Here is a 57671-nt window from a genome sequence, read left to right on the forward strand (position 1 = left end):
CTTGCCACGGAAGGCAGCCGTGCCACGCAATGCCACGGGCAGCCATGCGCTGGCCATCAGGGCGCTACGCAGGTCGGCGCGGGAGGTGAAATCGTGGACCGTCTCGGTGCGGATCTCGTCAGCCAGGGTGATCGCGATGTGCAGCGGGACGGGCGAAGCAATGACGCTGTCATAGTCGAGCGGCTTGAGCTGGTCGACCACCCGAAGGCGTAATCCAAGTCGAGGACGTACCCCCGGAAGAACCTGCGGAAATCAACGAACTGCCGGGTGGTGAGGTCATCGTAGTAGATCGACAGTGGGTACCAACTGCCCCGACCAGGAAGTAGGCGCTGTTGATCGCGCCAGACGACGCCGAGTAGACTGCGTCGAAGGCCCCGGTCATGCCAAGATCTTCCAGTGCACACAGCATGGCGCCGGAGACCACGCCTCTTATTCCACCGCCTTCGACAGCCAGCCCGATCTTGAAATCGTCCGACCGGTTGCCTGGAGAGTCGTTCTCCTTTCGCCGACGCCGCAGCGCCTCCAGGACAGGATGATTCGCCAGCCAGGGCGCGCCATCCATCGTCGGTACCCCCTTACCGAAGCCAGAATTCGCGCCGCCACCCGCGCGCTGCGTCTGCGGAAACAGATTGCCAGGCTGGTTACTCACCGTCAAGAAGGACCCTTCAAGGGTCGGATATCCTACAGGCAGTACGTCAGCAGCCCGGTTGCCTTTGACTATGCGGCCAGGGCGAATTAGTGGTTCAGCCGGCGTCGTCGGTGGAACCAGCGGCTGGGCCCCGGCACTGGCGAACGCGAGCAGTCCGTCGGCCATTCTCGTCGACGCTGGCCAAGAGCGGCCGACGCCGATAGCGCCGCCAAACCGATTAAGCGCACCTTGAGGTCGTGTAGGGTGAACGGCGCACCACGCCGCCATTCACAGGACGCCCATGCCGCAGCCCTCCCAGGTGACCGACGCCGAGACCCCCCGGCTCACCCGTGTCACGCGCGCTGCCGTGAGCAACTGGCGTCGGCATCACACCCCGGCTCTCCCGCCCCGTCGGACGAGGACGCCGCCGTCCGGGCGGGGAACGTCATCCTCCGCGATGCGGCACCAGGGCGCGTACGTCAGCCGCCTCGCCGACGAGACAGCCCGCACCCTGGCCGCCGGCCTCACCGGCGACGCACTGCTCCCACCGGAAGGACCACGTTGAACAGCAGTAAACACTCCGAGCTGGCGAATCACGCCTGGTCGGTCGCTGATCTCCTGCGCGGCGACTACAAGCAGTCCGACTACGGCAAGGTGATCCTGCCGTTCACCGTGCTGCGCCGGCTGGAGTGCGTCCTCGAACCCACTCGGGACAAGGTCCTCGCGGAGCACGACCGGCTCAAGGACAAGAACGTGGACGTCTCCCGGTTCCTGCGCCGTGCGTCCGGGCACAGCTTCTACAACGTGAGTGGCTACACGCTGGAGACGATCGCCAACGATCCTGGCCAGGCCGCGAAGCACCTGCTCGCCTACATCGGCGCGTTCTCGACGAACGCGCAGGAAGTGATGGAGCGCTACGAGTTCGCCCAACAGGTCCGGCGGCTCGACGGCGCGGGCCTGCTCTACCGGGTGGTCGGCCGTTTCGTCGACCTCGACCTGCACCCCGAGGTGGTCTCCAACCACCAGATGGGATACGTCTTCGAGGAGCTGATCCGGCGCTTCGCCGAGAGCTCCAACGAGACGGCCGGTGAGCACTTCACCCCGCGCGAGGTCATCGAGCTGATGGTGAACCTGCTGGTCGCCCCCGACGACGACGTGCTCAGCGTCCCGGGCACCTCGCGCAGGGTGCTGGACCCGGCCTGCGGGACCGGCGGCATGCTGTCGGCGGCCGAGGAGCACATCACCCGTCTCAACCCGTCGGCGACGGTCACCGTCTTCGGCCAGGAACTCAACCCGGAGTCGTGGGCGATCTGCCGGTCCGACATGATGATCAAGGGCCAGGACCCGGAGAACATCAAGTTCGGCAACTCGTTCAGCGACGACCGCCACCGTGGCCAGCGCTTCGACTACCTGCTGGCCAACCCGCCGTTCGGCGTGGAGTGGAAGAAGGTCAAGGACGAGGTCGAGCACGAGTACGAAACGCTCGGCATGAGCGGCCGGTTCGGCGCGGGCCTGCCCCGGATCAACGACGGCTCGCTGCTCTTCCTGCAACACATGATCTCGAAGATGAAGCAGCCCACCGCCGACGGCAAGGGCGGCAGCCGCATCGCGATCGTCTTCAACGGCTCGCCGCTGTTCACCGGGGCCGCCGAGTCCGGCGAGTCGCGCATCCGGCAGTGGATCCTGGAGAACGACTGGCTCGAAGGCATCGTCGCCCTGCCCGACCAACTCTTCTACAACACCGGCATCTCCACGTACTTCTGGATCTTGACCAACCGCAAGGCCGCCGGCCACAAGGGCAAGGTCGTGCTGCTCGACGCCCGCGACCAGTTCGCCAAGATGCGCAAGTCGCTCGGCGACAAGCGCAAGTTCATCACCGAAGACCAGATCAAGAACATCACCCGGCTGTACGGGGAGGCGCTCGACGCCGCCCGCGACCCCGGGCACCCGCAGCACGCCAAGGTGAAGGTCTTCGCCAACGAGGACTTCGGCTACCGGCGGATCACCGTCGAGCGCCCGCTCAAGCTCCGCTTCGAGGTCACCGACGAAACCCTGACCCGGGTACGCGACTCGAAGGCGATCGGCAGGGCGCTGGACGCGGAGGCGCTTGCCACGGCGTTGAAGTCGCTGCACGGGCAGTCCTGGCCGACGAAGCGGGCGGCGTGGGACGCGCTGCGCACCGCGATGGCCGCCGCCGGAGTGCCCTGGCCCTCCGGTGCGCCTTTCCAGAAGGCGCTACGCGAGGCGATCGGCGTGCGCGACCCCGAGGGCGAGGTGCAGCTCGTCAAGGGCCAGCCGGAGCCGGACCCGGAGCTTCGCGACTACGAGAACGTGCCGCTGGACGAGGACGTCGAGGAGTACCTGCGCCGCGAGGTGCTGCCGCACGTCCCGGACGCCTGGATCGACCACGAGAAGACCAAGACCGGGTACGAGATCATGGTGACCAGGCACTTCTACGTCTACAAGCCACCCCGCCCATTAACGGAGATCGATGCGGAACTAAATGCACTGGAAGCTGAGATTCAGGCGTTACTTGGAGAGGTGACGGGGTGAGCCGTGTAATGACCCTTCGCAGTGTCGCTGAAGTTGCCCTTGGTCGACAGCGGTCACCCCAGCACGAGACAGGTTCACACATCGTTCCATATCTACGCGCCGCCAACGTCAAAGACGGCGAACTGGAGCTGAGTGACGTCAAGACAATGAACTTCACGCCAGGAGAACAGGAGATCTTTGCCCTGCGCCCTGGCGACGTACTCATCACCGAAGGCAGCGGAAGTCTAGGATCTGTCGGCGCCTCGGCTGTTTGGCGAGGCGAACTGGAGGGCACCGTATGCTTTCAGAATACCCTTCTGCGCTTGCGCCCGAGAGACGGCGTGGCAGACAGTCGGTTCCTTGCATGGTGGACCCGGTCCGCTTTTGGCAGCGGAATATTCGCGTCCATTGCCACAGGTGCAAACATTTTCCACATTAGTGCCGAAAGGGTCCGCAGCCTGCCAATCTCCTTGCCAACATTTGAAGAACAGCGCCGAATCGCAAACTTCCTCGACGCTGAAGTTGGGAAGATGGACTCGTTGATCTCAAAAAAGATGGCAATTCTTCGCCTGATCGAAGAAAAGATCGATAGTCGAATTCTCCATATTGTCGGCGAGAGCAGCCTGGCAAATCCCGGATCCGGGCTTCCTACACTGCCAGTCAGAAGGGTGCTAAACAAACTAAGTCGACCGAGACCAGCTAACGGAAATATGATTACCGCCTTTCGGGATGGGCAAGTAACAGCTCGGTCGTTGCGCCGCAGCGAGGGTTACACGCTGACCTCAGATGTCGAACCACAGGGCCAAGGAGTCGAGGTGGGCGACGTGGTCATCCATGGGCTTGACGGGTTCGCAGGGGCGATCGGCACATCTGAAGCAGCCGGAAGTTGTAGTCCCGTGTATCACGTATGCACTCCCCAGAGAGGGGGAGATTCCCACTTCCAGAGCAGGCTTCTAAGGGTGCTCGCCACATCCGGATACTTGGGTCTTTTCGCGACAAGTACGCGGGAACGCGCGGTCGACTTCCGAAACTGGGGACAGTTTGGCCGAATTCCCGTACCCGCCGTTGCAAACGACACGCAAAAAGAGATTGGCGCCTGGATAAGGTCTACTCGACCGCTACGCGCCGCCCTGGAACGTTCGAGCGTCCTAGCCGCAGAACGCCGACAAGCCTTAATTAACGCCGCCGTTTCCGGCAACCTGCGGGGCTAGCATCAAGCCAAGACCCCACCTATTCAGCGTCGCCTGTTGATTCTGAAAATTCGGCCATGAGCATACTAACGACCCAAACCACCCCTGGGAGGATTCGGCAGAAAACTGCTGATCGTTGACCAGGAGCGCCAGGGGTTTGACGCATCAGGCAACGATGAAGACTCTCTCAAGAATGCTGCAAGTCCGCCAGCAGGGTGTGCGCCTGCGCCACCCCTGTCTAGGCGGCGAGTGGGAGCGATCTGGCCGGCATCAATGCGTCAGTTCCATCAGTCACGAGTCATGGCCGTCCACTTTGAGGCACCCGACAAACGCGTACCATGCGACGACCCCGAAGCTCAGCGTCCCGCTTTCTGGGGCCTTAGAGTCGCGCACGTCGACTTGAGCGCCCCGATCGCGTACCTCGACGCACTGGCCGTTACTCCCGGATCGGGTCGACTTGTGCCAGACATTACGCTCCATGCCTGATCAGCTCCTTGATGAACTTGACGGACTCGGCCGGCGACATGGCCAGCATCCTGAGATTGTCATACGCGGCGGACAACCGCGCCAGGTCGCGAGCCGATTCGAGGAACAGCTCGCCGGCCAGGGTCTCGACATAGCCCAACGGCGGCTCGTCCTGCTCGAAGGTGAGCAGGGCGAAACCGCTGCTGTCCGCGAGGTGGGCACCGGCCTCGAAGCGCAGGACCTGGATGGTCACGTTGGGCAGGTGGCTCGACGTGACCAGTTGGTCGAGCTGCTCGCGCAGCACCTCCGGGCCACCGACCTCCGTGCGTACCGCCGCCTCGGACAGGATGGCGTGCAACCGAAGGGGCGCGGGCTCGCGGTGCAGCACCTTCTGTCGGGTCATCCGGGCAGCAACCCGCTGGTCGATGGTGTCCTTGTCCGACTCCCGGCCAATCATGTTGACCTCGCGGGCATAGCGCTCGGTCTGCAACAACCCCGGCACCAACATCGGCTCGAAGTTCTTCAGCTCGGCAGCCTCCTCCTCGTAGGCGATGTAGGTCGCATAACGACCGCCGAGACGCTGCCACCACCCTTCCTCGCGCAGGTCGCGGGCCTGTTCGAGCAGCGACGTGGCGGGCTCCTCGTCGATCCTGATGCCATACGCGACCAGAAGCTCCATGACGTCGCCCGCACGGGGCTTGATCTCGCCGGACTCGATCCGGCTGATCCGTGACGACGAGCAGCGAACGAGCTTCGCCGCGTCCTCACCGGTCAGACCCTTGGCATCACGGAGTTTGCGCAGCTCCCGGCCGAGCCGACGGGAGCGCGGTGTCGCTGGCGTGAAACGAGGCATGTCGTGATTCTGCCTCAAACCCGCTCACTGCTGTGCCTGGCGTCCAATGCGACTCAGCGGTTGAACCGAAACAAGGTCTTGCTTTGCATCACTTGATGCGCAACTCTGGACACACACCGCCCACGGATCGCTTCGCTGCGTGACGTGCGGGACAGGTCAAGCTGCACGGCCGGGGAGCGGACGTCGCAACGCTCGTTCTCCGTCTCCGCCAGAGGTGAGAGTGATCGTGATGTCCGAAGTTGTGTCGGTCGTGTTCGGTGGGTTGGTGCCGGGGTTCCTCCTCGGGTTGCTGGCCTTTCGGGTCAAGTCGCGGTGGTGTCCGCGCTGCGGGGAGTCCACGTTGGCCATGCCGCCGACGGAGCGGGACCGGTGACCCGGCCCACGCGGCGCACCGGTGACGAGCCGCCGATCGGACGGCGGGTGGCGGAGCTGCGCGTCAGTCGGGGCATGAGCCAGCAGGTCTTCGCCGACCGGATCGGCAGGTCCAAGAGCTGGGTGGACAAGGTCGAGCGCGGCGTCCGTACCCTCGATCGGTTCTCGGTGATCGAGACGGTGGCCGCGACCCTCGGGGTCGCCCCGGCCGTCCTGCTCGGCGGCAGGGCCCAGCGGGGTTCGGCCGCCGGCACCGACACCGGCAGCGCCGTGGAGCGGGTGCGCGAGGCGTTGCGCGCTACGACGTACCCCGGATCGGCGGCGACGGCCCGCCGGCGTCGTCGCCGCGCCAGCGTGCCGACCAGGTGGGGTACGCCTGGACGGCGTACCGCAACGGCCACCACGCCCAGGTGTTGCGGATGCTGCCCGACCTGCTCGCCGAGGCCCGCTCGGCTGGCGACGCGTCCGCCGCCGGCCTGCCGGTGCGGGTCTACCGGCTCGCCGCCCAGGTGCTGGTGAAGCTCGGCAAGGCCGACCTGGCGTGGCTGGCGGCCGACCGGGCGATGAGTGCCGCCGCCGACGATCCACGGCGGGCCGGCCTCGCGGCGGTCTCCGTCGCCCAGGCGCTCCGGGCGCTGCGCCAGGGCAAGCTGGCGATGGGTGCCGCCGCAGCCGCCGTGCGCCGCCTGGACCTCGCGCGGTCCCAAGTCTTCCTGCCGGAGGAGCCCACGCTGACGGGAACCCTGCTGAGCGAGGCCGCCCTCGCCGCCGCCTCCTGCGGGGCCGTCGCCCCCGTTGCCGAGTTCACCGAGCGGGCGGTCCAGCTCGCCGCCAGCCACGGCGAGCGGCACCATGACGACCACGACGGCATCGGCTTCGGCCCCATCATCGTCGAACTCACCCGTGCCCTGACCGCCATGCGCCTCGGCGACCACCATCGGGCCGTCGCCGCCCACCGACGGGCCACCCGCGACGACTCATGGCGTCTGCTTCCCGCCGAGCACCGGGCCGCCCACCTCGTCGACATCACCCGCGCCCACCTCGACCTCGGCGACCATCACGCCGCCGGCCGCGCCCTGGTCATCGCCGACGGCATCGCCCCGGCCGAGACCCGCCTCCGCCCCGCCGCCCACGCCGCGCTGACCGCCGTGCTCCGCGCCGGACCCACCGCCGCCGACGTGGCCCGCCTCGCCGCCACGATCGGCCTGACCCGACGGTAGCCTCACCCCCAACGCTCTGAGCGCCCCCGGGCCACGTCACGCCGCGGTCGCCGACCGATCGGATATCCGACTCGGGCGGTCGCGCTTTCCAGGCGCGGACGTGACGTCGGCGGCGCCGAGCTGCGCCGACACGTTCCGCTAAACACTCCCTCACGGAAAGCGATCTCCGATCGGCCCGCCGGGCCGCCAGGACGGCTACGATGGGTGACGCACCCTCGTCAAGATCAACTCCTGCCCGTTCCGGCGCGCTTCGCCGCGCGCAGCAGGCTCAGCCCGACACCGGCGCACCTCCGCCCACTGTGCTGCGGCGGTAGCGCAAGGCCGGGCCTCCCGACGCGGTGTGCTGCGATGACGGTGAAGATCGGCAGTGAGGTAGTCGGATGAGCGGACAGCCCACGACCCACGGTGCGTCGTCCTACGAGACGGCCCCGAAGACCCAGGTCCACCAGGTCCGCAGCGCCCTGCTGCGGGAGTTCCACGGGCTGATCGGCCTTGAGGATCTCGCCAACAAGTCGGCCACCGACCGCGAGCAGGCGTTCCTGTCGCGGGCTCTGGCCGCCCTGACGGTCCGCGACCTGACCGGCTGCGACTCGGCAGCCGCCGCCGAGGCGGTCATCGACGGCCGGGACGACATCGGCATCGACGCGGTGGCCATCGACAAGAACGCTTCGCACCTCTGGCTGGTCCAGGCCAAGTGGAGCGACACCGGCAAGGGCAAGTTCGTCGTCGCCGACGCGCTCAAGTTCATCGAGGGCCTCCACCACATCGACGGACGGCGGTTCGACCGCTTCAACGTCCGGTTCCAGAACCTCGCCGACCAGGTCGCCGCCGTGCTCAGCAACCGGGGCTCGAAGATCACCCTGGTGCCCGCAGTCATGCGCACCGAGCCGCTCGCGGCCGACGTCCTCCAGCGGCTGTCCGACGCCCAGGAGGAGTTCAACCAGTACGGCAACATGCTCGGCCGGCGCATCTACCTGGCCCGCGACATCTGGGAGGTGGTGCGCAACGACTTCGCCGAACCGCCCATCCCGCTGATCGCCAGGATGCAGGACTGGATCAGGGTCACCGAGCCCTACGAAGCCTTCCAGGGCATCGTCTCGGTCGCCGAGATCGCCGAGTGGTACGACGCCCACGAGGATCGCCTCTTCGACCGCAACATCCGCAAGCCGCTCGGCATCACGCAGGTCAACCAGGGTTTGATCGACACGCTGACCGCCGACCCCCACAACTTCTGGTTCTTCAACAACGGCATCACGGTGCTCTGCGACACCCTGGAGCCCGAATACTTCCACCGTTCGGCGCGGCGGTCGCCGGTCACCCTGAGACTCGACGGGGCCAGCGTGGTCAACGGGGCGCAGACCGTCCACGCCATCCACCGGGCGCACCGCAAGGACCCGGAAGCGGTCGCGGACGGCTACGTGACCGTCCGGGTCATTTCGCTCAAGAACTGCCCGCCGGGCTTCGCCGACGCGGTGACCACGGCCACGAACACGCAAAACCGGGTCGAGCGGCGCGACTTCGTCGCCCTCGATCCCGTGCAGAGCCGCATCAAGCAGGACTTCCTGCTCTCGCTTCAGAAGACCTACACGGTGAAGCGCGGCGAGCCGGAGCCCGCCTCGGAGAGCGGATGCTCGGTCGAGGCCGCCGCCGTCGCGCTGGCCTGCGCGCACCGGAATTCCGACCTCGCCGTCCGGGCCAAGCGCGGCGCGGACCTGCTCTGGGAGGAGGGTTCCCAGGGCGCCTACCACCTGTTGTTCAGCCCGCAGGACCAGCCGTCCGCCTACCAGATCTGGCGCAGCGTCCTCGTGCTGCGGGAGGTCGAGGCCGCGCTCCACCGGACCGCGAAGGACCGCCAGGCGCGGGCCGAGGCGATCGTGGAACGCGGTGACCGGCTGATCGCCCACGTCGTCTTCCAACATCTGGACCTCGACGGCATCGACGAGCCCGACACCGACTGGGACGCGATCCTCGCCCAGGTGCCGGATGCGACCGAGCGGGCCACCGCCTGGCTCATCCACCACGTCGACGCGGCCTTCGGCCCGAGGTCAATGGTGTCCGGCACGCTCGCCGATCCGCAGCACTGCCGTACCCTCGCGGGGTTGGTCCTCAAGGACCTGCGGCGCGGCATCCCGGTCCCCGACCTGCCGCAGGAGTACCGCCCGGCCAAGCGGGTGTCGAAGCAGCGACGGCCCAACGCCGTCCCCACCCTGATCGACGCCGGGGTGCTGGCCGACGGCACGCCGCTGACCTACCAGGCGTCCGGGCGGCCCGAACGGGAGGCGATGGCCGCCTGGATCGCGGCGGACCCGAGCCGGGCAGCCGCGACCTGGGTCAACCAGCGGGTCCGTCCGATCCTGTGGGCGGCCGACGGCAAGCGTTACTCCCCCTCCGGCCTGGTGCAGGAGATGTGGCGGCTGGCAGGGTGGGGCAAGGCGCCCGCCGCCGCCCAGGGCCCGGCCCGGTGGCACCTGCCGGGGGGCAAGTCGCTCTGGACGCTGGCGCAGGAGACCCTGGCCGCCGTCGGCGACGACGTCGAGGAGGACGCGTGAGCGCAGCGCACCACGAGTCGAAGTTCGGTGCCGCGATCGTCGACGCCCTGCTCGCCGGCGGGTGGGAGCTGGGCAGCAGCGCCGACTACCGCCCCGACCTCGGCCTGGACACCGGCCAGCTCTTCGCCTTCATCGGGGCCACCCAGGCCGCCGAGTGGGACGAGCTGGTCACCCTCTACGGCGGCGACCAGGCCGCCGCGCAGCGCGGCTTCGCCAAGCGCCTCGACCAGGCGATCAGCGTCGACGGGTTGCTCGACGTGCTCCGCAAGGGCGTGAAGGACCACGGGGTACGCCTCCGCGTCGCCTCCTTCCGCCCCTCGTTCGTGGAGTCCGAGGCGATCCTCGACGACTACCGGCGCAACCGGCTCACCGTCGTCCGGGAGCTTGCGTACGCGACCAAGAACGCCGACCGGGGCAACCGGCTCGACCTGGCGCTGTTCCTCAACGGCATCCCGGTGGCCACCGCCGAGCTGAAGAACCCGCTGACCGGCTCGGGGGTCGAGCACGCCAAGGAGCAGTACCGCACCGAGCGGGACCCGACCGAGCTGATCTTCGCGCGGCGGGTGGTCGCCAACTTCGCCGTGGACCCCGACCTGGTCTTCGTCGCCACCCAACTGCGGGGCAAGCCGACCCGGTTCCTGCCGTTCAACACCGGCTCGGCGGGGCCGGGCCGACGGGGCGGCAAGGGCAATCCGCCGGCCACCGAGTTCGGCAAGTACGCCACCTCCTACCTGTGGGAGGAGGTCTGGCAGCGGGACGACTGGCTGGACCTGCTGGAGCGCTTCGTCCACCTGCACCGGGAGAAGGGCGCGGACGGGCGTACCCGAAAGACCTTGATCTTTCCCCGCTACCACCAGTGGCACGCGGTGAAGACCCTGACCGCGCACGCGGCGCGGCACGGGGCCGGCCACCACTACCTGGTGATGGCCTCGGCGGGGTCGGGCAAGTCGAACACGATCGCCTGGCTCAGCCACCGCCTGTCGTCGCTGCACGCCCCCGGCGACGTGGCCGAGCTGGACCCGGCCGCGGTGGAGTCCGGCCTGAAGCCGGGCTCCCCCGTCTTCGACAAGGTCATCATCATCACCGACCGGCGGAACCTGGACGCGCAGCTCCGCGCGACGGTCGGCAGCTTCGAGCAGACCGCCGGCCTGGTGGTGAAGATCGACGAGGAGCACGGGGCGAAGTCCGAGCAGCTCGCCCAGGCACTCTCCCGCGCGACGGGAAAGATCGTCACCGTCACGTTGCACACCTTCCCGGCCCTGACGGAATACCTCAAGGAACACCGGACCGAGATCCAGGGGCGACGGTTCGCGATCGTCATCGACGAGGCCCACTCGTCCCAGACCGGCGCGGCCGCCGACGCGGTCCGGGCCGTGCTGCGCGACCTGGGCCTGGACGCCGACTCCGACGACCCGGGCGCGACCAGCGCGCCGGCCCCGGCCGACACCGGGGCGAAGCTGAAGGAGCGGGCGCGCAGCCGGCAGCGGGCCGCCAACCTCTCCTACTTCGCGTTCACCGCCACGCCCAAGCAGAAGACGCTCGTGGAGTTCGGCACCCTGGGCGAGGACGGCAAGTACCACCCGTTCCACACCTACTCGATGCGCCAGGCCATCGAAGAGGGCTTCATCCTCGACCCGCTGCGCAACTACGTCACCTACGACACCTACTACAAGCTGGTCAACGGCAACCCGAAGGACCGGAAGGTCGACCGGGCCAAGGCGAACCCGCTGCTGGCCCGCTACGCGCTGACCCACGACTCGACCGTCGCCCAACAGGCGCAGGTCATCGTCGAGCACTTCCGCGGGCACACCGCCGGGCGGCTCGGCGGCCGGGCCAAGGCGATGGTGGTGACGGCGGGCAGGCCGCAGGCCGTGCAGATGGCCCGGTCGATCAGGAAGTACATCGGCGACCGCGGGTATCCCGACTGGGGCGTCCTGGTGGCGTTCTCCGGCACCCTCACCTACGACGACGAGGAAATCACCGAGGCGAGGGAGAACGGCGGGCTGCCGGAAAAGGCGCTGCCCAAGGCGTTCGCCTACACCCGTGCCGACGACAAGGCCGGCGGGATCGGGCAGCGCGAATACCGCATCCTGGTCGTCGCAGACAAATATCAGACGGGCTTCGACCAGCCGCTGCTCACCACGATGTACGTCAACAAGACGCTGACCGGCATCGCCGCCGTGCAGACCCTGTCCCGGCTGAACCGCACCGCCGACCGCAAGAGCCAGTCCGACCTGGCGGTGCTGGACTTCGTCAACAAGGCCGACGCGATCCAGGACGCCTTCCGGCCGTACTTCGAGGAGGCCGCCACCCTCCCCCCGGACCCGACCCTGCTCTACACCGGGCAGAGCCGGGTGATGTCCGCGGAGCTCCTCGTCGACGAGGAGATGCTCGCCTTCGCCACGGCCTGGCTCGCCGCCGATGAGCAGGCCGCCGGCAGCACGACGAAGCGGGCAAAGCTGCACGCCGAGCTGTACCGGCACCTCGACCCGGCGGTCGCCCGCTTCGCCGAGTTGCTCAACGGCGACGACGAGGATGACCAGGCCCGGGCCGAGACGTTCCGGGCCCACCTCAACGACTACGTCCGCAAGTACGGCTTCCTCTCCCGCATCGTCCCCTACCGGGACGACGAGTTGGAGAGCCTCTACCTCTACGGGCGGCACCTGCTCAACCGGCTGCCCCGACGCGACGACGGCGGCGTCGACATCGGCGAGATCGACCTCACCCACCTGAGGGTGGAGCTCAAGGGTGAGCACGACATCAGCCTCGCGCCGGAGGGGGCGGCCGAGCTGACGGGCCTCGGCGACGGCTCCGGCGGCGCCAAGGAACCCGAGAAGTCGCTGCTGTCCGAGCTCATCGCACGGTTCAACGCGAAGCACGGCACGGAGTTCACCGAGCAGGACGTGATCAAGCCGTTCACCGAGGCCCTCGCGGACCCGAAGGTGCGGTTGGCCGCCGTCGTCAACGACGAGGAGAACTTCGGCCACGTCTTCGACCCGGTCTTCGAGGACAAGATGATGGACCACTTCGACACCACCGCCGAGATGGGACGCAAGTACTTCGACCAGCAGCAGAACTTCCGCAGCTCGCTCAACCGCAGCGCCCGCAGCGCCGCCTGGCGGATGATCCGCGAGCAGGAGGGCGTCACGGACGCCGCCTGAGGAAGAGAGACGGGAGGCCACGGTGATGCGCCCGGAGCCGGTCGCCGGCCGGTACGAGCTGGTCGAGCAGATCAGCTCCGGTGGCATGGGGCAGGTCTGGCGCGGCTACGACGCCGTGCTCGACCGCGAGGTCGCGGTCAAGCTGATCCGCCCCGACGTGATCTCCTCCGCCGAGCAGGCCGAGGAGTTCGCCAGGCGGTTCCGCCACGAGGCCCGCGTGACCGCGCGCATCCGACACCACGGCGTCCCCCAGGTGTACGACGCGGTGCTCGACAACTCCTACGACCGCGTCTACCTGGTCATGGAGTACGTGCGCGGCACCTCGCTGCGCGCCTACGTCGATCCCCTGCGGCCGGTGCCGATCGAGTGGGCGACGACGATTGCCGCCCAGATCTGCACGGTGCTGTCCCACGCCCACGCCGTCCCCGTCGTGCACCGGGACCTCAAGCCCGAGAACGTCCTCGTGTCCGGCGGCGGCGCCGTGAAGGTGCTCGACTTCGGGATAGCCTCCATCCTCCGCACCGACGTCACCCGTCTCACCGGCACCGGCGGCCTGGTCGGCACCCACCACTACATGCCGCCGGAGCAGATCCAGGGCGCACGGATCACCCCCCAGAGCGACCTGTACGCCCTCGGCTGTGTGCTGCACGAGTTGCTCGTGGGTAGGACGGTCTTCACTGGTGACAACGAGTTCGAGCTGATGCGGCAGCACGTCAGCGAGGCACCGCCGCCGCTGCGGCGCCTCCGCCCCGACGTGCCCGAGGCGCTGGAGCGGTTGGTCGGCGAACTCACCGCCAAGGTTCCCGAGCAGCGCCCCCGGGACGCGCACGACGTCCACGAGCGACTGCTTCCGTTCCTCCCCGGGTCGGGGGCAACCCTGCCGACCACCGGTCACCGTCCAGCCAACGTGCCCGACCCCACGCTGCCGTACCGCCGTCCCAACGCTCCCAGGCCCCGCCCCGGCACCGCGGCGGCGGGCGATCCGCGTGACCGCCCCGCCCCACCCCCGCCACCGGACGCCCTGCCGGCCACCGAGCTGCGGGCGGTGCTCAGAGGCGCTGTGGAGCGTTCCAACGACCTGCTCGCGGAGGAGCGGTACACCCAGGCGGCGGAGGCGCTGCGACAGGTCATCGAGCCGGCGGCAGCGGCGCTGGGCGTCGAGAACCCCCGCGTCCTCACCCTCCGGCAGCGCCGAGCGGCGATCCTGGTCATCGGCGGTGACTTCCGCCGGGCCCTACCCGAGTTCGACGCACTGTATTCAGCCTTCGCGCGCACCGGAGGGCCGACCGGTGACGACGCGCTGGCCTGCCTGCGCCAGGCTGCTCACTGCCGGGCAGAGCTGGGCCAGGCCACCGTGGCGCTACGCCAGTTCAGCCAGGTTCTCGCCCACGTCCGCGCCGCCGAGGGCGACATGTCCTCGGACGCCCTTGAGCTACGACGAGACATCAGCATGTTGCTGCTCGCCGAAGGCAACACCGAGCAGGCGACGGCAGAGCTGGTGCCGCTGCACGAGGATCTCTCCCTGATCTACGGGCCGGAGCACGAGGAAACCCGGGAGATCGCCGACGTTCTCACCCGGCTGCGCCACACCGGCGGCGGTGCGAGCTAGCTCGCGGCGAGGAAGCACCGCTTCCCATTCCATGTCGAAGACCTGGGATGGGTCAGCCGCTGCACCAACTCCTGCCCCAGCAGCCACGACTGATCGAGGATGGACTGAGCCAGGCAGGCCAGGCCGAAGACGCCGGTCCTCTGATCTCTTCCGACGACGTCGCCAACGGCTTCTTCGGATTCCATCTCGCGATCGGAGCCAAGTCGACCGCCAGTACCTCTGTGACGTAGGGGCGCTCGACGAGCCGGACAGCCCGGTCGGGCGCCTCGTCGCTGGCGAGTCGGAGCAGGGTGAAAAGCAGAACCAGCGGCGAGAGCCCTTCTGGGGCCACGAAGTCCATTTGAGCCCCCCTGCCCCGCAATCTTGCACTTTCGGCCCTAACAAAAAGGACGATGCACCCACCCAGGGGGCCACAACTGCAAGATCGCGCGCAAGAATGGGAGATCTTGGAACGCAATGGCCCCTCCGGGGGCCGGAACTCTCCAAGATCTACGGAATCTTCGCCTTTGGTTCGGTCAGGTACGTGCGGCCGACGAGGCGCGCTGCCGGGATCGGTGCTCGCGTACCTTGCGGCGGTTGCCGCACTCGGCCATCTGGCACCACACCCCCGTCCGGTTGCGGGCGTGGTCGTAGAAGACCCACCGGCAGTCCTCGGCCGGGCACATCTTCAGCCGGCCCCAGGTGCCGTCGAGCGCGGCGACGGCCACGACGCCGAGCAGCCCGGCCAGCACGGCGTCGATGCCGCCGCGCTCGGGCACGAACTGCGGCGTCGCCGCCTCGGTGAAATTCAGGTGTACGGGCAGCCGCGCGGCGACGCGGTTGAGCCGGGTCAGCCCCGCCGGGGCGGGGGCAGCAACCCGGGGGCCGGAGGGCCCCAGGGGGACGACAGCGGCGGACCCGGTGCCGGCGATGGTGTCGCGCAGCGCCTCGCGCAGCTCCACCGCCGCCCGCCGGTCCGCCTCGGTCAGCACGGGCGGCACGCCCGGCCGGGGCGACTCAACAGGCTGGGCCAACTCACCGGGCCAGGGCAGCACGTCCGGCCGGAGCGGCACGCCCGGGAACTCGGCAGGTGACGACTGCGCGGCGAGCCAGGCGGCCAGGCCCTCCACCGTGTCGAGCTCGTCGACGCCGCGCTCCAGGTCGAGCGTGTTGACGAAGGACCGGACGACCTCCAGCCGGCCGGGTGCCTCCTGGCGTTTCATCGTCCCACCTCCCACATCGTCCCACCCCGCGCGCCGGTAACCGTTCAAACAGTTTAGAGGTTACAGTCGGGTTCGCGCTGGGTACCACCGTCCGCAACCGGTCCGACACGCACGACGACCACGCCGAGGTGACTCCATGACGGCATCCGCCGACCTGAACCCCTCGTCCGCCGACGAGCGGGACGCCCACCCCGACGAGCGGGACGCCCACCCCGAGGAGCGAAATGCCCGCCCCGCCCACGACGAGGAAGCGCCCGACCCCGGCGCGCGGCGACTCGGGCTGCTCGCCGTGTGCGTCGCCACCGCGCTGTGGGGCTTCGGCGGCACCGTCGCCAGCGACCTGTTCGACGCAGGGCTGCGCCCCGCCGAGCTGGTCGCCGCCCGTACCCTGATCACCCTCGCCGGGCTCGGCCTGCTGCTCGCCCTGGCCCGCCGCCGCGCCGGCACGCCGGGGCGCGCGGAGCCGATCGACTGGCCGCTGGTCGTCGCGTTCGGCCTGGCGATCGCCGTGGCCAACGCGTGCCTGTTCCTGGCCATCAGCCACCTGCCGGTCGCGGTCGCCATGGTGTTGCAGAATCTCGCCCCGGCGTTCGTGGTGGGGTGGCTGGTGCTGCTCGGCCGGTGCCGGCCCGGCATCGCGATCGCCCTGGGGCTGGTCGTCGCCCTCGCCGGGGTGGCCCTGGTGGTGGAGCTGCCCACCACGCCGCTGGGCGACGTGAACCTCCTCGGGGTCGGCTTCGGCATCGCCACCGCCGTCGGCGTGGCCGCCTTCTCGGTGCTGGGCAGCCGGGCCACCCGCAAGTACGGCGCGCTGCGCGCCAACACGTACGCGTTCGCCGTGTCCAGTGTGGCCTGGCTGCTGTACTTCGCCCCGCAGGGCGTGCCGGAGATCGTCGGGCGGCACGACCTTTTGCCCGGGGTGCTCTTCGTCGCGATCCTGGGCACCCTCGCCCCCTTCGTGCTCTTCTCCTGGGGCACGGCCCGGGTCGGCCCGCACGCCGGGGCGGTGAACATCTGCCTGGAGCCGGTGTTCAGCGCGGTCCTCGCCTGGACCTGGCTCGGCCAGTCGCTCAACGCCGTGCAGATCGCGGGTGGCCTGCTCGTCATCGGCGCGGTGGTCCACCTGCAACGGCTCCGGGTCGGCTGAGGAGGCCGGTTACGCGCCACGGGCCGCCGCCGGTTCCGCGCCACTGCGGCGGCCAGTACCCACTGTTAGCCTGAGTGGACACTCGGCGACGGTCAGGGGAAGGTCGTGCAGCTACGGGTCCTGGGGCCAATAGAGATCACCCACGAAGACCGCCGGCTCGACATTCCCGGGCTCCGCGCCCGCACGGTCCTCGCCATTCTCGCCGCCAACCGGGGCCGGGTGGTCCAGGTGGAGGATCTGATCGACACGGTGTGGGACGGCCATCCCCCGTCCACCGCCCGCTCCCAGATCCAGATCTGCGTGTCGCAGCTCCGCCGCCTCCTCGGCGAGGTCGGCCGCAAGGACGCCCTGGAGACCCGCTTCGGCGGCTACCTGCTGCGGCTGTCCCCCACGGAGCTGGACGCGGGGCGGTTCGAGCTGCTCGTCACCGAGAGCCGGCACCTCAGCGGCGACGGCCAGGTGGCCGAGGCGGTCGCCCGGCTGCGGGCCGCCGACGCGCTCTGGTACGGCGCGACGCTGGCCGGCGTGCCCGGCGAGCCGGTCGAGGCGTGGCGGCGGGGGCTCGACGAGCGGCGCGGCGCGGCCGTCGAGGAGCGGATCCGGCTGGAGCTCACGCTCGGCCTCCACGACGAGCTGGTGAGCGAGTTGGAGGCGCTGATCGCCCAGCATCCGCTGCGGGAACGGCTGCACGCCCACCTCATGCTCGCGCTCTACCGGGCCGACCGACAGGCCGACGCGCTGCGGGCGTACCGGCGGGCGCGGGCGCTGTTCGTGGAGGAGCTCGGCATGGAGCCGAGCGCGGAGCTGGCCCGGCTGGAGCGGGCCATCCTGTCCCGGGCGCCCCAGCTCGACCTTCCGGCGGCGCACGCCGCGTCCCCGGCCGCGCCGTCCGCCGCCGTGGGCCATGCGTCACCGGGTCCGCCCGGTCCGCAGGCTCCGCACCAGCTGCCAGCGGACCTGGCGGACTTCACGGGCCGGCAGAAGCTCGTCGGCGAGATCCGCGACCTGCTGACGGCCGAGGCCGACCCGGGGCACCGGGGCTTCGCCCCGCTCGCGGTGATCACGGGCCCGGGCGGGGCGGGCAAGACCAGCCTCGCCGTGCACGTGGCGCACTCGCTGGTGGACCGGTTCCCCGACGGTCAGCTCTACGCCAACCTCGGCGGCCCGTCGCCCAGCCCGGAACGCCCGGCGGAGGTGCTGGACCGCTTCCTGCGGGCGCTGGGCGTGGCCGGTCCGGCGATCCCCGACAACCTGACCGAGCGGATCGGGTTGTACCGCAGCCGGTTGGCCGGGCGGCGGGTGCTGATCCTGCTGGACAACGCCGCCGACGAGACGCAGGTCTCGCCGCTGCTGCCGAACACGGCCGGATGCGCGGTCATCGTGACCAGCCGGGTCCGGCTCGGCACCCTCGCCGGCTCGCACGAGGTCGACGTGGACGCCCTGACGCCGGAGCAGAGCGTGGCCCTGCTGCACCAGATCGTCGGCGACCGGATCGCCGCCGAGCCCCTGCAGGCCGACGAGCTGGCGCGGCTGTGCGGGTGGCTGCCGCTGGCGCTGCGCATCGCCGGCGCCCGCCTCGCCTCCCGCCCGCACTGGCGGGTGAGCCGGCTGGTGGACCGGCTGCGGGACCAGTCCCAGCTCCTCGACGAGCTGGTCCACCGCGACCTGTGCATCCGCACCACCATCGGGTTGAGCTACCACAGCCTGCCGGAGCGGTCCCGGCGGCTGCTGCGGCGGCTGGCGCTGCTCGACTGCGAGGACTTCCCGCTGTGGGTGACCGCGCCGCTGCTCGACGAGCCGCCGTCGGTGCTGGAGGACCTGCTGGAACAGCTGGTCGACGTGCGGCTGCTGGAGGCGCACGGCCACCCGCAGAGCGGCTCGACCCGCTACCGGCTGCACGACCTCGTCCGGGTCTTCGCCCGCGAACGCCTCCTGGCCGAGGAGCCGGCCGAGGAGCGCGAGGCGCTGGTGCGGCACGTGCTCGGCGCCTGGCTCGCCGTGGCCGAGGAGGCACACCGCCGGGAGTACGGGGGCGACTTCACCATCGTGCACGGCGCCGCCGCCCGCTGGCCGGTGCCGCGTACGGTCACCGACCGCCTGCTCGGCCGGCCGATGGACTGGCTGGAGCTGGAGCGGCGCAACCTGGTCTCCGCCGTGCGGCAGGCCGACGCCCTCGGCCTCGACGAGCTGTGCTGGGATCTCGCGTTCACCCTCGTGACGCTCTTCGAGGCCCGCAGCTACTTCGACGAGTGGGCGGAGACCGCCGACATCGCCCTGTCGGCGACCCGGCGCAGCGGCAACCGGCGCGGTGAGGGGATCACGCTGCACTCCCTGGGTGCGATGCACATGTTCCTGCGGGACCCGGGGCAGGCCGAGCGGATGTTCACCGCCGCGCTGCGGATCCTGCGTCCCCTGGGCGAGCGGCACGGGGTGGCGCTGGTGGAACGCAACCTCGCCTACCTCAACCGGCTGCGCGGCGACGACCGGGCGGCCCTGCGCGGGTACGAGGCGGCGCTGGCCGGGCTGGGCTCGGTCGGCGACCTGGTGGGCCGGGCGCACGTGCTGGTGAGCATCGCGGGGATCCGGCTGGAGCAGGGCGATCCGGCCGCCGCGCACGCCCTGTTGGGCGAGGCGCTCACCATCTGCCGGGACGCGGGGGCCCGGCGGGTCGAGGCGCAGGTGCTGCACCGGCTCGGGGAGCTGTATCTGCGCTCCGGCGAGCTGCGCCGCGCCGAGGAGTCGTTCCAGGGCACGCTGGAGATCGTCAGGTCCGCCTCCGACCGCACGGGCGAGGCGTACGCCCTGCACGGCCTCGGTGTCGTGTACGGCCGCGACGGGCGGCTCGCGAAGGCCCGGGCGATGCTGACCCGGGCCCGGCAGCTCGCCGGTCAGGTCGTCGAGCGGGTGGTGGAGGCGCAGGCGTTGTACGAGCTGTCGCAGTTGCCCGACCGGGACCGGGCGGAGGCGGCGGACCAGCTCCGCCGGGCGGTGGACATCTTCCAGGAGTTGCAGGCGCGGGTGTGGCACGCCCGCGCGCTGCGCGCCCTGGCGGACCTGTCCGGGTAGGCCCGGCGCGGGGCGGGCCGCCGGTCCCACCCGTCGGGCCCGCCCCGGTCCCACCGGCGGGCCCGCCCGTCCCACCGGCGGGCCCGTTCGGTCTCACCACTGCCGTTGGTGTGCGGTCGGCGCTCCCCAGCCGGTCTCGTCCATCGGTTCGATGGTGTGTCCGGCCGGGGCGCCCCAGCCGGTCTCCGGCTCCAGGTTCGGCGTCGAGGCGGTGCCGTGACCGGCGGGCACCGCGACGGCGAGGACGGCGGCGGTCGTCGCCAGCAGCAGGCGGATCATCGGATTCCTCCACGGGGATGGGTGCGGATCGCGTCTGTCACCTGTGTCCCCGGCCGGCTATCGAAGTCCTATCCCCGGGCTAACCGATCCGCGTGCCGCGCCGCCCCGCCCGCCGGATAGCCGGCTCATAGCCGGCCGATGGGTGCCCGGGGATTTCCTCCGCCGTCAGCCGCCACCGCCGATGTGGCGAACGGAGCCGGAGTCGAGGAGACCGCAGTGACGATCATGCAAGAGAGCACCCGGACGGAGACGGTCGCGGCGGGTTCGGCCGCCCGTCAGGTGGACGCCGTGCTGCCGCCGGCCGGCAGCCTCGCCGGGCTGGACCACGTGCAGGCGCTGACCGCGGTGGCGCTGGAGACCCTGCGGGAGGTGACTCTGGACCGGCCCGGCCCGGTGACCGCCGGCGGTCCGGCGGCGGTGCGGGAGGCCGCCCGGCGTTCCCTGGGCGGGCCGCTGCTGCCGGCGGAGCCGGGCTATCCGCTGGAGACGTTCCGCCGGTTCGTGCGCGACTACGCCACCTGGTCGGTCGACGTCAGCCACCCGGCCGCGGTGGCCCGCATGCAGTGCCCGCCCACCCCGGTCGCCGCCGCCGCCGAGCTGGTGGTGGGCATCCTGAACCAGTCCCTGCACGCCTGGGAGAGCGGCCCGTACGCCCTCGAACTGGAGCGCTACGTCATCCGCGAGCTGGGCGAGCTGGTCGGCTACGGCCCGGACGCGGGCGGCACCATCACCGCCGGCGGCAGCATCTCCAACCTGATGGCCGTGCTGGCGGCCCGCGACCGGGTGCTGGCGCAGCGGTGCGGGTGGCGGCCCTTCGCGCAGGGCCTCACGGGGCTCGACAAGCGGCCGGTGGTGCTGGCCACCGACGCCACCCACTTCTCCATCGGCCGGGCGGTGGGCATCGTCGGCCTGGGCGAGGACATGATCGTCCGGGTGCCGTCCGACGAGCTGGGGCGGCTCATGCCGGAGCAGTTGGAGCGTACGCTGGCGGGCCTGCCGGAGGACGTGGTCCCGGTGGCGGTCATCGCCTGTGTCGGCGCGACCGACCAGGGCTGGGTCGACGACGTGGCGGCGCTGGCGGAGGTGACCCGCCGGCACGGCGTGTGGCTGCACGCCGACGCCGCGTACGGTGGCGGGGCCCTGTTCTCCCCCCGGCTGCGGCCCCGGCTGGAGGGCATCGCCGAGGCCGACTCGGTCACCCTCGACCTGCACAAGTTCGGCTGGACGTCGGCGACCTCCGGCATCTTCCTGGTGCGCGACGCGAGCGTCATGAAGCCGCTGGCGCAGCAGACCACCACGCTGAACGCCGACGACGACGCCGAGGCCGGCTTCATCGGCCTGTACGGCAACTCGGTGCAGGCGACCCGCCGCGCGGAAGCCTTCAAGATCGCCGTCACGATGAACGCGCTGGGCCGCGACGGGATGGCCGCGATGGTGGAGGGCTGCCACGACCTCGCCCTCTACGCCGCTGACCGGGTCGAGGCGGAGCCGGCCCTGGAGCTGGCCGCTTGGCCGTCCATGAGCACGGTGCTGCTGCGCTACCGCCACGACGGCGACGCCGACGCCTTCAACGGCGAGCTGCGGCGGCAGCTCATGACCCGGGGGGTCACGCTGCTGGCCCGCACCCGCGTGCGCCGGCCCGACGGGTCGTCCCCGGTGTTCCTGAAGCTGATGCTGCTCAACCCGGCCACGACCACCGACGAGCTGGACCGCGTCATCGACGACATCCTCGCCACCGCCGCCGACCTGGAGCGGTCGGCGCGGGCGAGCCGCTAGCGCGGCGGGTCCTCCCGCCGCCTCCGAGCAGAGAGAAACAGGGGAGAAATGACTACCATCGACGCCTCTGCGCGGCCCGCCGACCCGGACGGCGCCGTCGTCACCGCGCCGCAGCGCACCGTCGCCACGCAACCGCACGGGCCCACCGGCGCCGCGCCGCAGCGCACCCGCGCCGCCACCGCCGCACCGCACGAGCCCACCGTCACCGCGCCCCGCCGCCCCGGGGCCCGGGCCGGCGGGCCGGCGGGGGCCGACCAGCGGCCCGACCGGCTGACGGTCGCCGAGCGGGACACCCGCGACTCGGTCGACAACAGCGTCCGCGACTCGATGCGGCGGCTGCCCGGCTTCGCCCAGCTCCCGCTGACCTTCCTCACCGGCCGGCCGCACACGGGGCAGCGTCCGCTGCGGCTGACCCCGACCGTCCACCTGGTCACCGCGACCGTGTCCGTCGCCGTCGGCCTGGCGGCCACCGGGGTCGCCCTGGCCCTGTCGGGCTGGTGGCTCGCGCTGCTGGCGCCCGGCTGGGCGAGCACCCTGCACGGCGCGCGCAACCTGCGCATGATGGTGTTCCACCAGTGCGCCCACCGCAACATGTGGGCCCGCAAGCGCCCGGACCAGATCCTCGGCAAGATCGTCGCCGGGGTGCTGATGGTGCAGCACTTCGAGCGCTACAGCGCCGAGCACGTGGCCGACCACCACGCGCTGCACCACATGACGCTGCGCGACCCGACCGTGCAGGCGTTCCTGGTCAGCCTGCGGCTGCGCCCCGGGATGACCCGCCGGCAGATGTGGCGGCAGGTGCTGGGCCGGCTCGCCTCGCCGGTGTTCCACGCCCGATTCCTCTGGGCCCGGATCCGCTCCTACAGCCACGCCGCCAGCGGCACCGAGCGGGCGGTCACCGCCACGGGGTACGCCGCCGTCGCCGCGCTCGCCACGGTCGCCCACGCCTGGCCCCTCGTGCTGGTCGGCTGGGTGCTGCCGATGACCGTCTTCTTCCAGATCAGCAACACCCTGCGGCTCTGCGTCAAGCACACGTTCCCCGCACCCTGGCAGACCCAGCGCCGCGGCAAGGCGTACTTCGCCAGCCTCACCAACGCCATCTTCATCGGCGAGCCCGCCCCGGCGAGCTCCCTGCGGGGCGGGGCCGCGGCGCGCGCCTGGGCCCGCTGGTGGACCCGGATGCTGCTGGTCCACTTCCCCTCCCGCTACCTGGTGCTCACCGGCGACACCGTCTGCCACGACTTCCACCACCGCCGCCCGATGAGCCGGGACTGGGCCAACTACATCTTCGCCCGGCAGGCCGACATCGACAGCGGGCACCGGGGCTGGCCACCGTACCGGGAGATCTGGGGCCTGATCCCCGCGATCAACCTGGTCTTCGACTCGCTGGCCGAGGCGGACCCGGACGAGTTCGACCCGCAGCGGCTCGCCGAGACCAGCGACCGCGAGCTGTTCGCCGCCTTCGACGACTGACCGGCAGGCGCGGCGGGGCCGGTGGGGCCCCGCCGCCCACCCCTACGACACGAGGGCCCGACGGCCCGGACGGGAGCATCATGGACACCACGCGACACCTCGTCATCCTCGGCGTGGCGGGCAGCGACGCGCACGCCGTGGCCAACCACCTGATCGCGATGCACCTGCGCGAGCACGGCTTCGACGTGGTCAACCTCGGCGTCTGCACGCCGCTGACCGAGTTCGCCGACGCCGTCGACGCGCACCCCGAGGCGGAGGCGGTCATCATCGGCAGCCTCAACGGGCACGCGTACGCGGACCTGCGGGACCTGCCGGCGCTGCGGGCCGCCGGGCGGCTCGCCCGCCCGGTGATCCTCGGCGGCAACCTGTCCGTCGGCAGCCACAAGGCCGACGACGTGCACGACCGGCTGCGGGCCCTCGGCGTCGACCACATCCTGGAGAACCCCTACGAGCTGCCGCTGGTGCTGGACCTGCTGCGCGCGGCCACGCCCGGCGCGGCCCGGCGCGCGAAGAGGCGCACCGCCCGGGTCAGGACCGGCACGCGGGCGGCCCACCCGCAGGTCACCGGCACGCGGGCGGCCCACCAGGGCGTCGGCACCCGGGCGGGCGGCCAGCGCGAGTCCCGGACGGCGGTGGGCAGCCGTGGCTGACTGGGCCGACCTGCACCTGGCGGACAGCACCGTCGACGGGCTGCCGTCCTGGGCGGAGACCGTGGCGCACCTGCGCGACAGCGGGGCGCCGACCGCCGTGGCGGCGCTGCGGGCGGCCCGACGCGCCGGCCGACCGATCGTGCAGCCGCGCTGCGGCGTCGGGGCGCACGACGCGATGATCGAGCTGCTGCGCTCGCTCGCGCCCGCCGGGCCGGGCATGCTGACCGTCACGATCGACTCGTTCACCCGGCTGCGGCAGTTCGACCACGCCGCCCGGGTGCTGCGGGAGAACCCGGCCGACCTCAACGGCTATCCCCTGGTGGCGCACGGCTGGCAGCGCGGCCGGGAGCTGGTCGCCACCGTCGACGTGCCGCTGGAGATCCGGCACGGCTCCCCCGACCCCCGGGACCTGTTCGCGGTGTCGCTCGCCGCCGGCTTCACCTCCTTCGAGGGCGGTGGGATCGGCTACAACATCCCGTACTGCAAGAACGTCCCGCTGGCCACGTCGCTGGAGTGCTGGCGGCAGGTCGACGCGGTCTGCGGCCGGCTCGCCGAGGCGGGCGTGCTCGTCGACCGGGAGCTGTTCGGCACCCTCACCGCCGTGCTGGTGCCGCCGTCGATCAGCCTCGCCGTCACCCTGCTGGAGGCCCGCGCCGCCGTGGCACAGGGGGTGCGCTGCCTGTCCATCGCCTACCCGCAGGGCGGGGAGGTCCACCAGGACGTGGCCGCCCTGCGGTCGATCCGCGAGCTGGCCGCGCGGTACCTGCCGGCGGACGTCGAGGTCTACCCGGTGCTGCACGAGTTCATGGGCGTCTTCCCGCGCGACCGCCGGGCGGCCGACGCGCTCGTCCTCTACGGCGGCCTGGTCGCCCGGCTCGGCGGCGCCGACAAGGTGATCAACAAGACGAACCAGGAGGCGTACGGCATCCCGGATGCCGCCGCCAACGCCACCGGCATCCACACCGCCCTGCTCGGCGGCTCCGCGCTGCTCGACTTCGTCCACCTCGACGAGGACCGGGTACGGGAGGAGATGCACTGGTTGCAACGCGAGGTCGCCGAGCTGGTCGACCCGGTGCTCGACGGCGACGACCTGGCCGGCGCGATCGTGGCGGCGTTCGAGGCCGGCCGGCTCGACGTGCCGTTCAGCGCCAGCGTGCACGCGCGGTCGGAGGTCGTCCCCGGCCGGGACCGTGCCGGGGCGATCCGCTACCGGGAGGCCGGCAACCTGCCCTTCTCGGCCGAGGTGCGGCGGCGCAACGCCGACCTGCTGCACCACGGGGCGGGCGATCCCGGCCGGTTCATCGAGACGGTGAGCGCCGACATCGACTACTTCCTGCACCGCGAGCGGGCGTTCCCGGTGCCGGCCTGAGCGCACCGGCCGGCCCCTCCGATCGCCCCGCCCGGACGCCCGCGCCCAAGAGCCGCACCCGACGGCTTTCCCGAAAGCCCGAACAGCCCTCCCGAAAGCCCGAAAGGACAGCACCATGCACTCTCCGAACCAGCAGCCCGACCCGGGTGCGGCGGCGGCCGTCCGGGCGGCCGACCGGGCCCACGTCTTCCACTCCTGGTCGGCACAGGCACACATCGACCCCCTGCCGATCGCCGGTGGACAGGGCGTCCACTTCTGGGACTACGACGGCAACCGCTACCTGGACTTCTCCTCCCAGTTCGTCAACCTGAACATCGGCCACGCGCACCCCCGGGTGGTCGAGGCGATCCAGCGGCAGGCCGCGCGGCTCTGCACGATCGCGCCGCACTTCGCCAACGACCAGCGCTCCGAGGCCGCCCGGCTGATCGCCGAGCACGCGCCGGGCGACCTCAACCGGGTCTTCTTCACCAACGGCGGCACCGAGTCCAACGAGCACGCGGTACGCATGGCCCGGCTGGTGACCGGGCGGCCCAAGGTGCTCACCGCCTACCGGTCGTACCACGGGGCGACGCACACGGCGATGCACCTGACCGGCGACCCGCGCCGGTGGCCCACCGACACCGGCACGGCCGGGGTGGTCCGGTTCTTCGGGCCGTACCGCTACCGGTCGGCGTTCCACGCCGAGACCGACGAGCAGGAGTGCGCCCGGGCGCTGGAGCACCTGGAGCAGGTCATCCAGTTCGAGGGGCCGACGACGATCGCCGCCGTGCTGATCGAGACCATCGTCGGCACCAACGGCATCCTGGTGCCGCCGGACGGGTACCTGCCCGGGGTCCGTGCCCTCTGCGACCGGTACGGCATCCTGCTGGTCACCGACGAGGTGATGACCGGCTTCGGCCGGACCGGGGCGTGGTTCGGGGTGGACCACTGGGGCGTCGTGCCCGACCTGATCACCTTCGCCAAGGGCGTCAACTCCGGGTACGTCCCGCTCGGCGGCGTGATCATCTCCGACCGGGTCGCCGCGGAGTTCGCCGACCGCCCCTACCCCGGCGGGCTGACCTACTCCGGTCACCCGCTGGCCTGCGCCGCCGCCGTGGCGACGATCCGGGCCATGGAGGACGAGGGGATCGTCGAGCACGCCGCCTGGCTCGGCGAGCACGTCCTGGGCCCCCGGCTGCGCAAGATGGCCGAGTCGCACCCCAGCATCGGCGAGGTGCGCGGGCTCGGCGCGTTCTGGGCGATCGAGCTGGTCCGCGACCGGCGCACGCGGGAGATGCTGGTGCCGTTCGCCGCCACCCCGGCCCAGGCCGCGCCCATGAACGAGCTGGCATCCGCCTGCCGCCGGCAGGGGCTGTGGCCGTTCACGCACTTCAACCGGGTGCACGTGGTGCCGCCCTGCCTGATCTCCGAACAGGACGCCCAGCGGGGGCTGGACATCCTCGACGAGGCGCTGGACGTCGCCGACCGGCACGTCGAGGGCTGACCCACCTCGTCCAGGTCGCGCGCCCGACCCCGGAACGCGTGGCCGCCCGTCCAGCGGGCGGCCACTCCGTCCGGGGTCGGGCGCGCGGTCGCCCGCGCCACGGCGGGACGCGCCCCTATCCCTCGGACTGCCGGTCGCCGGTCCGTCGGCCGACGGCCACCGTGCAGTGCCACTCGTCGGAGGTGAAGGTGGTCGCCACCAGCCCGTGCGCCGACATCGCCGCCGCCGTCCACGCGGCCTGACCCTCGCCGGTCTCGACGAGCAGCCGCCCCCCGGGGGCGAGCCAGCGCGCCGCGCCCTCGGCCACCCGGCGGTGCACGTCGACGCCGTCGGCACCGCCGTCGAGCGCCGCCAGGGGCTCGTGCTCGCGCGCCTCCGGCGGCATCATGGCGATCTCGTCCGTGGGCACGTACGGCGCGTTGACGACCAGCACGTCGACGACGCCCCGCAGCCCGGCCGGCAGGGCCTCGTAGAGGTCGCCCTCGTGGACGTGCCCGCCGATCGGTTCGAGGTTGCGGCGGGCGCAGCGCACCGACGCCGGCTCGATGTCGCAGGCGTGCAGCCGGACGCCGGGCACCCGGGCCGCGACGGCCGCACCGATCGCCCCCGTCCCGCAGCACAGGTCCACCACCACCGCGCCCGGGAAGGCCACGTCGACGGCCTGCTCGACGAGGTAGGTGGTGCGCTGGCGGGGCACGAACACGCCGGGTTCGACGACGACCCGCAGCCCGCAGAACTCGGCCCAGCCGAGGATGACCTCCAGCGGCTCGCCGAGCACCCGCCGCCGCGTCAGCTCGTGCAGTTCCTCCGGCGTCCGCGCGGCCTCGCCGAGCAGCCGTGCCTCGTCCTCGGCGAAGACGCAGCCGGCGGCGCGCAACCGCGCGACCGTCGCCCCGTCAGGCTCCGTGCGGGTCATCGCGGTGCTCCTGTCGCCTGCCCGGACGCGGTGTCGCCAGCGGCCAGGGCGACCCGGGCCGCCGGCACCGCCTCGCCGCCGAGCGGATCGGCGGTGCGGGCGACGTCCGCGAAGGGCAGCCCGCCCGCGTCACCGACAATGCCCCCGCCCGATCACGGACGGGGGCATTCACGATCAAACCACCGGTCGCACAATGGTGCGTCGGTGGAGCCGAGGGGACTCGAACCCCTGACCCCCACACTGCCAGTGTGGTGCGCTACCAGCTGCGCCACGGCCCCTTGCTTTTCGCCCCGGTCTCCCGGGCACGGAGAGAACTATACACACGCCCGCCCGCATGGTCATCTCGCGGGGCCCCTCCCCGCACGCGTCAGTTGAGCGCCACGTCGGGCGGGAAGTGGGCGACGGCGGCCATCATCCCGCCCTGCCTGCGCAGCACCATCGGCCACAGGTCGTCGGGGCGGTCGACGAACGCGTCGCCGGGCAGCGCGTCCAGGACGAACCAGGAACCGTCCTCGATCTCCTGCTCCAGCTGGCCCGCGCCCCAGCCCGAGTATCCGGCGAACACCCGGATGCCGCCGATGCTCTCCCGCATCCGCTCCGGGTCCACGGAGAGGTCGATCGTGCCCACCGCGCCGGAGACCTGGTGGAAGCCCCGCAGCCGCTTCACCGGGTTGCGCATCCGGGCCAGGCAGATGGCCGAGTCGGGCTGGACGGGGCCGCCCTCGAACAGCACCGCCGGGTCCCGCGCCAGGTCGCTCCAGTCGCCGAGGACGTCGGCGACCGGCACCTCCGTGGCCCGGTTGAGCACCACGCCGAGCGCCCCGCCCGGCTCGTGGGCCACGAGCAGCACCACCGTGCGGTCGAAGTTCGGGTCCTTCAGCGTGGGGGTCGCGACCAGCAGCCGTCCGGTCATCGAGTCCATGGCCCGCCCGCCGATCGCCTGGTCCTCTCCTTGCATGTCGGACATCCGTCAGCCGCGCGCCGGGACTCGGGAGCGGTCCGCCCGGGCCACACCGCCGCCGGGCCGGACGGGACCGTCGTGGCCGGCGCGGGGGGTGGCCGGCCGGACCCGGTCGGCACGGGACGCCGGGCTCATCCGTGCTGTCAACGCCATGCCTGGCACCATAGCCTGCGCCCGGGGCGCTGGCTAAGGTCTGACCGATGGGTGATCGAGCGGGATCGAAGGGGGCGACGATGGGTCCGACGGCGGACATCGCGGTCATCGGCGGATCGGGGCTCTACGCCCTGCTGGAGGGCGCGACCGAGCACCGGGTCCAGACGCCGTACGGCGAGCCCTCGGACGCAATCACGATCGCCGAGGTGGGCGGCCGGCGGGTGGCGTTCCTGCCCCGGCACGGGCGCGACCACCGGCACCCGCCGCACCTGATCCCGTACCGGGCGAACCTGTGGGCGCTGCGGGCGCTCGGGGTGCGGCAGGTCCTCGCCCCGTGCGCGGTCGGCGGGCTCCGGCCCGAGCTGGGGCCGGGCACGTTCGTGGTGCCGGACCAGTTGATCGACCGCACCAGCGGGCGGGTGCAGACCTACTACGACCGGGGCGCGGTGCACGTGGCCTTCGGCGACCCGTACTGCCCCGTGGGACGCCGGACGCTGCTGGACGCGGCGGCCGGTCGCGGCGTGCCGGCCGTCGACGGCGGGACGATGGTGGTCGTGGAGGGGCCGCGCTTCTCCACCCGGGCGGAGTCGCGCTGGTTCACCGCGATCGGCGGGGCGGTGGTCAACATGACCGGGCACCCGGAGGCCGTGCTCGCCCGCGAGCTGGCTCTCTGCTACACCCCGATCGCGCTGGTCACCGACCTCGACGCCGGGGTGGAGGCGGGCGAGTCGGTCACCCAGGAGGAGGTGTTCCGGGTCTTCGCCGAGAACACCGACCGGCTGCGCGGGGTGCTGCTGGACGCCGTCGCCGCCCTGCCGGCCGGGCGGGACTGCCCGTGCGGGCACGCGCTGGACGGGATCAAGCTGCCCTTCGCCCTCCCCTGACCCGGGCGGGCTCACGGGAGGGCGAATTGCCCGGTAGGCGGGGCTTTTCCCGATAGATTCGGCGGGTGGCAACGGTCCGCGAGACGACGTACGAGCTGTTGCGGGCGCTGGGCATGACCACCGTGTTCGGCAACCCCGGCTCGACGGAGGAGCCCTTCCTCCAGGACTTCCCCGCCGACTTCCGGTACGTCCACGCCCTGCACGAGGCGTCGGCCGTCGCCATGGCCGACGGGTACGCCCAGGTCACCGGCCGCCCCGCCCACGTCAACCTGCACACCGCCCCGGGTACCGGCAACGGCATGGGCAACCTCGTCACCGCCTGGCACAACAAGACCCCGCTGATCGTCTCGGCGGGTCAGCAGACCCGGGAGATGCTGCTGCTGGAGCCCCGGCTGGCCAGCCCCCGGGCGGCCGAGCTGACCCAGCCGTACGTCAAGTGGAGCCACGAGCCGGCCCGCGCGCAGGACATCCCCGCGGCGTTCATGCGGGCGTACGCCACGGCGGTGCAGCCGCCCGCCGGCCCGGTCTTCCTCTCCCTGCCCCTGGACGACTGGGCCCAGCCGGCGGACGGGCCGCCCGAGGTGCGCACCGTGGCCACCCGGTACGCCCCCGACCCGGCCCGGCTCCGGGAGTTCGCCGCGCAGGTGGCCGCCAGCCGCCGCCCCGCGCTGGTGCTCGGCGGGGCGGTCGACCGGGCCGGGGCGTGGCCGGCGGCGGTGGCGCTGGCCGAGCGGCTGGCCGCCCCGGTCTGGGCCGCGCCCGCCCCGGAGCGGGCCCCGTTCCCCGAGGACCACCCGCACTACCGGGGCGTGCTGCCGTACGCGATCGGGCCCCTGGCCGAGGCGCTGGCCGGCCACGACACCGTGCTGGTGGTCGGCGCGCCGGTGTTCCGCTACTACCCGCACGTGCCGGGCGACTACCTGCCCGCCGGCGCCCGCCTGCTGCACGTCACCGACGACCCGGACGAGACGGCCCGCGCCCCGGTCGGCGACAGCCTGCTCGCCGACCCGGGCCTGGCCCTGGCCGCCCTGGCCGAGCTGCTCCCGACGGCCGACCGCCCGCCCCCGCCGCCCCGGCCCGCCCCGGGGCCGCCCGATCCGGGCCCGCCGGTGAGCCCCGACGCGCTGTTCGCCGCCCTGGCCCGGCACTGGCCGCCCGACGGGGTCCTCGTCCAGGAGTCACCGTCCAACCTGGCCGCGCTGCGCCGCCGGCTGCCGGTCACCCGCCCCGGGTCGTACTTCACGATGGCCAGCGGCGGCCTCGGGTTCGGGCTGCCGGCGGCGGTCGGGATCGCGCTGGCCGAGCGGGACACCGGGCGGGGCCGGCCGGTGGTCGCGGTGATCGGCGACGGTTCGTTCCACTACTCGGTACAGGCGCTGTGGACGGCCGCGCGGCTGCGCCTGCCGCTGGCCGTCGTGGTCCCGGTCAACCAGCAGTACGCGATCCTCAAGGCGTTCGCCGAGCTGAAGCACACCCCCGGGGTGCCCGGCCTGGACCTGCCCGGCCTGGACGTCGTCGCGGTGGCCCGGGGGTACGGCTGCGCCGCCACGGTCGTCGAGGAGCCGGACGGGCTGGGCGACGCGCTGGGCACGGCGCTGGCGGCGGACCGGCCCACCGTGCTGCCGGTGCCGATCAGCACCGAGGTCCCGAAGCTGCTCTGAGCGCCTTCGGGGGCCACGCTGCGCCTTCGGGGGCCACGCTGCGCCTTCGGGGCCACGCTGCGCCTTCGGGGGCCGCGCTCAGGGGCGCAGGACCAGCGGCGCGCCGGTGACCACGTCGAGCACCGGCCGGTTGCCCAGCGGCGCCTTGAGGGTGGCGGTGACCGGCTCCAGCTTGAGCAGGTCGACGCACATGCCGGTGCCGCGGACGACCCCGCCGCCGACCACCACCACGTCGTCGCGCTCCTGCACCAGCGGGGTGATCCCGGTGTCGCAGGCGCCCACGCCGACCCGCCAGCTCAGCTTCGCCCCGTCGACGGCCCGCAGGTCCTGCGCGCCCACCACCCCGTCGGGTGCCCGCCCCGTCGGCGCGACCCCCTCGGGCGGTGCGGCGGGGGTGCCGGCGACGGCGAGCCGGGCCACCTTCGCGGTCAACTCGTCGACGGTGAACAGCCACGCCGGCACCTGCGCCTCGCCCCGGCTGGTGCGTACCGGCGCGGTGCCGAGCGTCACGGCGGTGACCGTGAGCGGCACGCAGGCCGACGACGGCGCGCTGCTGACCGGGTCGTTCGGGCCGACGCTGTGGCCGTACGGCCCCTCCCCGACGGTCGGGCCGCCGGGTCCCGGCTCGACGACCGGGCCGGAGCCGGGCTTCGCCGGCCGGCCGGGGCCCCTCGGCCGGCCCTCGCACGGCGGCGGGTCCCCCTGGTCGAGCTGCCGGTACGCCTCGGCGGCGCTGAGCAGCTTCACGGCGAGCGTCCCGTCGGAAAAGCGGATCGAACCGTCGGCCGGCCGGGCGGCGGGCACCTCGATCTGCTCGCGGTACCAGCCGTTGCGGAACGCCTGCTCGGTGTCGGCGGTGAACCCGGGGTCGCCGAGCAGCACGGTGGGCTCCTGCAACGGCAGGTAGCCGTCGGTCCAGGCGGCGCCCGGCCGCCACGCGCCGGCGACCTCGGCGGCCCGCTGCCCGAACGCGGCGAAGCGCTGGTCGGCGCTGCCGGCGGGGCTGCCGTCGGCGGGCGGCTCGGAACCGGCCGGCGCGCAACCGGCCGCGACGACCAACAGGGGCAGCCCCAGCAGGGCGAGAACTCGACGCATACCGCTACGACGCGCCCGCGCGGGCTGCGGTTCCGTGCGCCCCCCGGCGCGCGGCGCGGGTCCGGCCCATCGGGCCACCAGCCCCGGATACGACGAATGCGCCCCGGCCGGGTGGCCGGGGCGCATTCGTCAGGTGGTGGAGGTGCCGGGAATCGAACCCGGGTCCTTCGCCGGTTTGTCAGGGCTTCTCCGAGCGCAGCTCGCTATGCCTCTACTCGGCCCCACCGCTCACGCGAGCAAGTTGGTGTGACGGGCCCAGTCGCTGATTGATCTCGCCGCACGGACCCCGCGACCGGGTCCGGTTGGCCAGCCTTCTAGCTGATGCCGGCTAACTGGGTCGAAGGCGCTCCCAGGCCGACAGACTTGCTACTCGCCTCAGGCGGCGAGAGCGAAGTCAGCGCGATTGTTCTTGGCGCTTATTGGTTTCCGACGAACGATTCTCGAGACGACGTCGGCTTCCTCGGCTCGCTTCCCCTGCCGCAACGTACGAAGTCGAAACCAGTCACCCCCTCGACGGGCCGCCGGTGTGGCGGCACCACCAAGCCTAACGCCTGCCGCAACGGGTTTCATCCCCGAGCCCCACCCCGGCGCGCCGAGGCGGACAAACGGGACGTATCAGTCGTCCATGCCCTTGCCGCGCCGGCCGGCGGCCCGGGCGATCTCCCGTTCCGCGTCCCGCTTGGCCAGGTCCTGGCGCTTGTCGTACGACTTCTTGCCCCGGGCCAGGGCGATCTCCACCTTGGCCCAGCCGTCGGAGAAGTAGACCTGCAACGGGACCATGGTGAGGCCGCCCTCGCGGGTCTTGCCGATCAGGCGATCGATCTCCAGCCGCTTGAGCAGCAGTTTCCGGGTGCGCCGGGGCTCGTGGTTGGTCCAGGTGCCCTGCGTGTACTCCGGGATGTGCATGCCGTGCAGGTACAGCTCGCCGTCGCGCTCCTGGGCGAACGCGTCGACCAGCGACGCCCGCCCCGCCCGCAGCGACTTCACCTCCGTGCCGGTCAGCGACATGCCCGCCTCGTACGTGTCGAGGATGGCGTAGTCGTGCCGCGCCTTCTTGTTGGAGGCGACGACCTTGCGCCCCTTCTCCCGTGGCATCGGCGCCACCTCCCCTCGTCGCGATACCGGCCCCGGCCCGGACGGCGGCCCGGAAGCGGAGATCATGCTACCCGAACGACAAGGGCCCCCCGGCGCGGATTATTCCGCGCCGGGGGGCCTCCGATCGTCGCCGGCAGACCCGGTGGGCGACTAGACGCGCAGGTAGAACCGGAGGGTGACCCAGCCGGTGACGGCGCTGACCAGCGCGCCGACGCCCGCCATGATCGGGAACATCAGGAAGATGTCGCTCCAGGTCACCGGGGAGAACAGGCCCTGCAGGGCGCTCAGGGAACCGTCGAACAGGAAGAACTTCAAGGCGATCAGCGCCCCCAGGCCGAGGAACGAGCCGATCAGACCGGCGACCACGGCCTCCAGGACGAACGGCGCCTGGATGAACCAGTTGGACGCGCCGACCAGCTTCATGACCGCCACCTCGCGCCGCTTGCTGTACGCGGCCACCTGGATGGTGTTGGCGACCAGCAGCAGGGCGGCGATGGCCATCGCGATCGCCCCGGCCAGGGCGATGTTCTGGCCGGCGGTGAAGAGGTCGAAGATCTTGTCCAGCAGCCGGCTCTGGTCGACGATCTCGTCGACGCCCTCGGTGTCCTTGTACTGGTCGTAGATGCTCTTGTACTGCTCGGGGTTGACCAGCGTGAGCCGGAACGACTCCGGCAGCTGGTCCGGCTTCACGGCGGTGACCAGGTCCGGCGCGTCCTGGTACATCTCCTGGAAGCGCTTGTACGCCTCGTCCTTGTTGACGTAGAGGACCTCCTTCACCAGGGAGTCACTCTTGAGCTTCGTCTCCAGGTCGGTGCGCTGCTGGTCGGTGACGTCGCTCTTCAGGAAGATCGAGACCTGGATGTTCTTGTAGTACAGGTCCTTCATGTCGTCGACCTTGCTGTACACCAGGCCACTGACACCGAGCATGGTCAACGACACGGCCAACGTGATGATCATCGCGATGGTCATGGTGACGTTGCGCCACAGTCCGACCAGTACCTCGGACAGGACGTATTTCACGCGCATCGGGAATTCCTCCGGGTCTCCGGCGTGAGGTGTTCGTCGTCAGGCTGCACAGGGGTGGAGCGCCGGCTCACCCGTAGACGCCGCGGGCCTGGTCACGCACGATGCGACCGCTTTCGATCTCGACGACCCGGCGGCGCATCTGGTTCACGATGTTCGAGTCGTGCGTGACCATCACGACGGTCGTACCGGTGCGGTTGATCCGGTCCAGCAGGCGCATGATCTCGATCGAGGTGTCCGGGTCCAGGTTTCCGGTCGGCTCGTCCGCGAGCAGGATCAGCGGGCGGTTCACGAACGCCCGCGCCACGGCCACCCGCTGCTGCTCACCACCGGAGAGCTCGTGCGGGTAGCGGTGCTCCTTGCCACCGAGCCCGACCAGCTCCAGCACCTCGGGCACGACCCGGCGGGCGACCGCCTTGGTCTTGCCGATCACCTCAAGGGCGAACGCCACGTTCTCGTACGCGGTGCGGTTCGGCAGCAGCCGGAAGTCCTGGAAGACGCAGCCGATGGAACGCCGGAAGTGGGGGCGCTTCCACGACCGCATCGAGGTCACGTCCTTGCTGTTCACGATGACGCGCCCCTTGTTGGGGGTCACCTCGTGCAGCAGCAGCTTGATGATGGTGGACTTGCCGGAGCCGGATGGGCCGATGAAGAAGACGAACTCGCCCTTCTCGATCGAGACGGACACGTTGTCGAGCGAAGGCCGGGACGCCTTCGGGTACGTCTTCGTCACTTGCTCAAGCTGAATCACGGGTGGTGAGTCTACGCGGTGTAATCGATGAGCCAAGCCCCACGCCCCCGTGATGCGAGGCGCGTCGTCGAAACGCCCGGTTAGCAGGAGATCGACGACGCGCTCCGCCCACGGGTGATCACGCAGCGTCGCTGGAGAGCTGACGCTGCTTGCGCCAGCGGATGCCGGCCTCGATGAAGCTGTCCAGCTCACCGTCGAAGACCGCGCTCGGATTGCCCGTCTCCTGCTCGGTTCTGAGATCCTTCACCATCTGATACGGGTGCAGCACGTACGACCGCATCTGATCGCCCCACGAGCCGGCGGCGTCGGTCTTCAGGCCGTCCAGCTTGGCCTGCTCCTCCTGCCGCTTGCGCTCCAACAGCCGGGCCTGGAGCACCCGCAGCGCGGACGCCTTGTTCTGTAGCTGGGACTTCTCGTTCTGGCAGGTCACCACGATGCCGGTCGGGATGTGGGTGAGCCGCACGGCCGAATCGGTGGTGTTGACGCTCTGCCCACCCGGGCCGGAGGAGCGGTAGACGTCGACCCGCACCTCGTTCTCGGGGATGTCGATGTGGTCGGTCTGCTCGGTGACCGGCAAGACCTCCACGCCGGCGAAGCTGGTCTGCCGGCGGCCCTGGTTGTCGAACGGGCTGATCCGCACGAGGCGGTGGGTGCCGGACTCCACGCTGAGGGTGCCGTAGGCGTAGGGGACCTTGACCGCGAATGTCGCGGACTTCAGGCCCGCCTCCTCGGCGTACGAGGTCTCGTAGACCTCGGTCGGGTAGCCGTGCCGCTCGGCCCAGCGCAGGTACATCCGCAGCAGCATCTCGGCGAAGTCGGCCGCGTCCACGCCGCCCGCGCCGGCGCGGATCGCCACCAGCGCCTCCCGCGAGTCGTACTCGCCGGAGAGCAGGGTGCGGACCTCCATGTCCTGGATGCTCTTGGTGAGCGCCCCGATCTCGGTCTCCACCTCGGCGAGCACGCCGGGGTCGTCCTCGGCCTCGGCCAGCTCCAGCAGCACCCGGGCGTCGTCGAGCCGGGAGCGCAGGCTGCCCAGCTTGTTGATCTCGCCGTTGACGTAGGACAGCTGGGAGGTCACCTGCTGTGCCTTGGCCTGGTCGTCCCACAGGTCCGGCGCGGAGGCCTGCTCCTCGAGCCGGGCCTTGTCCTCGTGCAGCCGGTCGATGTTGAGCACGGCCTCGATGTTGCGCAGGGTCGCGTCGAGTTCCTTGAGCTGTTCGGCGTAATCGGCAGCGGTCACGACTGACAAGCGTACTGCGGTGGCCCCGGGTGGGCTTGCCAGCCCCGCGGTCACGAGCCAAAACTGTCCCCGGTGCGGACGGGGAGCAGCCTGGATCCCGACCGCGCGGCCCGGAGGCGGGGTGACGGGCCGCGCGGTCGACGGTGTCAGCCGACCGGGGCGGTCTTCAGCCAGGACAGGGCGGCCTTGTGGTAGGCGACGGCGAACTCCAGCGCGCTGGCGTCGAAGCTGTCGCCCTCCTTCTTGGCGTTCTTCACCTGTTCCCGCACCCGGGCGAGGGCCTCGGTGTGGTATTCATTGGCAGAGGCTTGCAGGTTGCGTAGCTGGTTGGCCGAGTGCAGGCTGCCGAAGGCGATCCGCAGGGCGATCGGGTTGCGGATGGTGTCGCGCCCCGGGTCCTCGGCCAGCCACCGGGAGAACATCCGCTTCCCGGCCGCGGTGATCGCGTACGGCTGGCTGGAACGCGGGCCGGGCTTGCCCAGCCGCACCAGACCACGCTCGGCCAGCACGGGAAGCTCCCGGTAGACCTGGCTGCGGGTCATCGACCAGTACGGGGCGAGCTTGCGCTCGGCGGCGGCCATCAGTTGACCGCCTGTCATGGGACCCTCGTGGAGCAGCCCGAGAAGGGCCGCCGCCGTGGGGTTCACTCCGGAATCCGCCATGCCCATTACGCTGCCACTTTGCCGACCCGGCGTCCAGGATTTGCCACTTTCGCCACCCGGACGGCTTCCAATGTGCACTGTCGGCCGGCGACAGTCCGTTAAGGGGCGGTGACCTGGCGCGGCGCCCGCCCCCGCCCGCCCCCGCCGCGGGCGCACCGCCGGCGCCCTGCCGGTGCGCCTCGGGCGTTAGGAAGGGCCCCCTGTACAACAGAAAGCGTTAACAGGGGGCCCTTCCTTGCGCTCAGCCCAGGTGCGCTCAGCCCATGTGGGGGTAGGTGTGGTCCGTCGGGGGGACGAACGTCTCCTTGATCGTCCGGGGGGACATCCAGCGCACCAGGTTGTGCCAGGAGCCGGCCTTGTCGTTGGTGCCGCTGGCCCGGGCGCCGCCGAAGGGCTGCTGCCCGACCACCGCGCCGGTCGGCTTGTCGTTGATGTAGAAGTTGCCGGCCGCGTACCGCATCTTCTCGGCCACCGCGTCGACCACCCGACGGTCGGTGGCGAAGATCGACCCGGTCAGCGCGTACGGGGCGATCGACTCGGCCTGGGCCACCACGTCGTCGAAGCGGGCGTCGTCGAAGACGTGCACGCCGAGGATCGGCCCGAAGTACTCGGTGGTGAACGTCTCGTGCGCGGCGTCGGAGCACTCGAACAGGGTGGGCCGGACGAACCACCCGACCGAGTCGTCGGCGGTGCCGCCGGCCAGCACGGTGCAGGAGGGGTCGCCGGAGATCAGCTCCAGCGCGGCGGTGTGCCGGTCGAACGCCCTCGCGTCGATCACCGCCCCGCCGAAGTTGGTGAAGTCGGTGACGTCGCCGTAGGTCAGCGAGTCGGCGGTGGCGGCCAGCCGGTCGCGCAGCCCGCCGTCCCACAGCGACCGGGGCACGTACGCCCGCGACGCGGCCGAGCACTTCTGGCCCTGGTACTCGTACGCGCCCCGGATCAGCGCGGTGTGCAGCGCGTCGACGTCGGCGCTGGCGTGCGCGACCACGAAGTCCTTGCCGCCGGTCTCGCCGACGAGGCGGGGGTATCCCCGGTAGCGGTGGATGTTCTCGCCGACGGTGCGCCACAGGTGCTGGAAGACCTTCGTGGAGCCAGTGAAGTGGATGCCGGCCAGGTCCGGGTCGGCGAGCACCACGTCGGAGACCTCCTCGCCCCGGCCGGTGACCATGTTGATCACGCCGGGCGGCAGGCCGGCCGCCTCGAACAGCCGCATGGTGAAGTGCGCGGCGAACTGCTGGGTCGGGCCCGGCTTCCAGACCACCGTGTTGCCGAGCAGGGCCGGCGCGGAGGGCAGGTTGCCGGCGATCGCGGTGAAGTTGAACGGGGTGACCGCGTAGACGAAGCCCTCCAGGGGGCGGTGGTCGAACCGGTTCCACACCCCCGGCGAGGACAGCGGCTGCTCCTCCAGCAGGCCCCGGGCGAAGAACACGTTGAACCGGAGGAAGTCGATCAGCTCGCACGCCGAGTCGATCTCGGCCTGGACGGCGGTCTTCGACTGGCCGAGCATCGTGGCCGCGTTGAGGGTGTCCCGCCAGGGGCCGGCGAGCAGCTCGGCGGCGCGCAGGAAGATCGCCGCGCGCTCGGCGAACGGCAGCGACCGCCACATCGGGGCGGCCTCCTTCGCGGCGGCGACGGCGGCGCGGGCGTCGTCGTGGGTGGCGTGGCCCGTGACGCCGAGCACGTGCGCGTGCCGGTGCGGCTGGACGACGTCGATCGGGTCGCCGCCGGCCATCCGCTGCTCCCCGGCGATGGTCATCGGCAGGTCGATCCGCTCGGCGGCCAGCTCGGCCAGCCTCCGCTGGAGCCGTTCCCGGTCGACGCCGCCCGGCTCGTAGGTGCGGACCGGCTCGTTGTGCGGCTCGGGTACGGAGAACACGGCGTCCATCAGCGCTCCTGGCGATCTCGACAGCGGTGGCGAAACCGGACCCGCGGGCGGCCGGCCGGGTGACCGGACGCCGGGCGCCGCGCGGTGTACCGGTCGCGGCGGCGGGACCTGCGCCGATTCTTCCACGGGCCGGCCCCTGCCCCGCTCCGGCCGCCCGGGCCAGCCTGCCCCGTCCGGCCTGCCCCGTCCGGCTGCCCCGTCCGGCCTGCGCGCCGCATGATCGACTCCATGCCGGCGACATGGGGGCATCCCCGCCGCAGGACACCCCCATGTCGCCGACCTGGCGAGCCCGCATGGCGGCCGGCCCGCGCCGCCAGCATGGCCCCGGCCCGGCGGCGCGCCCGGCGCGTACCCTGGATGGCCGGTGACCAGCCCGCCGCGTCCCGGCAGCGCCGGCGCGGGCCCGGGCGCCCGTCGAAGGGGAGACGATGAGCAACCAGCCCGGCAGCTCCACGGCCGAGGAGCCGGACCAGCCGGCGGAGACCGACCCGGCCACCGGGCGGGAGCCGGCCACCGGGCGGGAGCCGGCCACCGGGCGGGAGCCGGCCACCGGGCCAGAGCCGGCCACCGGGCCAGAGCCGGCCGCCGGGCCAGAGCCGGCCGCCGGGCGGGAGCCGGCCGCCGGGCGGGAGCCGGCCACTGGGGATCTCCAGGCCGCCGGGGGCACGCCGGCCCGCGCCCCCGGGGCGCTCGTGCTCGCGGTGCTGGCGGTCGGCTGGCTGGCGGCGATGCTCTGGTCGACCCGGGCGGCGATCACCTCCGCCCAGGCGGGCGTCACCGCGATCAGCCTCTCCGCGTTCGCGCTGCCCGGGGTGATCTCGGCCGCGCTGGTGGCCGGCGCGGCGGTCGCCCTGGCGGTGGCGAACCTGCTGGCCCGGCGCGGCGTGGACCGGGCCACCCTGCGCTTCGCCGTCGCGACGGGCGCCGGCCTGCTCGTCGGGCTCGCCGCCGCAGTGGTGATCAACCTGACCTACTTCGACAACGCGACCACCAACGTCATCGCCGGCACCGCCGCGGCGGCGGCGACCATCGGCGGCGCGGTGGCCGGCGCCGGCAACGCCCGGGTGGCCGGGGCGGTGGTGACCGCCGCGCTCGGGGCGCTGGTGTTCGTGGTGGCGTTCAGCCGGGCCCGGGATCCCCTGTTCGACCTGTTCGGGGCGGGCGACACCCAGGAGTCGGTGGTCACCGCCGCCAAGTGGGTGTCCCGGACGGAGTCCCTGCTCGCCGGCCTGGTGGCGGGGCTGCTCGCCTTCGCGTACCTGACCTGGGCCCGACGCCGCGCCCAGCGGCACGACCCGGCGGCGGGCGACGTCCGCTGGCCCGGTTACCTGCTGGCCGGGGCCGGTCCCGGCCTGCTCCTGCTGCTCGCCGAGGTCGTCATCCGGGTCGGCGGGCGGTCCCTGCTCGACCTGGCCGGCGCGCTGAGCGAGGCGGACTCGGTCGCGCAGACCTCGCTGGGCACCTCCCGGGTCGACAACGGCATCTGGGTGCTCTTCGTCGGCGCGCTCACCGCGCTGATCGCCTTCGGCCGCACCCTGGGCCCGTCGCCCGACGACGACGCCGGGGAGGACGACGAGGCGGAGGCGGTGGAGGCGGGCGTCGACCGCTGAGGGGCGCACCGGGCCGCAGCGGGCCGGCGGCAGCGGGCCGGCGGAGCAGGGTGGCGGGGCGCAGGTCAGGCGGCGGCGCGGGTCAGGCGGCGGCGCGGAGGAGCTGCTCCAGTTCGGTGACGTCGTACCACTCCAACTCGTGGTCCTCCGCGCCGTCGACGGTGAACTGGGCGTCCGGGTCGCCGGCCAGGGCCTCGGCGGCCACGTCGGCGGCGGCCGACACGTCGGCGACCGCGTCGTCGCCGTCCACGTGCAGGGCGGCGACGGCCGACACCGGCACCGGGCGCACCAGCCGGACGGCGCTGGAGCCGAGCACGTCGTCGGTGCGGCGCAGCGCGGCGGCCGGCACGTCGACCGAGATCACCACGCGGCGGCGGGGCGCGGCCGGGTCGTCGCGCAGCAGGAGCAGGGCGTCCTGGGCGGCGCGGGTGAAGGCGACGTACTCCAGCTCCTCCTCGTCGCCCTCGGCGTACCACTCGCGCAGGGCGGGGGTGACGGCGTGCGCGTCCGTCTCGGGCAGCCCCTGCTCGGGCAGGCGGGCGAGCATGGGCACGATCGCCGGCACGTACACCCGGACAAGCTCGTCGTTCACCGTGGTCTCCCTCCGCCGCCGGGCCGACGTGCGTGGGCCCGGGCGCCGATCATGCCGTACGCCGTGACCGTCATACACCGCGCACCCGGCCGTCGGGAAGTTGCCGCGCGGGCCTGCCGGGGCGGCGCGCCGAATGGCGCGGGGCGGCGTTGTCGGCAGCGGGTGGCAAACTGAAGCAAACGATCCCAACCCTGGGAGATCCCGTGGAGCCGAGGTTCCTGCTGCTCTCCGACGTGGCCGCCGAGCTCAACGTGTCGGACTCGCAGGTCTACCACATGGTGCGCAGCGGCGAGCTGCCCGCGATCAAGATCGGCGGCCGGGGGCAGTGGCGCGTCGAGCGGGCCCGGCTGGAGGAGTACATCCAGCGCAAGTACGCCGAGACCGCCGAGTGGGTGCGGGGCAACCCGCTGACCGACCGCGACCAGGAGTAGCCTCCGCCACACCCACTGCATTGACCGGGACCGCTCCGTGCCCGAGAATCGACGCTGTCGGAGGCAAACGAAGGCAAACGCAAGCATCGGGGGTTGCGATGATCGAGTCCCGCCGGCCCGGGCCCGCCCGTCCCCCGGTGCGGGTGCGCCCCGCGCCGCCGCTCGACCCGCCCTTCGTCGAGGAGCCGGCCGAGGGCTGGCCCCGCCCGGTCGCCGCCCAACTGGCCCTCGACCTGTTCGAGGCCCACCGGCTCGCGCCGTCCCGCCCCGCCGGCCGGCCGCACGACCCGCGCCCCGCCCCCGGCGGCCCCGGCCGGGCCACCCCCACCGCCCCGCCCCCGTCCGCGCTGGTGACCGCCACCCCGGAGGCCACCCGAGCCGCCCAGCGGTTCGTCGCCACCTGCCTGGAGATCGTCAACGGCTACCGGCCGCCCGGCCAGATCCGCCCGCTGACCGAGCCGGCCCGGGCTGCCGACGTGGCGCAGGAGCTCACCAGGGCGGCGGCCCACACCGGCCCCGTGCGCCGCCGCTCGACCCGCCCCACCGTGCGGCTGCGCCGGCTGCGGGTCTGCGAACCCCGCCCGGCGGCCGTGGAGGCCGCCGCCGTCCTGACCGCCGCCACCGGGCGCAGCTGGGCGATGGCGCTGCGCCTGGAGCACCGCCGGGGGCGCTGGCTCTGCACCGCCCTCCAGGTCCTCTGACCGGAGATCATCCCGGCCGGTCGGGGCCGGCGCGGGCCGGGCCGACAGACGCCGACGGGCCCCGGCGAGAACGCCGGGGCCCGTCCGTGTCGCGGTGGGTCAGTTGCCGCCGTTGGCGGCGCCGTGGCAGCGCTTGTACTTACGGCCGGAGCCGCACGGGCAGGGCGCGTTGCGGGACGTGTTGCCGGACGCGTCCGCCTGGCCCGGGGCCGCGCGGCGGGCCGAGCTGGCCGCCGTCGCCTGCCCGCTGCCGCCGAACGCGGCCGGGGCGCGCTGGGGCTCCGGTGCCGGCGGGGGGACCGGCCGGGCCCGCTCCGCCCGGGGCTTGCGCACCGGCGGGGCCTGCTCCTCGGGCCGCTCCACGGCGACCGCGCCGCCGCCCGCCTCGCCGTCGATGGTCGGCGCGGAGTATTGCAGGCCCTGCTGCTGGGGAGCGCGGCCCAGGCCCTTGGCCTTGATCTCCACCGGCTTCTCCAGCAGCTGCACCTCCTCGGCCTCGGGCTCGGCCTCCTGGACCTGCACCTCCAGGTTGTAGAGGAAGCCGACCGTCTCCTCCTTGATGCCGTCCATCATGGTGGCGAACATGTCGAAGCCCTCGCGCTGGTATTCCACCACCGGGTCGCGCTGGGCGTACGCCCGCAGGCTGATGCCCTCCTGGAGGTAGTCCATCTCGTAGAGGTGCTCGCGCCACTTGCGGTCGATGACCTGGAGCAGCACCATCCGCTCCAGCTCACGGGTGCCCTCGACGCCGAGTTGCTCCTCGCGCCGGTCGTACGCGGCGTGCGCGTCGTCCTTGAGGCGGGCGAGCAGGAAGTCCTGGTCCAGGCCGGCCCGGGAGCCGACCTCCTCCTCCAGCTCGTCCAGGGTCACGCCCACCGGGTAGAGCTGCTTGAGGCTGGCCCAGAGCTGGTCGAGGTCCCAGTCCTCGGCGTACCCGTCGCTGGTGGCGCCGACGACGTACGCGCCGACGACGTCGTCGATCATGTTGCGGACCTGGTCGGAGAGGTCCTCGCCGTTGAGCACCCGCAGGCGCTCGGCGTAGATGACCTGGCGCTGCTTGTTGAGCACCTCGTCGTACTTCAGGACGTTCTTGCGGATCTCGGCGTTCTGGCCCTCGATCTGGGCCTGCGCGCTCTTGATCTGGCGGGTGACCATCTTCGACTCGATGGGCACGTCCTCCGGGATGTTGAAGCGGTCCATCACCGCCTCGACCGCGCCGGCCCGGAAGCGCTTCATCAGCTCGTCCTGCAACGACAGGTAGAAGCGGGACTCGCCCGGGTCACCCTGCCGGCCGGCCCGGCCGCGAAGCTGGTTGTCGATGCGCCGGGACTCGTGCCGCTCCGTGCCCAGCACGTAGAGCCCGCCGGCGGCGGCGACCTCCTCCGCCTCGGCGTCGCAGGCCTGCTTCCACTTGGGCAGGACCTCCTCCAGCGCCTTGGCGTACTCCTCCTCGTTCTCCGCCGGGTCGAGGCCACGCTGGCGCAGCTCGTTGGCGGCGAGGAACTCGGCGTTGCCGCCGAGCAGGATGTCGGTGCCCCGGCCGGCCATGTTGGTGGCCACCGTGACCGCGCCCTTGCGCCCGGCCTGGGCGACGATCTCGGCCTCGCGGGCGTGGAACTTGGCGTTCAGCACGGAGTGCGGGATGCCCCGGCGGCGCAGCAACTGCGAGATGATCTCCGAGTTTTCCACCGAGACGGTGCCCACCAGCACCGGCTGGCCGGCCTGGTGCCGCTCGGCGATGTCCTCGACGACGGCGTTGAACTTGGCCTTCTCCGTCTTGTAGATGACGTCGGCCCGGTCCTGCCGGACCATCGGCCGGTGGGTCGGGATGGTCACCACGCCGACCTTGTAGACCTTGTTGAACTCGCCCGCCTCGGTCTGGGCCGTGCCGGTCATGCCGGAGAGCTTCTCGTAGAGGCGGAAGTAGTTCTGGAGGGTGATGGTGGCCAGGGTCTGGTTCTCCTGCTTGATCTCCACCCCCTCCTTGGCCTCGATCGCCTGGTGCATGCCCTCGTTGTAGCGGCGGCCGTGCAGGATGCGGCCGGTGAACTCGTCGACGATCAGGACCTCGCCGTCGCTGACGATGTAGTCCTTGTCGCGCTTGTAGAGCTCCTTGGCCTTGATCGCGTTGTTGAGGTAGCCCACGAGGGGGGTGTTCACCGACTCGTAGAGGTTGTCGATGCCGAGGCGGTCCTCCACCTTGGCCACGCCGCGCTCGGTCACCGCGATGGTGCGCTTGGCGTAGTCGACCTCGTAGTCGCCCTCGCCGTCCTTGCCGGGCTGGAGGCGGGCCACCACGCTGGCGAACTCGCCGTACCAGCGGGCCGAGTGCTCGGCCGGGCCGGAGATGATCAGCGGCGTGCGGGCCTCGTCGATCAGGATCGAGTCGACCTCGTCGACCACGGCGAAGTTGTGGCCGCGCTGGACCAGCTCGTCCCTCGACCAGGCCATGTTGTCGCGCAGGTAGTCGAAGCCGAACTCGTTGTTGGTGCCGTAGGTGATGTCGCACTCGTACGCGGCGCGGTGCTCGCTCGCCGGCCGGTTGGGCAGCACCACGCCGACGGTCAGGCCCAGGAACTCGTGCACCCGGCCCATCCAGGCGGCGTCGCGCTGGGCCAGGTAGTCGTTGACCGTGACCACGTGCACGCCCTTGCCGGACAGCGCGTTGAGGTAGACCGCCATGACCGAGGTCAGGGTCTTGCCCTCGCCGGTCTTCATCTCGGCGATGTTGCCGAAGTGCAGCGCCGCGCCGCCCATCACCTGCACGTCGTACGGCCGCTGGCCGAGCACCCGGGCGGCTGCCTCGCGCACCGTGGCGAACGCCTCCGGCAGCAGGTCGTCGAGGGTCTCACCGTCGGCGAGCCGCTCCCGGTACTGGTCCGTGAGACCCCGCAGCTCGTCGTCGGTGAGGTTGACGTAGTCGTCCTCGATCGAGTTGACGGCGGCGGCGATGGCCTTCAGCCGGCGCACCATGCGGCCCTCGCCCGCGCGAAGGACCTTTTCCAGAATCGACACGGATCAACGCTCCCCTAGACAGTCTCGACCCATCGTAGGCGCTTCGTCGGCCCGATGGTCACTGGTGGCGGCGGTCTGATCGGCGAGAAACCGACATAACACGCCGACCGCCGGCCGGACGGCGGGATATCCGGTTACGCCCAGCGCGAAAGATCCGGCACGATGGCTCGGGTGGAACCCGTGGAGCTCACCGAGGACGGCCTGCTGCTGCGACCCTGGCGGGCGGCCGATGCGGACGCCGTGCACCGGGCCTGCCAGGATCCGGACATCCAGCGCTGGACCACCGTACCGCGCCCGTACCTGCCGGAACACGCCCGCGCCTTCGTCGGCGAGATCAGCGCCGGGGACTGGCGGGCCGGGACCCGCGCGCCGTTCGCCGTCTGCGACGCCGCCACCGGCGAGCTGCTCGCCTCGTGCGGGCTGGTCGCGCTGGACCGGACGACGGACACCGGCGAGGTCGGCTACTGGGTCGCGCCGTGGGCCCGGGGCCGGGGCGTCGCCACCCGGGCCACCCGGGCCGTCGCCCGCTGGGCCTTCGACGCGCTGGGGCTGCGCCGGCTGGTCTGGCAGGCCGAGATCGGCAACCACGCCTCCCGGCTGGCCGCGCTGCGCGCCGGCTTCCGGGTCGAGGGCGAGCTGCGGCTGGCCCACCCGTCGCCCGGCGGGCGGCCGGAGGCATGGGTCGGCTCCCTGCTCCCCGGGGACCTGCCCGCGCCGGGCAGCGCCGGTCCTGCGGGGCCGGACTCCCTCGACGCCCGCCGGGCCGCCGTCTTCGGCCGGCCCCAGCCCACCCTGTTCGCCACCGGCGCGGGGCGGGAGCTGCGGCTGCGGCCAATCGAGGAGGACGACCTCGACGCCATCACCGAGACCTGCCGGGACCCGCACACGGTCGAGTGGACCACGGTGCCGGCCCCGTACGAGCGGGCGGACGCCGAGGGGTTCAGGCGCGACGTCGCCGACGCGGCCTGGGCGCGCGGCACCGGCGCGTACTTCACCGTCGCCGCCGACGACGACCGGTACGTCGCCTCGGTCGACCTGCGGATCGCCGCCGCCGATCCGGTGCAGGCCATGGTCGGCTTCATGACCGCGCCGCACGCCCGGGGCCGGGGGTACCTGCCGGCCGCCACCGCCGCCCTGGCCGCCTGGGGCTTCACCACCCTCGGACTGGCCCGCATCGAGTGGCGCGCGCTCGTCGGCAACACCGCCTCCCGACGGGTCGCCGAGAAGGCGGGCTTCACCATGGAGGGCACCGCCCGGAGCTTCCTGCCCACCCGCGCCGGCGCCCGGGCCGACGCCTGGGTCGCGTCGCTGCTGCCCGGGGACCTGTCCGCGACCGCGACCGCGCCGCCGGAGATGACCCGGTGAGCATGGGCAGCGTGCCCGACACCGTGGAGGCCGACGGGGTGCGGCTGCGGCCGTACCGCCTCGCGGACGTGCCGGACGTCGCGGCGGCCTGCGCCGACCCGCTCACCCAGCGGTTCATCTCGGGCATGCCCAGCCCGTACACGGAGGCCGACGCCCGGTGGTGGGTGGCCGAGGGCGCCCCGGCGGCCCGGGCCGCCGGCGGGGCCTCGTACGCGATCGCGGACCCGGCCACCGACCGGCTGCTCGGCGGCGCGGGCCTGGGCAACCCGGTGCCGGTGCGGGGGCAGGCCGAGCTGGGCTACTGGGTCGCGCCGTGGGCGCGGGGGCGCGGCGTGGCCACGGCCGCGGCCCGGGCGCTCGCGGCGACGGCCTTCGCCCACGGCACGGCCCGCCTGGAACTGCTCACCCACCCGGAGAACACGGCCAGCCAGCGGGTCGCGCTCGCCGCCGGGTTCCGGCACGAGGGGGTACGCCGGGCGGCGAACCTGGCGCGCGGCGGCGGCCGGCAGGACCTGGTCTGCTGGGTACGCCTGGCCGACGACCCGCCCGGCCCGGTGCCCCGCCTCCTGCCCGACCTGCCCGGCGGGCGGCTCACCGACGGCGTGGTGACCGTGCGCCCGGTCGGGCCGGACGACGCGGGGGCGTTGTTCGGGCTGCACAGCCTGCCCGAGGTCGTCGCGAACCGGGTGCCTCCGCGCGCGCCGACGCCCGCCGACGTCGAGCGGCGCTGCCGGCTGGCCGGCACCCGCTGGCTGGCCGGGGAGGCGGCCGACCTGGCCATCGTGGACGCGGGCACCGGCGAGTTGGCCGGCGGGTGCATGCTCTACCACGACGAGCAGGCGACGGGTCAGGCGATGGTCGGCTTCAGCCTGCTGCCGGCCGGACGGGGCCGGGGCCTGGCCACCCGGGCGGTGCGCCTGGTCACCGGGTGGGCGTTCGACGGGGTGGGGCTGGCCCGGGTCTGGGCGGGCACCCGGCCGGAGAACGCGGCCTCGCAGCGGGTCCTGGAGCGGGCCGGCTTCACCCGGGAGGGCCTCCTGCGCGGCCGGCTGCCCGGCCCCGGCGGCACCCGCGTCGACTCGGTCCTGTACGCCCGGCTCGCCACCGACGAGCCCCGCTGACCCGTGGCCGGGTCAGCGGGGCGTGGTCGGGTCAGGTGTCGAGGGAGATGATGCCGTAGTCGTAGGCGTGTCGCCGGTAGACGACGCTGGGGCGGCCGGACTCCTTGTCGTGGAACAGGTAGAAGTCGTGCCCGACCAGTTCCATCTGGAACAGCGCGTCGTCGACCGTCATCGGCTCGGCGGGGTGGACCTTGGCCCGGGCGATGTGCCAGGGCTGGTCGTCGGGTTCCTCCTCGAACCGCTCGGCGACGGCCGTGGCCGTGCCGACGCCGTCGAGGGCCGCGACGGGCGCGCCGAGGCCGGCGACCGGCAGGTCGGCCGTGGCCGCCGCCACGGAGATCGGCGCGTGCCGCCCCCGGTGGACCCGGCGGCGGTCGGCCGCGCGACGCAGCCGGTTGTCCAGCTTGGCGATCGCGGCGTCGAGCGCGCTGTAGAAATCGTCGGTGCAGGCCTCGGCCCGAATCACCGGACCACGGGAAACGCACGTTATCTCGACCCGCTGGCAATGGTCGGACTGGCGCGGATTGCGCTCGTGGAACAACTCCACATCGACGCGAATAAGCTTGTGATCGTAACGTTCGATCTTTGCGAGCTTCTCGGCTACGTGCACCCGGTAATGATCCGGGACCTCGACGTTGCGGCCCTTGACCACGATGTCCACGTGACCTCCCTTGTTCGGACGGTCTTCGATCCGGAAATCCCGGCCGGCTCGCCTTCTGGGAGACCCCACGCTCGGCGTCGACCGGGTCAGTGCGGCTGCGCCTCCTCTCACCGCCGGGGGCGGGTGGGAATGCCTTCCTACCCCCGACACGAAAACGCTAACCCGTGTTCGCCCGGCAGTCACCCCCCACCACGCAAAGCTTCAGAATTTTCACAGCTCACACACGGTCGGGTGAATAAGGAACACGCTCGGTCACGAGAGGCGGCGTTTCTCGGTGGCGGCGAGAACGGCGGCCACCGTTGGCGACAGCCCGGTCGCGGTGAGCACCCGGGAGGCGGCGGCCAGGGTGACGCCGGTGGTGACGATGTCGTCGAGCAGCACGACCGCCGGTGGCGGCGACCCGACGCGGGCCCGGGGCGCGGCCACGCCCGGCCGCGCCCGGAACGCCGACTCCGCCGCGCGGGCCCGGCCCGCGCTGTCCAGGGTGGCCGAGTCCGGCCGGGGCAGCGCCCGCAGCGGCCGGACCACCCGCGCGGGCCACCCGGCCCCGGTCAGCCGGGCCGCCGCGTGCCGGGCCAGCCGGCCGAGGTGGTCGCCGTAGCGGGCGCGGGCCGCCGCCGCGGTGTCCGGCACCGGGACCAGCAGCACCGGCCGCGCCGCGCCGACCGCGCCGGCCACCACCTCGGCGAGCAGCCCGCCCAACGGCCGGGCCAGCCCGTGCCGGCCCCGCTCCTTGTACGCCAGCAGCGCCTCCCGCAGCGCCCCGCCGTACGGGCCGAGGGCCACGCACGGGGGCAGCCCCGGCGGGGCGGGGGTGGGGCGTACCGGCCGGGGGCGCAGCGCCGCCAGGGTCGCCACGCAGCCGGGGCAGAACCCGTGCCGGGCCGCCCGCCGCTCCCGGCAACCGGCGCACTCCACGGGCAGCACCAGGTCGGTCAGGTCCGCCCAGAGGCCCATCAGTAGAGGAAGAACGGGGCGGTCGGGTTGCCGGCCTGCGCCCCGGCCGGCGGCGGGGTCACGTCCCGCACCTCGTCCCGCTTGATCGTGTCGAACGGGCTGTTGCGGTAGGCCACCCCGTTCGCCTCGTACATCAGGTTGCCGTTGGGGAACGGCGCCACCGCGTTCAGCGGGTACGACGACAGGTGGCTGACCCGCGCGCCGACGTCCCGGCGCAGCGGCGTCTCCAGGGCGCCGTCCACGCTGATGTCGTAGATCGCCGGCCGCCCGGCCGAGCCCGCCAGGTGCAGGGTGTTCTCCCCCGCCCAGTCGACCGCGGAGAGGTCGGTCAGCGAGGTGGCCAGCCGGCGGGCCGGGCCCACGGAGACCACGCCGCCGTTGAGGTTGACCGCCGCGACGTAGAGCGCGCCGCCGACGACGACCGCGATGCGGTGCCCGTCCAGCGACGTGGCCACCGCCGTCACCCGGCCCTCGGCGGTCAGCGGGACGGCCCGCAGCTGGGCGCCGGAGTCGAAGCGGTAGAGCGCGCCGTCGGCCACCACCAGGCCCTGCGGCCGGTCGGGGGCCGGCGAGCGCAGCCACACCGGCTGGCCCATCGCGGCGAACGTGCGGGCGCCGCGCTGCACGATCGACACCGGCGCCGCGCCGACGCCGACCACCAGCCGCTGCCGCTTGTCCGCCCCGGCGGTCACCAGCGCGGCGCGGATCTCGTCGTGGGAGCGGCTGAACCCGGCCGAGACGACGCCCTTGTTGACCGCCTCGGTGACCGGGACGGCGTCGACCGGCTCGCCGCCGCCGAAGTCGAGCGGGTGCACCGCGCCGTCGTAGACGCAGAACCGCTGCGGGTTGCCGTCGAGCGGGTACGCCGGCCGGTCCCGTCGGCGCTGGCCGAGGTCGGGCACGGTCACCCGGGTCTGGTTGTGGATCCGCAGTTCGAGCTGGCCGTCCAGCTCCGGCAGCGACCAGGCGAGCTGGTCGACGAACTCCTCCACCCGCCGGTCGTCCGCGTCGACCGGCATGTCGAGGTTGACCTCCCACCGCCCGTCGGCCCCGGTCGCGTTGTTGATCAGCCGGGTGCCGTCGGGCAGCCGGCTCGTCCCCGGCCCCAGCCACTCCGACGGGCCGGCGGTCAGCCACTTGACCACCTCGGTGACCCGTCGCTCGTCGGGCACGGCCAGCGGCAGGTAGCGCTGGTCGGGCACCAGTTGGGTGCGGCCGGTGTTCCAGAAGTAGACGACGTGGGTCTGGTAGTACTGGCGCAGCGCCTGGTCGCTGAGCAGCAGCACGTTCGGCGGCGGGTCGGCGACGTACCAGCCGGTGTCCGGCTTGTCCTCCTGGGCGGCGGCGCGCAGCTCGAAGCGGTATTCGGTCTCGGTGGCCACCGGCGGCATGAGGGTGCCGTCGGCGCGCAGCAGGCCGATCTGCTGCACCCGCAGCGTGACCCGGGTGCCGTCGGTGCTGTCGGTGATCACCGGCGTCTCGCGCAGCCGCACCACCGTGAGGGCCACCTCGCTGGGCTGCTTCTCCTGGATCCGGCTGCGCCCCTCGGGGGCGACGAACTGCTTGACCCGGTAGTAGGCGCGGTCCGCCTCGCCGGCCGCGGCGGAGAGGAAGTTGGTGACGAAGGCCGCGCGGTCGGTGCCGCTGGCGAGGCGGTTCGGCGGCTCGTCCCGGCGGAAGCTCGACGAGCCGGACTTGGCGGCGGTAACCTGCCCGTCCACCCTGACCTCGGACCGCTCGGGGATGCCGCAGCCGGCCGCGCCGGTGAGCAGGAGCACCACGGCGAGCAGCCCGGCGAGCCGGCGGCGGCTCACGACCCCACCTCCGCCCGGCCATCGGCCCCGGCCGCCGGCCCGATGGCCAGGGCGCCGCCGGGGCCGGGGCCGATGGCGAGCAGCCCGCCGGCCCGGGGGCCGCCGAAGGGCAGGGTCGCGTCGGCGGGCACCAGCCGCAGCGGCGACGTGGTCAGCCGGTCGCCGGCCCGGGCCGGCAGGGTGAGCCGGAACTGGGCGCCCTGGCCGGGCGCGCCCCACGCCTCCAGCCAGCCGCCGTGCAGCCGGGCGTCCTCCAGGCTGATGGACAGGCCGAGCCCGGTGCCGCCGGTCTGCCGGGCCCGCGACGGGTCGGCCCGCCAGAACCGGTTGAAGACCAGCTTCTCCTCGCCCGGCTTGAGCCCGACCCCGTGGTCGCGGACGGTGACCGCGACGGCCGCCCGATCCTGGCCGAGGGTGATCCGGACGGGCTTGCCCTCGCCGTGCTCGACGGCGTTGCCGACCAGGTTGCGCAGCACCCGCTCGACGCGGCGGGGGTCGACCTCGGCGATCACCGGGGCGTCCGGCACGTCGAGGTCGATGGTGACGCCGACCCGCTCGGCCAGCCCGGCCAGCCGGTCGGCGACCCGGTGCACGACCGGGACCAGGTCGGTCGGCTCGGCGTCCAGCATGGCGAACCCGGCGTCGAACCGGCTGATCTCCAGCAGGTCGGTGAGCAGCTCCTCGAAGCGGTCCAGCTCGGCCTGGAGCAGCTCGGCGCTGCGGGCCACGGCCGGCTCGAACTCGTCCCGCTCGGCGAAGATCAGGTCGGCGGCCATCCGGACGGTGGTCAGCGGGGTGCGCAGCTCGTGCGAGACGTCGGAGGTGAACCGGCGCTGCAACCGGGACATCTCCTCCAGCCGGAGGATCTGCCGTTGCAGGTTGGTCGCCATCTGGTTGAACGAGGCGGCCAGCAGCGCCAGGTCGTCCTCGCCGTTGACCACCATCCGCTGGTCGAGCAGGCCGGCGGAGAGCCGCTGGGCGGTGCGGGCGGCCACCCGCACGGGCGTCACCACCAGCCGGGTCACCAGGGCGGCGAGCAGGCCGAGCAGCAGCACCAGGGCCGCCCCGGTGGCCACGACGGTGGCCCGGGCGTCGGTCGCCGTGGCGTCCTGCCGGGTCAGCGGGACGAGGTAGTAGAGCTCCACCTGGCCGAACCGGGTCGGCACCGGGGACCCGTACACCAGGTATTTCGTGGTGTCGCCGGTGAGCCGGCCGGTGCGGATCTGGCTGGCGATGTTGCCGTCGGCGACGGTGGCCCGCAGCTCCCGGCTGATCAGCGGCCGGACGTCGACGTCGGGCGAGAAGCGCGGCTCGATGATCCCGGTGTAGTTGTCGGCGGTGATCGCCACCACCACCCCGCTGGTCTGCTGCGGGTCGCCGCCGGCCAGGTAGTTGACGGTGCCGTCGATGGTGTCCTGGAGCTGGGCCTCCTGCGCCTGGCTGAACAGGCTGAACTGCTTGGCCGCGTAGTCGCTGCCGCTGCTCAGCCGAAGCCGGACGTCGGTCTCGGCGTTCTCCAGCAGGATGTTGGTGATCTTGTCGGCGATGAGGTAGGCGAACCCGCCCACGAGCAGGCTGGAGGTGACCAGTGTGATGGTGACCACGCGGAGCTGGAGCGAGCGACGCCACGTCTGGTGCACGCCCGCCAGCAGCCGGGCCGCCCGACCGGACAGCGCGCGCCACAGCTCCCGCGCGGCGGGTGGCCGGCGGATGACTGCGGGTGCGGGACCGGGAGGCGGGGAGGTGGTCACAGTGCGACCAAGGCTATCCCGTGCCCGCCTTGTAGCCCACGCCCCGCACCGTCAGGATGATTTCCGGCCGCTCCGGATCCGGCTCGATCTTGGCCCGCAGCCGCTGCACGTGCACGTTGACCAGCCGGGTGTCGGCGGCGTGCCGGTAGCCCCAGACCTGCTCCAGCAGCACCTCGCGGGTGAAGACCTGACGCGGCTTGCGGGCGAGCGCGACCAGCAGGTCGAACTCCAGCGGCGTCAGCTTCACCTCCTCGCCGTTGCGGCTCACCGTGTGCGCGGGCACGTCGATGCTGATCTGGTTGCCGGGCGGGCCGATGGTCAGCAGCTCGGGGGCCACGTCCTCGCCCCGGCGCAGCCGGGCCCGCATCCGGGCCACCAGCTCCTTGGGCTTGAACGGCTTGACCACGTAGTCGTCCGCGCCGGACTCCAGGCCGAGCACCACGTCCACCGTGTCGCTCTTGGCCGTCAGCATCACGATCGGCACGCCCGACTCGCCCCGGATCGCCCGGGCCACGTCGATGCCGCTCATGCCGGGCAGCATCAGGTCGAGCAGGACGATGTCGGGCCGGTTCTCCCGGAACGCGGCCAGCGCCCGTTCCCCGTCGGCGACGAACGAGGGCAGGAAGCCCTCGCTGCGCAGGACGATGCCGAGCATCTCGGCGAGCGCGGGGTCGTCGTCGACCACCAGTACCCGGGCTCTCATGGGATCTATACTTCCATCCCCGTTCCGGTCGGTGGGACCGGCACCGTCCCGGGGCGCCTCCGGCGGGTCGACGGCGGGCCACCTCATCAGCCGAACAGGGCCCGCCCCCAGTGGTCGCCGCCGTCGCGCACGCCGGGCGGGCAGGCGAAGATGCCGCTGGAGACGTGCCGCAGATACTCGTTCATCGCGTCGTTGCGGGCCAGCCGGGTCTGGATGGGCACGAACTGCTTGCGCGGGTCCCGCTGGTAGGCGATGAAGAACAGCCCGGCGTCGAGCCGGCCCAGCCCGTCGGAGCCGTCCACGAAGTTGTAGCCCCGGCGCAGCAGCCGCGCCCCGTCGTTGGCGTCGGGGTGGGCCAGCCGCACGTGCGACGTCTCGGCGATCACCGGCTGGCCGTCGTCGCCCTTCGCGGCGAAGTCGGGCTCGTCGAACTCGTCGCCCCTGCCCAGCGGCGCGCCGCTGCCCTTGGCCCGGCCGACGATCTGCTCCTGCTCGACCAGCGAGCTGCGGTCCCAGGTCTCGACGAGCATCCGGATCTTCCGGGTGACCAGGTACGACCCGCCGGTCATCCAGTCCGGGCCGTCGCCGGGCTGCACCCACAGGTGCTCGCGCAGCAGCCCGCCGTCCTCGGCCTTGAGGTTGGCCGTGCCGTCCTTGAAGCCGAACAGGTTGCGCGGGGTCGCCTGCCCCGTCGAGGTCGACGAGGTGCGCCCGAACCCGAGCTGCGACCAGCGGACGCTGACCACGCCCATGCCGATGCGGGCCAGGTTGCGGATGGCGTGCACCGCCACCTGGGGGTCGTTGGCGCACGCCTGCACGCAGAGGTCGCCGTTGGAGATCTCCGGCCGCAGCGCGTCCCCGGCGAAGTGCGGCAGGTCGACCAGCGCGGCGGGCCGGCGGTCGGCGAGGCCGAACCGGTCCCGCCCCTGTGCGTCGCGGAACAGCGTCGGCCCGAAGCCGACGGTGAGGGTGAGCTGGGACGGGGGGAGCCCGAGCGCCTCGCCGGTGTCGTCCGGCGGGGCCTCCGGCACGCCGCCGACCGCGCCGATCACCCCGGCGTCCTTCCCGGCGGTCATCCGGGCCGCGGCGGCCGTCCACTCGCCGAGCAGCTCGACCAGGCGGGCCCGGTCCCTGGTGACCACGTCGAAGGCGACGAAGTGCAGCCGGTCCTGGGCCGGGGTGGTGATGCCGGCCTGGTGCTCGCCGTGGAAGGGCACCGCGCCGGACGCCGCGCCCTGGCCGGCCGGGGCGTGCTGCGCCCCGCCCCGGACCAGCGCGCCTGCCCCGGCGGCGACGCCCGCCACCCCGGCGACCCCCGCGCCGGCGAGCGTGATCGCCCGCCGCCGGGACAACTTCGCGCTCATGCGACCACCCTCTCCTGCTCGTCGGCGCGTCCGCCGGGGCCGTGCGTCAGCGGGCGACGACCGCGGCGACCTTGCTGATCGGCTCGGCCAGCGCGTTGATGCTGTCGGACAGCTCCTTCAGCTCGGCCTTGCTCAGCGCGGTGTGCAGCTTCCAGCCGTCGCCGTCGCGGTGCTTGCCGAGCGCCGCCTCCACGTTGGCGAACTCGGCGTCGAGCTGGGTGACCAGCTCGGGGGCGCGCTGCTCCAGGGCCGGGCGCAGCGCCGCGACGGCGGCCTTCGAGCCCTCCAGGTTGGCGTTGAAGTCCCACAGGTCGGTGTGCGAGTACCGCTCCTCCTCGCCGGTGATCTTGCCGCTGGCGACCTCGTCGAGCAGCGCCTTCGCGCCGTTGGCGAGCTGGAGCGGGGTGAGCTTCTCGGCGTTGGCCCGGGTGACGATCTCCTTGACGTCGGCGAGCAGCCGATCGGCGATCGGGCCGTCGGCGCTGATGTCGCCGGTGGTCCAGAGGTCCTTCTCGATCCGGTGGAAGCCGGTGAACTCCATGCCCTCCTCGACGACCTCCTCGCGGCCGTCGATCTTCGGGTCGAGGTCGCCGAAGCTCTCCGCGACCGGCTCGATCCGCTCCCAGTAGGTGCGGGCCACCGGGTACAGCGCCTTGGCCTTCGCCACGTCGCCGGCCTTGACGGCGGTGACGAACTCCTCGGTCTTCGTCAGCAGCGCGGCGGTCTGGCTGGTGACGTACCGCTGGTAGCTCGCGGTGGCCTCGGCCAGCGCGGCGTCGGGGGCGACGGTCGCGGCGGCGCCGCTGACCTTCAGCGCCCCCCGGATCCCCTTGCCGCTCATCCCGGGCTTGCAGGCCGTCTCGTACGTCCCGGCGGGCAGCTCCACGCGCAGCTCGCGCTTGAGCCCGGGGGCGATGTTCTCGACCTCGCCCATCACCCGGTCCCCGGCGGCGTAGACGTAGAACTCGGTCACCTTGGCGCCGGAGTTCGTCACCTCGAAGACGGTCTGGCCGGCGGCCAGCTCCGTCCGGCCGACCTCGCAGGCGGTGTCGCTCGCCTTGACGGCGATCGGGCCGCCGTCGGCCGTGGCGTCCTTCTCCTCCCCGCCGCAGGCGGCGAGGCCGGTGGTGGCGAGCGCGCCGGCGGCGGCGAGCGCCAGGAAGCGGGTGGTACGCATCGGGGCTTCTCCTCGGGATGGTCAGGCGCGCGGCGAGGCGGACGCCGTTCCGGTGGGCTCGGTGACGCCGGCGGCAGCCGCCGACGGGGCGGGCGCGGTCGCGCCGGCCGGGGACGCGGGGCGGCGCAGGAAGAGCGCCAGCACCGGCACCGCGTACGCGGCCCAGGCGACCGTCTCCAGCACGCTCGGGGCGGGGGTGACGTTGAACATCCCGGCGAGCAGGGCGGCGTACCAGGTGCTCGGGTCGAGCGTCGCGCTGATGTCGAAGGCCAGGTCGTTGAGGCCCGGCAGGACCCCGGCCTCCTGGAAGTCGTGCACGCCGTACTTGAGAATGCCGGCGGCGACCAGGATCAGCAGCGCGCCGGTCCAGGTGAAGAACGCCGACAGGTTGATCCGCAGGGCGCTGAAGTAGAGGCCCACGCCGATCGCCACGGCGCTGGCGATGCCGGCGAGCAGGGCCAGCAGCGGCCCGCTGTCGCCGGCCGCGCCCTGGGCGGCCGAGTAGAAGATGAGGGCGGTCTCCAGCCCCTCGCGGATCACCGCGAGGAAGGCCATCCCGGCGACCGCCAGGGAGCCGACCGCGAGCGCCTCGGTGAGCCGGCCGCGCAGCTCGCCGGCGATCGTGCGGGCCGCCCGGCGCATCCAGAAGATCATCCAGGTGACGAAGACGACGGCCGCCACGGAGGTGACCGCCTCGAACAGCTCCCGGTCCTCCGAGCGGGCCAGCAGCGAGGTCGACGTGTACTCGATCAGCCAGCCGAAGAGCACCGACAGCGCCACCGCGAGCCCGACGCCGCCCCACACCTGCGGCAGCCGGTCCCGGCGCTGCGACTTCACGAGGAAGGCGACCAGGATGCTGACCACGAGTGTCGCTTCCAGGCCCTCGCGCAGGCCGATCAGGTAGGTGGCGAACATCGGTGCTCCGTGATCGATCAGGTTGCCTCGGTTAACTTAGGGCAGCCATACCTTCCTCCCGCCGGCCCGGCCCCGTCAAGTTGTTCTTCGCCACGTCACCCGCCCGGCCACGTCACCCGCCCGGCCACGGCGCGCCGCGGGGCC

Annotated in this window: 44 protein-coding genes, 1 tRNA gene, 1 other RNA gene and 3 pseudogenes (1 of these 49 running past the window's edge); 22 read left to right on the forward strand and 27 right to left on the reverse strand. The window is 72.5% G+C overall.

The window, feature by feature from the left end; all coding sequences use genetic code 11:
* On the reverse strand, positions 1 to 201 hold the start of the coding sequence (locus ACFYWL_RS13610; protein ID WP_386971722.1) for a hypothetical protein. 468 nt of this gene lie to the left of the window's left edge; only the first 201 of its 669 coding nucleotides appear in the window; it begins with the start codon at positions 199 to 201; its stop codon lies beyond the left edge, outside the window.
* Between the two features lie 988 nt (positions 202 to 1189).
* Between ACFYWL_RS13610 and ACFYWL_RS13615 the strand changes: the two genes are divergently transcribed.
* Complete coding sequence (locus ACFYWL_RS13615) at positions 1190 to 3181, forward strand: N-6 DNA methylase (protein ID WP_386971725.1); 1992 nt, start codon at positions 1190 to 1192, stop codon at positions 3179 to 3181.
* A complete protein-coding gene (locus tag ACFYWL_RS13620; protein ID WP_386971728.1) occupies positions 3178 to 4371 on the forward strand; it encodes a restriction endonuclease subunit S in 1194 nt (397 codons plus the stop codon). The genes ACFYWL_RS13615 and ACFYWL_RS13620 overlap by 4 nt, the downstream gene beginning before the upstream one ends.
* 270 nt (positions 4372 to 4641) lie before the next feature.
* Here the strand turns inward: ACFYWL_RS13620 and ACFYWL_RS13625 are convergent, their stop codons facing one another.
* Together ACFYWL_RS13625 and ACFYWL_RS13630 are read right to left on the reverse strand one after the other, a co-directional pair.
* Positions 4642 to 4830, reverse strand: a complete 189-nt coding sequence (locus ACFYWL_RS13625) for a DUF397 domain-containing protein (protein WP_386971730.1) — start codon at positions 4828 to 4830, stop codon at positions 4642 to 4644.
* Entirely contained in the window at positions 4820 to 5668 is an 849-nt protein-coding gene (locus ACFYWL_RS13630; protein WP_386971732.1) for a DUF5753 domain-containing protein, read from the reverse strand. Before ACFYWL_RS13630 ends, ACFYWL_RS13625 begins: the two co-directional genes overlap by 11 nt.
* Before the next feature lie 447 nt (positions 5669 to 6115).
* Between ACFYWL_RS13630 and ACFYWL_RS13635 the strand changes: the two are divergent.
* The 6 genes and pseudogenes from ACFYWL_RS13635 to ACFYWL_RS13660 all read left to right on the forward strand — a co-directional run.
* Positions 6116 to 6193 (forward strand): annotated as a pseudogene (locus ACFYWL_RS13635) (hypothetical protein); the annotation flags it as partial.
* Positions 6194 to 6405: 212 nt separating this feature from the next.
* Complete coding sequence (locus ACFYWL_RS13640) at positions 6406 to 7260, forward strand: XRE family transcriptional regulator (RefSeq protein ID WP_386972032.1); 855 nt, start codon at positions 6406 to 6408, stop codon at positions 7258 to 7260.
* Between the two features lie 380 nt (positions 7261 to 7640).
* Positions 7641 to 9809 carry an AIPR family protein gene (locus ACFYWL_RS13645; RefSeq protein WP_386971734.1) on the forward strand — a complete coding sequence of 723 codons (2169 nt, stop codon included), beginning with the start codon at positions 7641 to 7643 and terminating at the stop codon, positions 9807 to 9809.
* Positions 9806 to 12970, forward strand: coding sequence for a type I restriction endonuclease subunit R (locus ACFYWL_RS13650; protein WP_386971736.1), 3165 nt, complete (start codon positions 9806 to 9808; stop codon positions 12968 to 12970). Before ACFYWL_RS13645 ends, ACFYWL_RS13650 begins: the two co-directional genes overlap by 4 nt.
* Before the next feature lie 25 nt (positions 12971 to 12995).
* On the forward strand, positions 12996 to 14579 hold the full coding sequence (locus ACFYWL_RS13655) for a protein kinase (protein ID WP_386972011.1): 1584 nt from the start codon (positions 12996 to 12998) through the stop codon (positions 14577 to 14579).
* Positions 14580 to 14626: 47 nt separating this feature from the next.
* Positions 14627 to 14809, forward strand: coding sequence for a hypothetical protein (locus ACFYWL_RS13660; protein ID WP_386971739.1), 183 nt, complete (start codon positions 14627 to 14629; stop codon positions 14807 to 14809).
* Positions 14810 to 15094: 285 nt separating this feature from the next.
* On the opposite strand, the gene ACFYWL_RS13665 is transcribed toward ACFYWL_RS13660, so the two are convergent.
* Entirely contained in the window at positions 15095 to 15781 is a 687-nt protein-coding gene (locus ACFYWL_RS13665; RefSeq protein ID WP_386971741.1) for a CGNR zinc finger domain-containing protein, read from the reverse strand.
* Between the two features lie 136 nt (positions 15782 to 15917).
* Between ACFYWL_RS13665 and ACFYWL_RS13670 the strand changes: the two genes are divergently transcribed.
* Together ACFYWL_RS13670 and ACFYWL_RS13675 are read left to right on the forward strand one after the other, a co-directional pair.
* Complete coding sequence (locus tag ACFYWL_RS13670; protein WP_386971744.1) at positions 15918 to 16928, forward strand: DMT family transporter; 1011 nt, start codon at positions 15918 to 15920, stop codon at positions 16926 to 16928.
* Positions 16929 to 17033: 105 nt separating this feature from the next.
* Positions 17034 to 19994, forward strand: coding sequence for a BTAD domain-containing putative transcriptional regulator (locus ACFYWL_RS13675; protein WP_386971746.1), 2961 nt, complete (start codon positions 17034 to 17036; stop codon positions 19992 to 19994).
* 93 nt (positions 19995 to 20087) lie between these two features.
* On the opposite strand, the gene ACFYWL_RS13680 is transcribed toward ACFYWL_RS13675, so the two are convergent.
* Complete coding sequence (locus tag ACFYWL_RS13680; RefSeq protein ID WP_386971748.1) at positions 20088 to 20273, reverse strand: hypothetical protein; 186 nt, start codon at positions 20271 to 20273, stop codon at positions 20088 to 20090.
* A gap of 225 nt (positions 20274 to 20498) precedes the next feature.
* Here ACFYWL_RS13680 and ACFYWL_RS13685 point away from each other — a divergent pair, with 225 nt between their 5' ends.
* From ACFYWL_RS13685 to ACFYWL_RS13705, 5 genes are all read left to right on the forward strand, one after another.
* Entirely contained in the window at positions 20499 to 22049 is a 1551-nt protein-coding gene (locus tag ACFYWL_RS13685) for a pyridoxal phosphate-dependent decarboxylase family protein (RefSeq protein WP_386972014.1), read from the forward strand.
* Positions 22050 to 22097: 48 nt separating this feature from the next.
* A complete protein-coding gene (locus tag ACFYWL_RS13690; RefSeq protein WP_386971751.1) occupies positions 22098 to 23522 on the forward strand; it encodes a stearoyl-CoA 9-desaturase in 1425 nt (474 codons plus the stop codon).
* Positions 23523 to 23602: 80 nt separating this feature from the next.
* Positions 23603 to 24172 (forward strand): cobalamin-dependent protein, encoded by a 570-nt coding sequence (locus ACFYWL_RS13695; protein WP_386971754.1) that lies wholly within the window; start codon positions 23603 to 23605, stop codon positions 24170 to 24172.
* The gene (locus ACFYWL_RS13700; RefSeq protein ID WP_386971757.1) at positions 24165 to 25541 is read left to right on the forward strand and encodes a methylaspartate mutase; all 1377 of its coding nucleotides are present in this window, start codon (positions 24165 to 24167) and stop codon (positions 25539 to 25541) included. The genes ACFYWL_RS13695 and ACFYWL_RS13700 overlap by 8 nt, the downstream gene beginning before the upstream one ends.
* 115 nt (positions 25542 to 25656) lie before the next feature.
* A complete protein-coding gene (locus tag ACFYWL_RS13705) occupies positions 25657 to 27024 on the forward strand; it encodes an aspartate aminotransferase family protein (RefSeq protein WP_386971759.1) in 1368 nt (455 codons plus the stop codon).
* Positions 27025 to 27139: 115 nt separating this feature from the next.
* Here ACFYWL_RS13705 and ACFYWL_RS13710 read toward each other — a convergent pair whose 3' ends face one another.
* From ACFYWL_RS13710 to ACFYWL_RS13720, 3 genes are all read right to left on the reverse strand, one after another.
* On the reverse strand, positions 27140 to 27940 hold the full coding sequence (locus tag ACFYWL_RS13710) for a putative protein N(5)-glutamine methyltransferase (protein WP_386971762.1): 801 nt from the start codon (positions 27938 to 27940) through the stop codon (positions 27140 to 27142).
* A 205-nt stretch (positions 27941 to 28145) separates the two neighbouring features.
* Positions 28146 to 28218, reverse strand: a tRNA-Ala gene (locus tag ACFYWL_RS13715).
* A gap of 89 nt (positions 28219 to 28307) precedes the next feature.
* Positions 28308 to 28898, reverse strand: a complete 591-nt coding sequence (locus ACFYWL_RS13720; protein ID WP_074478540.1) for a YqgE/AlgH family protein — start codon at positions 28896 to 28898, stop codon at positions 28308 to 28310.
* 236 nt (positions 28899 to 29134) lie between these two features.
* Here ACFYWL_RS13720 and ACFYWL_RS13725 point away from each other — a divergent pair, with 236 nt between their 5' ends.
* Positions 29135 to 29938, forward strand: coding sequence for an S-methyl-5'-thioadenosine phosphorylase (locus tag ACFYWL_RS13725; RefSeq protein ID WP_386971765.1), 804 nt, complete (start codon positions 29135 to 29137; stop codon positions 29936 to 29938).
* A 65-nt stretch (positions 29939 to 30003) separates the two neighbouring features.
* A complete protein-coding gene (gene mdlC / locus ACFYWL_RS13730; protein ID WP_386971768.1) occupies positions 30004 to 31599 on the forward strand; it encodes a benzoylformate decarboxylase in 1596 nt (531 codons plus the stop codon).
* Between the two features lie 78 nt (positions 31600 to 31677).
* Here mdlC and ACFYWL_RS13735 read toward each other — a convergent pair whose 3' ends face one another.
* The 8 genes from ACFYWL_RS13735 to pruA form a co-directional block, all read right to left on the reverse strand.
* Positions 31678 to 32694 carry a hypothetical protein gene (locus ACFYWL_RS13735; protein WP_386971770.1) on the reverse strand — a complete coding sequence of 339 codons (1017 nt, stop codon included), beginning with the start codon at positions 32692 to 32694 and terminating at the stop codon, positions 31678 to 31680.
* Between the two features lie 134 nt (positions 32695 to 32828).
* Positions 32829 to 33204, reverse strand: a transfer-messenger RNA (tmRNA) gene (gene ssrA / locus ACFYWL_RS13740).
* 105 nt (positions 33205 to 33309) lie between these two features.
* A complete protein-coding gene (gene smpB, locus ACFYWL_RS13745; protein WP_386971772.1) occupies positions 33310 to 33789 on the reverse strand; it encodes an SsrA-binding protein SmpB in 480 nt (159 codons plus the stop codon).
* Between the two features lie 150 nt (positions 33790 to 33939).
* Positions 33940 to 34815: a permease-like cell division protein FtsX gene (ftsX, locus tag ACFYWL_RS13750; RefSeq protein ID WP_043962079.1), complete on the reverse strand. Its 876-nt coding sequence runs from the start codon at positions 34813 to 34815 to the stop codon at positions 33940 to 33942.
* A 67-nt stretch (positions 34816 to 34882) separates the two neighbouring features.
* Positions 34883 to 35563: a cell division ATP-binding protein FtsE gene (gene ftsE, locus ACFYWL_RS13755; protein WP_043962078.1), complete on the reverse strand. Its 681-nt coding sequence runs from the start codon at positions 35561 to 35563 to the stop codon at positions 34883 to 34885.
* Between the two features lie 118 nt (positions 35564 to 35681).
* Entirely contained in the window at positions 35682 to 36803 is a 1122-nt protein-coding gene (gene prfB, locus ACFYWL_RS13760; protein WP_043962077.1) for a peptide chain release factor 2, read from the reverse strand.
* A gap of 146 nt (positions 36804 to 36949) precedes the next feature.
* Complete coding sequence (locus tag ACFYWL_RS13765; protein ID WP_386971778.1) at positions 36950 to 37465, reverse strand: helix-turn-helix transcriptional regulator; 516 nt, start codon at positions 37463 to 37465, stop codon at positions 36950 to 36952.
* A 256-nt stretch (positions 37466 to 37721) separates the two neighbouring features.
* Positions 37722 to 39350: an L-glutamate gamma-semialdehyde dehydrogenase gene (gene pruA, locus ACFYWL_RS13770; RefSeq protein WP_386971781.1), complete on the reverse strand. Its 1629-nt coding sequence runs from the start codon at positions 39348 to 39350 to the stop codon at positions 37722 to 37724.
* Positions 39351 to 39778: 428 nt separating this feature from the next.
* Here pruA and ACFYWL_RS13775 point away from each other — a divergent pair, with 428 nt between their 5' ends.
* Positions 39779 to 40960, forward strand: a complete 1182-nt coding sequence (locus tag ACFYWL_RS13775; protein ID WP_386971784.1) for a hypothetical protein — start codon at positions 39779 to 39781, stop codon at positions 40958 to 40960.
* 82 nt (positions 40961 to 41042) lie between these two features.
* Here the strand turns inward: ACFYWL_RS13775 and ACFYWL_RS13780 are convergent, their stop codons facing one another.
* Positions 41043 to 41552, reverse strand: coding sequence for a DUF6912 family protein (locus ACFYWL_RS13780; protein WP_386971786.1), 510 nt, complete (start codon positions 41550 to 41552; stop codon positions 41043 to 41045).
* 203 nt (positions 41553 to 41755) lie between these two features.
* Here ACFYWL_RS13780 and ACFYWL_RS13785 point away from each other — a divergent pair, with 203 nt between their 5' ends.
* Complete coding sequence (locus ACFYWL_RS13785) at positions 41756 to 41983, forward strand: helix-turn-helix transcriptional regulator (protein ID WP_386971789.1); 228 nt, start codon at positions 41756 to 41758, stop codon at positions 41981 to 41983.
* A gap of 98 nt (positions 41984 to 42081) precedes the next feature.
* Positions 42082 to 42684, forward strand: a complete 603-nt coding sequence (locus tag ACFYWL_RS13790; protein ID WP_386971792.1) for an Rv3235 family protein — start codon at positions 42082 to 42084, stop codon at positions 42682 to 42684.
* A gap of 99 nt (positions 42685 to 42783) precedes the next feature.
* On the opposite strand, the pseudogene ACFYWL_RS13795 reads toward ACFYWL_RS13790, so the two are convergent.
* Positions 42784 to 42939 (reverse strand): annotated as a pseudogene (locus ACFYWL_RS13795) (SEC-C metal-binding domain-containing protein); the annotation flags it as partial.
* Between the two features lie 89 nt (positions 42940 to 43028).
* Positions 43029 to 45699, reverse strand: a pseudogene (gene secA / locus ACFYWL_RS13800) (preprotein translocase subunit SecA); the annotation flags it as partial.
* A 162-nt stretch (positions 45700 to 45861) separates the two neighbouring features.
* Here secA and ACFYWL_RS13805 point away from each other — a divergent pair.
* Together ACFYWL_RS13805 and ACFYWL_RS13810 are read left to right on the forward strand one after the other, a co-directional pair.
* Complete coding sequence (locus tag ACFYWL_RS13805; protein WP_386971795.1) at positions 45862 to 47064, forward strand: GNAT family N-acetyltransferase; 1203 nt, start codon at positions 45862 to 45864, stop codon at positions 47062 to 47064.
* Between the two features lie 2 nt (positions 47065 to 47066).
* Complete coding sequence (locus ACFYWL_RS13810) at positions 47067 to 48185, forward strand: GNAT family N-acetyltransferase (RefSeq protein ID WP_386972017.1); 1119 nt, start codon at positions 47067 to 47069, stop codon at positions 48183 to 48185.
* Positions 48186 to 48216: 31 nt separating this feature from the next.
* On the opposite strand, the gene hpf is transcribed toward ACFYWL_RS13810, so the two are convergent.
* From hpf to efeU, 8 genes are all read right to left on the reverse strand, one after another.
* Positions 48217 to 48846, reverse strand: a complete 630-nt coding sequence (hpf, locus tag ACFYWL_RS13815; RefSeq protein ID WP_386971797.1) for a ribosome hibernation-promoting factor, HPF/YfiA family — start codon at positions 48844 to 48846, stop codon at positions 48217 to 48219.
* Positions 48847 to 49098: 252 nt separating this feature from the next.
* Positions 49099 to 49803 carry a ComF family protein gene (locus tag ACFYWL_RS13820; protein WP_386971800.1) on the reverse strand — a complete coding sequence of 235 codons (705 nt, stop codon included), beginning with the start codon at positions 49801 to 49803 and terminating at the stop codon, positions 49099 to 49101.
* On the reverse strand, positions 49803 to 51617 hold the full coding sequence (locus tag ACFYWL_RS13825) for an LpqB family beta-propeller domain-containing protein (RefSeq protein WP_386971802.1): 1815 nt from the start codon (positions 51615 to 51617) through the stop codon (positions 49803 to 49805). Before ACFYWL_RS13825 ends, ACFYWL_RS13820 begins: the two co-directional genes overlap by 1 nt.
* Positions 51614 to 53290, reverse strand: coding sequence for an MtrAB system histidine kinase MtrB (gene mtrB / locus ACFYWL_RS13830; protein WP_386972020.1), 1677 nt, complete (start codon positions 53288 to 53290; stop codon positions 51614 to 51616). Before mtrB ends, ACFYWL_RS13825 begins: the two co-directional genes overlap by 4 nt.
* Positions 53291 to 53381: 91 nt before the next feature.
* Positions 53382 to 54071 carry an MtrAB system response regulator MtrA gene (gene mtrA, locus ACFYWL_RS13835; RefSeq protein WP_043962066.1) on the reverse strand — a complete coding sequence of 230 codons (690 nt, stop codon included), beginning with the start codon at positions 54069 to 54071 and terminating at the stop codon, positions 53382 to 53384.
* Positions 54072 to 54157: 86 nt separating this feature from the next.
* A complete protein-coding gene (efeB, locus tag ACFYWL_RS13840; RefSeq protein ID WP_386971806.1) occupies positions 54158 to 55435 on the reverse strand; it encodes an iron uptake transporter deferrochelatase/peroxidase subunit in 1278 nt (425 codons plus the stop codon).
* Between the two features lie 46 nt (positions 55436 to 55481).
* On the reverse strand, positions 55482 to 56612 hold the full coding sequence (efeO, locus tag ACFYWL_RS13845) for an iron uptake system protein EfeO (RefSeq protein WP_386971809.1): 1131 nt from the start codon (positions 56610 to 56612) through the stop codon (positions 55482 to 55484).
* A gap of 21 nt (positions 56613 to 56633) precedes the next feature.
* Complete coding sequence (efeU, locus tag ACFYWL_RS13850; RefSeq protein WP_386971811.1) at positions 56634 to 57527, reverse strand: iron uptake transporter permease EfeU; 894 nt, start codon at positions 57525 to 57527, stop codon at positions 56634 to 56636.
* Positions 57528 to 57671 lie beyond the last annotated feature (144 nt).

It is taken from the genome of Micromonospora sp. NPDC002575, assembly GCF_042889525.1.
Lineage (GTDB): Bacteria > Actinomycetota > Actinomycetes > Mycobacteriales > Micromonosporaceae > Micromonospora > Micromonospora carbonacea.

Bases quoted from the DNA above. Each gene is read 5' to 3' on its own strand.
- ACFYWL_RS13625 (WP_386971730.1), bottom strand. From the start codon at position 4,830: ATGGAGCGTAATGTCTGGCACAAGTCGACCCGATCCGGGAGTAACGGC.
- ACFYWL_RS13630 (WP_386971732.1), bottom strand. From the start codon at position 5,668: ATGCCTCGTTTCACGCCAGCGACACCGCGCTCCCGTCGGCTCGGCCGG.
- ACFYWL_RS13645 (WP_386971734.1), top strand. From the start codon at position 7,641: ATGAGCGGACAGCCCACGACCCACGGTGCGTCGTCCTACGAGACGGCC.
- ACFYWL_RS13655 (WP_386972011.1), top strand. From the start codon at position 12,996: ATGCGCCCGGAGCCGGTCGCCGGCCGGTACGAGCTGGTCGAGCAGATC.
- ACFYWL_RS13660 (WP_386971739.1), top strand. From the start codon at position 14,627: ATGGGTCAGCCGCTGCACCAACTCCTGCCCCAGCAGCCACGACTGATC.
- ACFYWL_RS13665 (WP_386971741.1), bottom strand. From the start codon at position 15,781: ATGAAACGCCAGGAGGCACCCGGCCGGCTGGAGGTCGTCCGGTCCTTC.
- ACFYWL_RS13670 (WP_386971744.1), top strand. From the start codon at position 15,918: ATGACGGCATCCGCCGACCTGAACCCCTCGTCCGCCGACGAGCGGGAC.
- ACFYWL_RS13680 (WP_386971748.1), bottom strand. From the start codon at position 20,273: ATGATCCGCCTGCTGCTGGCGACGACCGCCGCCGTCCTCGCCGTCGCG.
- ACFYWL_RS13685 (WP_386972014.1), top strand. From the start codon at position 20,499: ATGCAAGAGAGCACCCGGACGGAGACGGTCGCGGCGGGTTCGGCCGCC.
- ACFYWL_RS13690 (WP_386971751.1), top strand. From the start codon at position 22,098: ATGACTACCATCGACGCCTCTGCGCGGCCCGCCGACCCGGACGGCGCC.
- ACFYWL_RS13695 (WP_386971754.1), top strand. From the start codon at position 23,603: ATGGACACCACGCGACACCTCGTCATCCTCGGCGTGGCGGGCAGCGAC.
- ACFYWL_RS13705 (WP_386971759.1), top strand. From the start codon at position 25,657: ATGCACTCTCCGAACCAGCAGCCCGACCCGGGTGCGGCGGCGGCCGTC.
- ACFYWL_RS13710 (WP_386971762.1), bottom strand. From the start codon at position 27,940: ATGACCCGCACGGAGCCTGACGGGGCGACGGTCGCGCGGTTGCGCGCC.
- ACFYWL_RS13720 (WP_074478540.1), bottom strand. From the start codon at position 28,898: ATGCAAGGAGAGGACCAGGCGATCGGCGGGCGGGCCATGGACTCGATG.
- ACFYWL_RS13725 (WP_386971765.1), top strand. From the start codon at position 29,135: ATGGGTCCGACGGCGGACATCGCGGTCATCGGCGGATCGGGGCTCTAC.
- ACFYWL_RS13735 (WP_386971770.1), bottom strand. From the start codon at position 32,694: ATGCGTCGAGTTCTCGCCCTGCTGGGGCTGCCCCTGTTGGTCGTCGCG.
- smpB (WP_386971772.1), bottom strand. From the start codon at position 33,789: ATGCCACGGGAGAAGGGGCGCAAGGTCGTCGCCTCCAACAAGAAGGCG.
- ftsX (WP_043962079.1), bottom strand. From the start codon at position 34,815: ATGCGCGTGAAATACGTCCTGTCCGAGGTACTGGTCGGACTGTGGCGC.
- ACFYWL_RS13765 (WP_386971778.1), bottom strand. From the start codon at position 37,465: ATGGCGGATTCCGGAGTGAACCCCACGGCGGCGGCCCTTCTCGGGCTG.
- pruA (WP_386971781.1), bottom strand. From the start codon at position 39,350: ATGGACGCCGTGTTCTCCGTACCCGAGCCGCACAACGAGCCGGTCCGC.
- ACFYWL_RS13775 (WP_386971784.1), top strand. From the start codon at position 39,779: ATGAGCAACCAGCCCGGCAGCTCCACGGCCGAGGAGCCGGACCAGCCG.
- ACFYWL_RS13790 (WP_386971792.1), top strand. From the start codon at position 42,082: ATGATCGAGTCCCGCCGGCCCGGGCCCGCCCGTCCCCCGGTGCGGGTG.
- ACFYWL_RS13805 (WP_386971795.1), top strand. From the start codon at position 45,862: ATGGCTCGGGTGGAACCCGTGGAGCTCACCGAGGACGGCCTGCTGCTG.
- ACFYWL_RS13810 (WP_386972017.1), top strand. From the start codon at position 47,067: ATGGGCAGCGTGCCCGACACCGTGGAGGCCGACGGGGTGCGGCTGCGG.
- ACFYWL_RS13820 (WP_386971800.1), bottom strand. From the start codon at position 49,803: ATGGGCCTCTGGGCGGACCTGACCGACCTGGTGCTGCCCGTGGAGTGC.
- mtrA (WP_043962066.1), bottom strand. From the start codon at position 54,071: ATGAGAGCCCGGGTACTGGTGGTCGACGACGACCCCGCGCTCGCCGAG.
- efeB (WP_386971806.1), bottom strand. From the start codon at position 55,435: ATGAGCGCGAAGTTGTCCCGGCGGCGGGCGATCACGCTCGCCGGCGCG.
- efeO (WP_386971809.1), bottom strand. From the start codon at position 56,612: ATGCGTACCACCCGCTTCCTGGCGCTCGCCGCCGCCGGCGCGCTCGCC.
- efeU (WP_386971811.1), bottom strand. From the start codon at position 57,527: ATGTTCGCCACCTACCTGATCGGCCTGCGCGAGGGCCTGGAAGCGACA.